The organism is Deinococcus hopiensis KR-140 (assembly GCF_900176165.1).
Taxonomy (GTDB): Bacteria; Deinococcota; Deinococci; order Deinococcales; family Deinococcaceae; genus Deinococcus; species Deinococcus hopiensis.
Map to the genome: position 1 here is coordinate 114,606 of NZ_FWWU01000003.1, position 57,293 is coordinate 171,898.

A 57,293-nucleotide genomic window follows, 5' to 3' on the forward strand; every position below is an offset into this window, starting at 1 on the left:
TCTTCTCAATCGGATGCCGCGCCTCTGCGCAGCTTGTAACTCGCGGCGCCTGGTATCTACACCCCTGTCCTGACGCTTGGGAACTCATTTTTCGGCCCTCTGTTCCTACCGGGATGGTTTTGGATGGAATAACGGGCCGTGGAACAAAGCGGCGCGCCGCCAGTCTCATCACGAGAAGGCCCCGATCAGTGTCTTCCAGAGCAAACCTGTGAGAGTGTCGAGTGTGGCGTGCATCTGCTGAAGCTGCCCGGGTGTGGATCTTGAACATCACTGCTTAGAGCATTTGTCCGAATTGCGCCGCGAGTGGAAGGGCACCCCTCACGGCTCCTCATTCTCCTCAATGCGCATTCAAGTTCGCTCGCTGGGCTCGATCAAAAGGAGGTCCTCTTTTTGACAAATGTTCTCGGTGGAGGCCCTGTGAAAGCTGGCTATTCCTGAAAACGGGGGAAATCACGTAAGGTGCGGAAACCAGATGCGCCCAACTTCCCGACGATACAGTACCCGGCGTCCCGGGCTTTCCGATGACATTCAGCCCACTGCCCGTAGCGAGGACCACGGGTGAGCGAGCGGGAGTCGAAGCAGGGGGCCGCAGGGAAGGCGTTCAAGACCGCACGCTTTCATGTCCAGACTGGGCCGCAAGAGCTGTTCGACCGGGTGCGCCTCAGGATGAGGGGCCGCAGGACATTGAAGTATCGCTCGGCTCACCTCCGGCGGCAGCTCACGGCCCGTGGCGTACCCACTGACCTCCTGCAGGACTTCGGTGCGGATGCCTGGGATCCCGTCATGGCCGAGGTGCGGACAGACACGGGAAAATTCGTGCGCACGACCTGGACCTGTGAAGTGGATGGGCGGCGGTGGTGGGTGGTGATCGGCTTTGGGGACACGGTGGAGCAGGTTCTCTCCGGGAAAGAGGTGGGCCCGGAGGACGCCGTCACGGAGGGACCCCTGTACCGCTTCGTGCGGGAGGTCAACGGGGCTCTGATGGACGAGGAGGACTGAAGCTCGGGTAACTGCACCCTGAGGTGCCCAGAGGCCACGGATCAACCGCTTGCCGGTTACCACGCTCCAGAGCACGGCTCAGGACACTCCAGCGCTGACGTTCCTGGCGTGGGAACGACCCGGGACGGTCCTTGCCCGACCACCCTGCTGTGGCTGTGTACAACCGATTCCTGGTCACTTGGGATTCACGCCAAGGGTTCGGGCCAGGAAGGGAGCGGTCCGGCTGCCCCGAGCCTGCGCCACTTCCCTGGGGGTGCCCTCGGCCACCACCCGTCCACCCTCATCGCCCGCGCCCGGGCCGACGTCGATCACCCAGTCGCTGCTGCCCACCACCTGCAGGTCGTGTTCGACGGCAATGACTGTGTGTCCCGCGTCCACCAGCCGGTCCAGCTGTTGGGTCAGGCGCTTCACGTCGGCAGGGTGTAGCCCCGTGGTGGGTTCATCCAGAATGTAGACTGACCGCCCCCGCCCGGCGCGTTGCAGCTCGGCCGCCAGTTTAACGCGCTGCGCCTCTCCTCCCGACAGTTCGGTTGCCGGCTGGCCGAGCCGCAGGTAACCCAGGCCGACCTCGCGCAGGGTGTCCAAGGCGCGGAAGACCGGCGCTTCCTTCCTGAAAAATGCCCAGGCGACGTCCACCGTCATGCCCAGCACCTCGGCGACGTTCCTGTCCTGGTACGCGACTTCGAGCGTCTCCGCGTTGAAGCGCGATCCATGACAGACGGGGCAGGGGGCGTACACGCTGGGTAAGAACAGCAGTTCCACCATCATCCAGCCTTCGCCCTGACAGTGCTCGCAGCGCCCGCCCCTGACGTTGAAGGAAAAGCGGCTCGCGCTGTACTTCCGCTGTCTGGCCAGGGGGGTGGCGGCAAAGAGCCTGCGCACGTGGTCGAACAGGCCGGTATACGTCGCCAGGTTGCTTCTCGGCGTGCGCCCAATCGGCTTCTGATCTACCTGAACCAGGCGGGAGAGGAGCGCGACGTCACCGGCGAGGTGGGCCGCGCCGGCAGGGAGCACCTCTTCGGCCTCCTCGTCGTGCTCTGGTGCCGGGGGCTGACCGAGATGAGCGGCGAGCGTCCAGGCAAGCACCTGGGTGACCAGGGTGGATTTGCCCGAGCCGGAGACGCCGGTCACGCAGGTGCGTACGCCCAGAGGAAAGCGGACCTTGAGCTCCCGCAGGTTGTGGCGCGTCACACCGCTGAGTTCGAGCCAGCCGGATGGGCTGCGCGCCTCCTGTGGCCCCGACTCTTCCTCTCTGAAGAGGTACCGGGCCGTCTGCGACGCTGGCACGTCCCGCAGGCCTCCAGGCGGACCACTGTAAAGAATCTCCCCGCCCTGTTCCCCCGCTCCCGGTCCCACGTCGACGATCCAGTCCGCTCGGCGTACCACATCCAGATCGTGTTCGACGACGAACAGGGAATTTCCCGCGGCTTTCAGGCCGTCCAGCGCCGTGAGGAGCGCCTGCGTATCAGCAGGATGCAGACCAGCAGAGGGTTCATCAAGGACGTACACCACGCCGAAGAGGTTGGAATGCAGCTGGGTCGCGAGGCGCAGGCGCTGCAACTCGCCGGGGGAGAGCGTCGGCGTCGAGCGTTCGAGGGCCAGGTACCCCAGGCCAAGGCTCAGCAGCACGTCCAACCGCGCTGCGAGGTCCCTCGCCATACGCTCCTGGGCAATGACCCGCTCCGGGTGCCTCTGGACCTGCTCCGCATGGTCAGGTTCCCTGCCTTCGGCAAAGGGGCGCAGCAGCGCGGCCACCCGCTGGAGCGGCAGGCGGGAGAACTCGGCGATGTCGTATCCCATGAACCGGACCGCCAGGGCTTCGGGGCGGAGCCGTCGGCCACAGCACACCGGGCACTCCGCAGCGATCATATACGCCTGTACTCGCCGCTTCATGGCCGCGCTTTCTGTGGTGGCGAAGGTATGAAGGACGTGCCGCCGGGCGCTACTGAAGGTGCCCATGTATCCGGGTTCGAGCTTACGCTTCGCGGCGTCATGGGTTTCTTTGGGGGTCAGACCAGGATAGACGGGCACGACGGGCTGCTCGTCCGTGAAGAGGATCCAGTCGCGCGTCTCCTGCGGCAGATCACGCCAGGGGGTGTCCACGTCGATACCGAGCGTCACCAGGATGTCGCGCTGGTTCTGCCCGCCCCAGGCCTGCGGCCAGGCCGCCACCGCCCGTTCCCGGATGGTCAGGGACGGGTCGGGGACCATGGAGGCTTCCGTCACCTCGTACACCTGGCCCTGGCCGTGGCAGTTCGGGCAGGCGCCCTCGGGGGTGTTGGGCGAGAAGCCCTCGGCGTAGATGATGTCCTGCCCTTCGGGGTACTCCCCCGCGCGGGAGTAGAGCATCCGCACCAGGTTCGACAGGGTGGTCACGCTGCCCACCGAGGACCGGGTGGTCGGCGTTCCCCGTTGCTGCTGCAGGGCCACTGCCGGGGGCAGACCCTCGATGGCGTCCACGTCCGGTGCCCCGAGCTGATGAAAGAGGCGGCGGGCATAGGGGGAGACGGATTCGAGGTACCGCCGCTGGGCCTCGGCGTACAGAGTTCCGAAGGCCAGGGAGGACTTGCCAGAGCCGGAGACGCCGGTGAACACCACCAGGGCGTCCCGCGGGAGGTCCACCGAGAGGTCCTTGAGGTTGTGTTCCCGCGCGCCGCGCACCCGCACGAAGCCGGAAGACCCAGGAGGATATGTCATTGCTCCGCAGTATGAAAAGTCCGGGCAGGCAGACAGGCTGAGTCACAAGGTTGACCCAATCCCGGGCATAGACGGCATTTCGTCCCTTGCGCAGTGGTTCCAAGCCGGTGCACCGCAAGGGCCGGGGTACGTGCCCTTCGACTCTCCCCTGGGCAGAGCGTCCCACTGGACCTGCCGGGTCTCATCTCGCTGAACAGAGCGCAGTGAATCTGGAAGGACCCAGCAGTGGCCCACCGGCACCACTATTGCCGGGGCAGGGCCTGACAGGCCAAAGGGGAGACCGCCCAGAACGCAGGGCCCGGCGCGCTCTTCAGTTCGGTGGCCACAACCCCCGGAGGAACGCACCGTATTCGTCCTTCATGGGCAGGTCCCGGTCAATCCTGATGCGCCGCTGGGCCTTCACCGCCTGCCCCGTCACAGGATGGAAGCCTTCTTTCTCGTAGGTCTCCCAGTACAGCCCTGTGCCGCGCCGCTGCCAGGTCGGCACCTCCTTGAAGTTGACGCCCCGCGCGAACAGCGTTCTTGAAAGCGTTGGATTGCCCTTCGGGCGTGGCTGTGGCTTGGGCGACGCCTATCCCCTCCTGCCGCGGTGTCCAGAGTAGGCCCAGCCCTTCAGCGCGCACCTCGCCGAGTTCGCCTGCCGCCAGCGAAAATAGTCCGCCTCATCTTGTTCAGTGATTCCCACCCACACCCGGCTGTCGAAGGTGGCGCGTTTCCCACAGACGAGGGAAAAGGCGGCGCTTGCCGTTCCCACCGAGAGGCTGACGAGCTTCTCAAGTTCCCGGTCAAAGAGGGTCCACGGGGGCGGAAAGAGCACGTTGATCTCATCGCTCTCGGTGTAGGCTTAGGTACCCTGGAATTCTTCCCGCATGGCCTGCGCGGTCGTGACCATCCCCTGGTGGAACCGCTCGTCGAAGGGCTTCTCAAAGTGCTCGGCAGTCAAGTGGGAAAAGCCCCGACCGTCCACCCGCAGCACCGTCCAAGTGCCGGGGAGGAGCTTCAGCGTGTGGTAATACTCCAGGGCACGCATCCGCGCGACATGACGCTGGAGGCCATCTCACGCGTAAAGCGTTGGCGGACGAGGTCGGCCTTCATTCAGCCCATTCCCGCGCCGCGCCAAGAACTGCTCCGGCATGAGCGTGATTGCAATGGGCCGCAAGATATTCTGCCCGGCCTCCTGCCCGTTGCCTTCAAAGCCGCTCATCTCGCCAGAGAGGTAGGCCGCGATGGCGTGTTCTGCGCCGCTCTGTACCGCTTGCGGGTCCACCACAACGGGCAGGGCGAACGCCTCTCTCGCGAAGCGCGCGAGATTGTTCAAAGGGTTTTGCAGGTCACCCAGCGCGCCCCATCCCAGCAGGATGCTCGACAGCGCCTCGGTGAGGCTGGGGAAGTCGGCGAAGGCTGCCAGGTAGTGCTCTTGGTGGCCGAACGAGTAGCCCTCGCCTTCCACCTCGATCTCCAGGTCCAGCTCGCGCACAACCTCGTAGTGCGGCACCAGCGGCTGTTTGTCCTGGCCGTAGACCACCACACTGGAGGCGGTGTAGGTGCGGGGGCACGTCGGGGGACAACTCGACGCTGTTGTGGATTTCGTCGGCGGCATGGAGGGCGTTGTACGTCAAGGAAGTCCTCCGTGGGTTGAGGGGTCGGAGGGAGCGCCCGCCTCCGGTGGACAGCCAGACTGAAGAGGGGCGGTGTCAGCCCCCGCACCCTGCAGGCGGGGTGAAGGCCCGTCCCAGTACGCCGCTGCTGATCCCGTCCAGCCGGTGGAGAAAAGAAGGCCATCCGCAGCCCGTTTAGAGCATTTGTCCGAAGGGTGCTGCGAGTGGAAGGGCATCCCTCGCGGCACCCTTCGGACAAATGCTCATTCAAGTTCGCTCGCGCTTCTCAGCTTAAAAAAAGTGTTCTTTTTGACAAATGCTCCAACTGTACTTCGGGAAATATTCACAGGCCATGCAAAAACCGGCCCAGACGGGACCCAGTCTTGTCGGCTCGGGCGCTCAGGGGCGAATGGTGCTGTTCTGAACCCCTGGAGCTGGGCTTCACGATTGGCGCCGTGACCCCATTCCTCCGCCAGGTTGAAGGGCAGCCGCTCCTTCCCTTCTGTGGGTCACAGCACGAAGGAGTTTCAACACTGTTCACGTCCGTAAATGCTGCGTCAGACAGCAAATGCATACTCTCCTGAATTTCTCCGAAGTACAACCAATGGTTGAATGGGGAAGTAAGTTGGGAGGTAAGTTTCCCTCCGCACCGTAGAGAGTGCAATCACAACGCGGAGCCAAAAGGACCCCTTCAACTCAACTCCCGAAGTACCTCTCCATCAGACCACTCAGCGCACTTCCCAAAAGGAAAGGAGGAAACCAGACAGTAGTTTCCTCCCTGTACCTTGATGCCCGTTTACCACTGCTGTGTTGGTGTCAAGGAGCCTTTGGGACTCGGCCCCCACTTGTTGTTGCCAGGCTCGCTGTCGAGAACCAGCAGGTAGAGCACCCAGAAGCTGCCGATCAACGGAACGAAGGAGACGAGGTACCACCAGCCGCTGCGTCCGCCGTCATGCAACCGCCGGACGGTCACGGCGAGGGAAGGGATAAAGACGATCAGGCCGAAGAGTATCAGCGGCAGCATGCTGAGGAAGAGCGCAGGGCTGAGGCCACTGCCCATCTCGTCCGGCTGCGCCATCAGGGGAAGCGCAACAACGTAAAACGGAATCTGCAAAACGAACCCGATGATGGCGCTGAACAGAGCGAACATCCAGTACTCGTTGCGGCGAGCGCGGCCCCGGAAATCGGCGTAGTGGTTCTTGATGACGTTCAGAAAAATCTTCACCCTTTCAGATTAAATGCAATGAGGGTGGTTTTGAGCCGCAAGTTCGCCTATGCCTTGCTCCTCCCCTTTCAGTTGAGCGTGATGCTCCGCATCACGACCTTAAAAACGCCGCTTCCAGGGATCATGGATGGGAGATGCTCTCTTTGGGTCAAAAGCGGTAAAGAAGAGAGGGAGTGCTCTCCCAGGGCCCCTTTTTATCTTGCTCAGAGTGGTACGTAGAGCAGCCAGACCACGTCTGAAGTGGCTTTTGGATGAATACCCGTGTCTGAGGCAGCGTGACACGTCACACTGCTCCTTGAGCTCGCCCACAAAGCAACACCACTCAAAAGCGGGTGCGACCACGGCCAGGAGGGTTGAGACTCGGGCGGGAGGGGTGAGTTGGGCGCTCTCCAGAAAGAAACTCCTGGACTTCAGAGCCTGATGCATATCCTCTGCAGTTCAGCACAAGGCTTAGCGTTTCAGCGCTGATCCCGCGCGTCCCTGATAGGCAAGGAAGAGGGTCTGGCCGAAGGCGATCTTGCCTGCAAGAACGCGTAGGGTGAGGCCATAGACGTGAACGGGACGGGCCCCGCACCTCATCTGGACTGAGGTTCTTGGATCTGCCCCACACGGGCGAACCCTGCACCACACTGTTAACCCGGAGACGGATGATTGGCGAAATGTGGAAGTGGCGCAAAGCGACAAATCATTCCCCGCCGATGAATTCTTGGTCGGGGATCAATAACACTTTCCAGCCCTCAAGCGGGGGCATCACGCGCTCAACCAGGGTAATGCGGGTTGTCATGTTCCTGTTGCCGCTGTGCGAGCGGAAAGCTGAAGGTCTGTCAGCAGGCGCCCATCAGGAGAATATAGATGTTGGCAGAGCCCAGCTTCCAGTTGGTCCGGTCGAGGACGAGCGGCAATTGCTGCTCGTCCTGGAGATGGGCCAGGACGAAGAGGGCGACGAGGAGATCCGGAAGGGTGAACTGCACAAAGCGTTTCAGACGCTGGTACACCGTGTCATTTGAGTCTGGCAGATCGACGATCTGGACGGGTTGGTGCAGGACGACGCTCCAGGTCTGAATGACAGCGAGGATCAGGGCACACAGGACGGTCCGTCGGCGAGGATCAAGGGGGAAGTGCTGGGCGAGCAGGGCGCAGAGGCCAGACTGAGGCGGTCGGCTCCGGGTGTTCTTCATGAAAGAAAACACCGTATAGGAGCTGAGTTATCATCCCGTCATCCCACTGAACCCAGTAGGCACGGCGTCCCTAACGCTGGCCCTGTCCGCAGCACGCCGCCAGCATCACCCTTACGGGCATGGCGTTCCGTGCGTTGCAACATTTGCCTTCCGTCTTCCAGTAAGAAACGAGAACCCGCCCTGGATCGGGGTCTGCGCGAGGGAGGGGATAGAGGACAGTCGGCGCAACTGACGCCACCTGCCATCCGCTCGCCATCCCCCCTTCCTTAACTTGAGCGTACAGAGGAAGCAATCCGGAGCGGTTGCCCAAGGAGAACAATCATGCACAAGACCAACTTCACTGCCCTCGCCCTGCTGGGTCTCGGCTGTCTGTCAGGTGCGGCCCGTGCCGCCACCCCCGCCCAAGCGGGCTTTATCGTGGGAACCGTCGTGAATGAGCAGGGAAAGCCTCTGCCCGGCGTTGAGATTGACGTGGACAATACATTGTCCTACGACAGCGGACTCGTGACGTATACGGACGCAAAGGGACAGTACCGCGTAGATGTCCGTAAGCTGCCCTTCACGTTTCAGGTCTACGCCAAGATGAAACTGAAGTACAAGGACCTCACGGTGAATGTCGAGCTTGTTCCCAACAACCCGAACGCCGTTGCTGGTCTCGTGGGCGGCGTGCGCGACTTCGTCTTCAAGCCGAAGCCCGCTACGTCCGAAGACCCCTATGGAAGCCTGGGGCGCGTCTTCGTGGAGCGCGGCATCGGCGAGTACGATGTGGACATCACTGAGGTGCAAGTGACGCTGACGCCAGTGGGTCAACTCGCAGACGGCTCTGTGGGCAAGGCGCGTACCTTCAAGCTGCTGTCCAGCGGGAGCGGCCCGGTCATACCCAACGTGATGTGGGGGACGTACAAGGTGACGGCCACGCTGAACGGGAGGCCGCTGGAGATCCGCCAACGGATGGATGGCCGTACGCCCGCTGCCTGGAACGCGGCATACATGGGGGGGTTTACCCGTGATTACAACGCCCTCACCCCCAGTATGTTTCTGGAAGTGCGGTTCCCCAAAAGCGGAAGCTGACTTCGGTAGTCCCCGGCGGTGTGGTTGTCGCGCGGTCATGAACAGGTCCGCCGCTTGACGGGCAGGATGCCGATCTCGTCCCCTGCAATACCCACGGGTCGCCAGTCGCCCGCCCAACCACCCCATGCTCAGTAACACTGAGCCGTCATGAAGGGGCGCCAGGCGGGCGCCAGGCGCGCCAGTCACCGCAGATCACGCTGTGCCGACCCGAGACGTCCGTCGCGGTACGCCATCCATAAGCCCACCCAATGCAAAGGCACACTTGATAACGCCAGTAGGGCGTCAGCCCATCCCAGGATATATAGCGAGTCGAAGGTGAGTGGTGCACTCGCTCGACGGGTAGGCATAAAGTGTGGCGGCTATGGGCAGCTTTGCGGGCTGGAAAGGACGCGAGAGAAGATTTTGGCCGTGTGGGGCGAGGAGTAGCGCCATACCACTGAGACTGAGATCTCAGGTGCGGCACCTATATCCTGCCCCGTGAGGTGGTAGATGTGGTTGGGTTGCTGCTCTGAAATGACGCTGTTGCAAGCCAGCACCACGCGGAATGCGCCAATCCGGTCGTCACGCGTCAGTTGCATCAGGTCAAGCCAGCGTTAAGTGGCGAGCGGGAGTCGACTGACGCATTAGACGCCTCGCCCCCTGCCTCTCGGCTGAAGATGCCGTCACGCCCGAACAACGGATCTTTGCTGCTGATGTTCTGCCCTGTGAGCGCAAGCGCTACTTCGGGCTGTGGTACGCCCATCTGGGCGACACGTCCTACCAACTCGCAGGGATGGGTCTCTTGACTGCTTCCCGTGTGTGGCGCACCCTACATCTCTACCAGCAAGGCGGTCCGCGTTCATCCGGGCCGACAAAGCCGCTTGACCCCAGAGATCTTGGCCGATGTTCGGGAACAACTTGAACGCGGCAAGCGGACGTGGAACTCACGCACCCTCCCGGGGTACATTGCTCAGCAGAACAGCGCTCCGAGACCAGCTGCGCGCTGCGGGAATGCGTTGGCAGCGCACCCGATATGTGGTGGCCGCACCAGCGGACCCCGAACAGAAAGCAGCCTTCCGAGACGACTTGGAAGCGGTAAAAAAGGAGCGCTGAATGACCTGAACCGCTTGTTGTTTCTCGGTGAGGCGGCGAGCAGGCTCACCCAACCCTACACGTATACCTGGCGACCCATTGGCTGCGCGATGGACGTCCCTACCAGCAAGGCACGTGGCATCACGGCGCGTCTAAATCCCATGGGCGGCGTGGACTTTGCCACCGACAAAGTCCTCTACCGCGAGATCGAAGGCAACACCACAGCCGCCGACACCGTGGCTTTCGTCGAAATGCTGGCAGGGCAAGCTGATCCAGCCTGTCCCACGGTGCTTCTGATGGACCAAGCCAGCATTCATACCAGCGCCAGAGTGGGTCAACACCGCCAAAAGTGGAGAGAACATGGCCTGCTGATCGCGTATCTCCCGTCCTACAGCCCAGAACTCAACCCCTTGGAAGGACAGTGGCGCAAGCTCAAATACCACGACCTCCCACACCGCCAGCACGCTTCCAAAGCAGACCTTCGGGGAGCTGTTGGGGCTCCCAAGTGGGGTACCGCTGCATGATCCCTGCTTCTCCCGCTAGCCACCTACAAGGGCTGGAGGAGCGGCACCTGATTGGCAGGGAGGTTGGTCCCCGTGGGTCCGGTCAGGAAGGCCAGCGTACCCTCCACCGGGGACACGTCCAGCAGCACGGTCCGATGGAGTACCTGCCGCTCGGCCTGACCAGGCCTGGCTTCAATCCAGACGGTGGCGTTCTTCAAGTGTACGGTTCGTCCCCCGGGTCCGGTCGGGGCAGACATTTCCGAAGTCGCGGCGAGCACCTTGAGGGCGAGTTGGGTGATGGACCACCTTACGCCAACCACACCCGCACCATGACGGTGGAGCCGCGACCGGTGCACCTTGCCCGCGCCAGGATGACCCGGAGTTCCTCGGCGAGCACGGGAAGCGGCAGGAGTTCCAGGGCAGGTACGGCGTCAAGCGCGAAGCGCAGGGCGGTGTTCAGGTCCAACCCGGGCCTGCGCAGCAGGGACAGGAACGCGGCGTCGTGGCCCAGAGCCCGCGCACGCTGGCACAGCAACTCATAGGTGGGCGAGGTCGGTGCATCGGGCGGCTTCACGCCGTTGCGGAGGGCTGGTGATGTCATGGCCTCAGGGTAACGAGGTGAGGATGATTGCCGCATGACTGCCACGACCTCCCATCCGAGCACTGACGAAGCGGGTCCATCCGAACGGTGCGGACCAGCGCCGAACGGGCGAGAACGAGACAACATGAGGAGTTCCAGCCCAAAGAAAAGCCGCGCTCCTCAGGGAGCGCGGTCAGCAGCGTGCGTCCCCTGGGGAGCGGGTCACGGCTCGACCGTCACCGTGGCGGTCATGAAGGAGTGCTGCGCGCAGACCACGGTGTACGTTCCCGCCTGATCGAAGGTGACGGCGAAGCGCCCGCCCTTGCGCAGCGGCGGCGAGACCTTCACCCCCTTTACCTCGATGGTGTGGGCCGCCATGTCGTCGTTGATCCACACCACCTTGGTGCCGCGCTCCACGTGCAGGGGACCCGGGGCATACTTGAAGCCGCTGATATGGACTTCGACCGTTCCACCCTGAACTGGGAAGTTCTGGGCTGGGGGTGAGGGTGCCCCGTGGTCATGGGGGTGGGCGGGTGCAGCGGCAACCGGGGTGCTGTCGGCAGTGAGCTCGGGGCCGCCCACCACCATGAGGTGTATCCCGCCTGGGTCCACCCCATCGTTCGTGCTGTGGGGAGGGATGTGGTCGTGGAACGGAAAGGTGCCGTCCCGCCCCTTCACGAGCAGGTCGTAGCGCTCGCCGGGAGCGATCAGGACGGTGTCTGCCCGGTAAGGCAGGGGCAGGTCCTGGCCGTCCTTGGCGACCACCAGGAAGGTCATGCCGTGCAGGTGCATGCTGTGGACCTCCTGCCCGATGTTGAGCAGGCGAATCAGGTGCACCTCTCCCTGCGGAATCTGGAGGTCGGGGATGAGGGGATAGGACCTGCCGTTGACGAGGAAATAGTTGGGGTTGGTCCTGTGGGGGATCACATCCGGGTCCTGATGGCTGTCCCACTCGTCGAGCATGAGCACATGGTCTTTTGCCCATATGGGCTTGTCCCTCGGCTCAACGATGAGCGCGCCGTACATCCCCATGTCCAGGTGCAGGTTGGTCTCGACGTGGCAGTGGTACATGTGCGTTCCCGCGTCGGTCGCCACGAAGGCGTAGGAAAAGCTCTGCCCCGGCAACACGGCCTGTGAGGTGTGGGGCACGCCGTCCATCCCCTGCGCGAGCGACGTGATGCCGTGCAGATGGATGGAGTGGGCGCGGTCAGTGGTGTTCCGGAGCGTGATGCGGACGAGGTCGCCGACCTTTACCCGCAACTCAGGGCCGGGAACGCTCGGGGGTTGTCCCGGAAAGCCGAAGGCCCACTGCTTCACCCGCACCCCAGGAGTGATCTCGCTCATGGTCTCGTGGACCTCCAGCGTGAACTCCCGCACCTGACCTGTGAAGTTTTTCAGCGGTACCGTCCCATTCGGAGCCGCCACGAAGTCGCGGATCAGGCTGTCGTGGGCCGCGAAACTGCCGGAACTGGGTGCGGGGTGCTCGTGCGGCACGTCCAGGGCCCTGGTGGGACCACCCAGCAGCAGGAGGACGCCCAACACCCAGGAGGTCAGGCGCGGGGCAGGACGGAAGCGGAAGCGCGGGGGCAAAGGCGACATGGGGGCTCCGGGGGAACCGGGCGGGAGCGCACTCTGGCCCCGCCCGCGAGAGGGTTTACTTGACGTTCAGGCCGGTCATCATGCCCAGCATGAAGTGCGGCGCGTGCTGCTTGGCGCTGGGCAGGAAGCAGGCCACAACGTACTCACCGGGCGCGAGATCGAAGGACACGAAAGCGCTCCGCCCCTTGGAGATGGTCTCGAGGCCGCCCGCGTCCTCGAAGGGGGGCTCGCCCGCCTGCGAGGGGTCCGCCGCCTTGAAGAAGGCTTCCACGTCCTTCATCGTCTTGCCGTCCTTGATCCGCATCAGCATGAGGTGGTGCGTTTCCTGGCCCGCGTTGGAAACCTGCCACACCTGCTTCCCGGCCTTCACCGTGGCCGGCAGGACCACCTTGTACTCCTGCAGGGTGACCTTTACGTTCGCCTGGGGGGCTTTAACGCCGCTCGCCGCGCCGGTGACGTCGAAGGAGCGGTACTGCCCCAGGTCGTACAGGGCCTTGCCGTCCTCGCTCGCGCCGAAGCCGAATACCACGTAGCGGCCGGGCGTGAGGTTGGTGCCGAACTGGAAGGTGCTGCCCGGCATCACGCCGCCGCTGCCGCCCGCAAACTCGGCGATTTTCTCGATGGCGCTCATGTCCTCACCGTGTGAGGCCATCAGCGCGCTCAGGGCCGCCTTCACATCCGTGTCGCTCACGCTGCTCTTGAGGCGCGCCACAACCGGCGTGAAGGGTTGCTCGGTGGTGTTGCTGAAGGCGAAGGAGGTGTAGCCGGGGGCCACGCTCGTTGGCCCCGCGAGCGTGAAGGCCGCGTCCTTGCCGGTCAGGGTGAAGGTGGCGGCGGAGCCGTGCCCCGCGTGCGCCAGGGCAGCGGTGCTGAGGGCGAGGGTCAGGGTGGTGAGCAGCTTCTCTTTCATGTCGGTCTCCTTGTGGCCGCGCCGCTGGGCGCAAACTGGGCAGACCGTACCGGGAATACGATGGCGCGGGAATGACATGCCCCTCCGGGCAGTGTGGTTGCGGGGTGCGCTTCCTGGCCCTGGGGCAGGGACCGCTGCTCTGGAGCGGCTCACGTTGGCCTTCCACACGCTGAGGTCCTTCCAGTTCGCACCCCCGAGGAATCCGGCGGTGACTGTGTTGACACAGCGGAAAACGGGAGCGAGGGGAGACGGTGAGAGGTGGGGGAGACCTTCCCTGGGACTGGGAGCTTCACCACCACTGTCCACCCCCATCCCCAGCGGCGTGCCCGGTGTGCCGGAAGGCGGGCCTGCCATCACGTTTCTGCGTCTCCACACAGCAAAAGCGCTCGTCTGACCGGTGGAGAAATGTGAGCAAAAGTGGAGTCCCGGCCGCGTGCCTGTTGCTGGTCATTCTGCGCAACCTTCCTGGGCGGTCCCGCATGCATGAGCGCCGGATCAGGGAAGAACGCGGGGATGACTGCTGGGTGACCCGCCGCGCTCACGCCATCCGCCGGTCATCCCCTGGTTCCTACCGTGCCACCACGCTCGCCCCGAGTTGGGGCACTGGGAGACCACCATGAAGACCAAAACCACCCAGACCGTTACCGCTCTGCCGCGCACCGCCCTGCTCGCCGGGTACGGCGGGGCCGCCGCGCTGCGCACCGGGAGTACAGACGTGCCGCCCAGCGATACAACCGTGGGAGGAAGCCCTACCGGGCCGCCTGAGGTGCAGGGGGAGTGGCAGGCGGGCGAGTCAGCGTCGGTCGGGGACTACGCCCCCAACAGTCGGGCATGGCAGGGTGGCGCGGGCAGTAGCTTCAGCCTCAAGTTGAGGGCAGACGGCCCGTACCAGTACGCGGGTCTCCTCGCGTTGGACGCAGGGGCGTGCCAGGGCAAGATCCTCAGCGACGAGAAGGGCCGCGCCACGTTTGAGGACGGCAAGATGACCTTCACGCCCACCGAGGGTGCGGTGCGGCCGAGCGTATGGAACGGCCCCGTCAACCCGCCACTCCCTCCGTCCGCCGCTGGGCGCTGAGGGTAGACAACTCCGGCAGGGAGGCCCGGTTCACCCAGCTTCAGGACGGTTCGGGCGCGCCGGCCACCTTCTACCGCACCGACAAGCCGGGCAAGACCTCGCCCAGGATCGGTATTCGCGGCACCGTGACGTCACCGCAGGGCCGCAGCGTGCTGGTCACGCTGAGATTCAGCCTGTGGCGGGCAGCGGCAGAGAGGACGCCTTCGCCTTTCCGGTTCTGGAGGACCGGGCCTACGTGCTAATCGCAGTCCAGAGACCAACGGCAACGGTGTTGTGGACGGCGGTGACCTCGCGGACGCGTGCAGCACCGCGGACGCCCCCGGTCCCCGGGGCGGGCGTCCGGCCCCGTGGGTGACGTGAGCCCCGACCTCGCTTCCGTGAAGTGAGCCAGTCCTCCTCAGCAAAGCCCCTCGACAGACCCAGCCCCGGGTCAACCCAGGAGACCACCGTGAATGTACGCACCCTCGGACTTATCACCATGCTCTGCGCGCCCGCCATGCTCATCGACGGGTACCGCCACGGAATGGAGCGCACCCTCAACGGCGAGAACGATCTGACGGGCAACCTGCTCTACATGGCCTTTGCGGTGGGGTGGTGGTGCGCCATGCTGGGGTTGAGAAAGTTGCGCGCCGCTGGGCACGGCAGGCTTGGGCGCTTCATCGTCACCCTACCGCTGATCACAATCTTCCTGGCGGCCTTGCAAAGTCCCCTGGACACCGGTCACTTCAACATGCAGAGCCCTGTGTACATCGTCGCGGATCTCTGCTGGCCGCTGAGTATGGTGCTGACCTTCGCGGTGAGCGTCGCGGCGCTGTTCGCCCGGGTGCTGCCGCTACCGCTGCGCTTGGCTCCCCTGTTCTGCGGCGTCTCACTGCCCGTGGGCTTCGCGTACATGGCCTTCGCCAGGCTGCAGGACATGCCCCTCGCCGAGTTTGGCTGGCACACCGCCACCGGCTGGTTCCTGCTGGGACTCGCCCTGATGGCCGCGCAGTCCAGCAAAACACAGACGACGCTCGCCTCCGCGTAAGCGCGGGCACCTGGGCGGGTTGCCCCGCCCTTTCCCGCGCCTGCGTGCAGTTGAGCCACCGAAGGACGATCATCATGCATCAGACTCCCCATTCGGCCCTGGCCCTCCTCGCCCTCTCGCTCACGGCACCTGCCCTGGCAGGACCAGCGAAGTCAACACCCTGGGTCATGACCGGTGTGGTTCGCAACGCCGCTGGTCAACCCCTGGAGGGAGTGGAGGTCTCCGCCCACAACACCGTCTACTACAACGTGAATGTGCTCGCCCGGACCGACCGACAGGGCCGTTACCGCCTGGACCTGCCGCATGAGATCGGCACCTGGGCCCCCTACGCGACCCTCAAGCGGTCCTGGGGTAATCAGACGTTCATATTCACCGTCTACCCGGACGACGACTCGGCCTTTGCCGCGCGGGACGGTGGGGTGCGCGACTTCGTCTGGCGTGTTCAGGGCAACCGCGGGAACGGCGTGCTCGGCCAGAAGGTCAACGTGTACTACGGGGGTGGGGATGTGGACGAGGACAGCTGTGAGCTGACCTTCACCCCAGTGGGCCCCCTCATCGATGGCAGTACGGGAAAGACCTTCAAGCGCAAGTGCGGCCCCATCACCGACGTGGCCGTGGGCCACTACCGCATTTCGGCGACCCACGCCCCAGGTGGCACGCCCGTACCCCTGGAGGTGAAGGCCGAGGGGCAGGGCGCCTACGCCGATGTCACCGTGGGTACATTTCGCGAGACCCTGTACGGAATCCGCATGGAACTGTCCTACCGCACTCCGCAGAAGTAGGCGGGTCAAGGGGACGGTGATACGGTTTGCGCGGATCAGCCGTTACAGCCCCCTCCGCTCCGGTGCTTGCACGCCTCTCCGTCACCGTTTTTCCTGCTCGCTCTGCTCGCGTAAGCCCGTGACTGCACCGCGGATCACCCGCAGTCCTGATGGTGTGTCCCCACGTGCTCGCAAAGGTGCAGCGGGCTCCCCCATCCTGCTTGCTCCAGCTCGTTCAGCGATGGAAACAGCCTTCGGCCGCACAGACTATGGCCGCCAGCCGCTGCCCTCCGCCCGGAACCCCCGTACTGGACCCGGGCGGGGTCAGGAGTGAAGTAGGGCGAGGCGGAGTGGCCAGCCTTCAAGGTCTCGCCTCTGCGTGGACTACCCCTTCGCGACCTGGGCGGGTTCGTGCCCCACAGGCGAGCGGCGGCGCCCGTACTCTTCCAGGAAAGTCGCCTGAAATTCTTCTGGGACGTTCTGCACAGCCTGCTCCAGCCACGTCGCGGCGGCCCCACGGAACTCGGGTGCCCGGGGAGCGCCCAGGGCTTCCAGCACTTCCTCGTGGGTGCGCAAGACCTCACCCAGAGGAAATTCTGGGGTGAACGCCGCGCAAAGCTGTGTGGCTGCGGCGCTGTCCTCGGCCGCCTGCTTGAGCTGGCCGAGCGCGAGGTGGGCCTGGGCACGGCGGGTGAGGGCTGCGATTTCCACGCCGCCCAGCTCGTCCTCGCGCGCGAGGACGAGGGCTGTCTCAGCGTCCAGCAGGGCTCGGGTGGGGGAGAGCGTCGGCCCGCGTGCAAGAAGGAGGCGGGCGTGTTCATAGGCGTTGAGGCGTGTGCCCGGCTGGGCGAGCGCGGCGTCAAAGACTGCCCCGGCCTCCTCACCCCGCCGCGCCAGCGTCTGTGCCTTGAGCAGCAGCAGGTGGGGTACGTCAAGCGGCTGGAGATCGGCGCGTGCCTCCACGGTGATCACCTCGGCCCTCGCCAGATCTGCTGCGCCCAGCGTCAGGAACAGGCGGGCCAGATCCAGGTGAAGGAGGCTGCGCCACCACACCTGGTCCTGCTCGGGCAGGTTCAGCGCCCCGCGCAGGGTCGCCAGTGCCCCCCGGTAATCACCCAGCGCATGCTGGGCCAGGAAGGTGCTGTGCGCTTGCGCCAGGTGGTAGTAGCTGTCCACGTCCAGCCGCGCCAGCACCTCGCCCGCCCGCTGGGCGGCGTCCAACGCGCGGGGGGCCAGGCCGAGCTCATGCCACATCACCGCCATCTTGGCGAGGGCCGACACCTGCCCGGTCTGGTCCCCGGACACGTCGGTGTACAGCGCCAGCGCCTGCTCAAAGTGGTTGAGCGCGGCGCGGCGATGGGCGAAGCCCTCAACTCGCCCCAGGCCGATGTGGGTAATGGCGTGCAGAGATCCATGATTCAGTTCGCTGGCGATCTGCGCCATCTGCCTCAGGTGGTCCCGCGCCTCGTCCAGCCGTCCACAGAAGAGGGTAACCGCCGTGAGCGCCTCGTGGCACACCGCCTGTAGTTCCCGGTCCCCGACCTCACGCGCCCGGTCCAGGGTGGTGCCGGACAGCGCCTCCAGACCTGCCCAGTCGCCCTGTTCGTACAGCCGGTGCATCCTCGCCTCATAGGCCCGGGCGTGCTGCGTGGGGGTACGGGCCAGACCGGTGAGCCGTTCGCCCAGCCGGGGCAACTCGGCCTGGTACGAGATCTCCACCGTCAGGCGCATCGCGGTGTAGACCGCCTCAAAGGCCCCGTCCAGGCTGCCACGGGCCTCAAAAATGTCGGCCGCCTGCTCGCAGAAGGCGGCGGCTTCGCGCAGTCGTCCCTGACGCCGCGCCAGCTCGGCCGCTTCCAGCAGGTGCGGCGCGGCCTTCTCGTCGTCGCCTCCCTCCAGCCAGTGCCGGGCCACCCGCGCCCCCCTGACCCCCTCGCGCTCCAGCATCCGTGCCGTGCTGCGGCCGAGCAGCCGCCGCACTGACTGGGGAATACCCGCAAGCACCGTTTCCCGCACGAGGTCGTGGGAAAAGTCCTCGCCCGACATGACCTGCGCTTCTTCCAGCTCCTCCCAGGCGGCGGCTGTGTCGAGCAGTGGTGCTCCCAGCACAGCGGCCACAAGCTCGATGCGCACGTCGCTCTGCAGCACGGCCGCGCCGCGTGCCGCCCCCAGGGCTGCCGGAGACAGCTTGGCGAGCCGCCCCTCGATCAGCTGCGAGACCCGTGCCGAGACGGGCAGGGCTCCGTCTCCGCGGGGACTCTCGATGAGGTGTTTGACCGTTTCCAGCAGAAAGAGGGGATTGCCGCCCGTGAAGCGCGCGAGCTGAGGTCCCATCTCCCGCACGGAGGGCACGTCGAGGTCGCGCAGCAGCGTCCCCACCGCCTCTGGAGCCAGCGGTTCGAGGTCCAGCCGCACGCCATGGCCCGCTCCCACAATCTGCCCAAAAATCTCAGCGGTGGGGGCGGGAAGCTCGGCCGGGCGAACGGTCGCAATCAGCCGGGGCACGCCCCCCGATTGACCGAGGGGAAACGAGGATGAGATCAGCACGAACCCCGCCTCGATCGACGCTGGGTCAGCGAGGTGCAGGTCGTCGTACACGAAGGCGCTCACCCCTGCCAGCCCCATGCGGAAGACGTGGTGAATCGCGGCGTGCAGCCGGGCGTCTGGCCCGGTCGGCGCCGGGGCACCGTCCAGCAATTCGGGCAGCAGGCGGGAGAGGCTGGACCGCATCCAGGGCTCCAGCGGCAGGTCTGGCACGCGCGCGAGGACGCGGCGCAGGTTGCGGGTGGTCGTGGCGTACGGCACGAGCGCGTCGCCTGGTCGGCCCTCCAGCACGACCACCTCCCCCTTGCTGGCGGCGAAGTCTCGCGCCAGCCGCGACTTGCCCATTCCGCCCTCGCCCGCCAGGATGATGAACTGCCCCGCCTCCCAGGCCTCCTCCATTCGCGCCCATTCGGGCTCACGCCCAATCAGGCTGGGTGGACGCAAGACGCTAAGCGGAATGCGGGGCCGGTTGAGCGCAGCGGCGGGTGGGGTGCCGCGCTCGACCTCCCGGGCAAGCGCCAGCGTTTCGGGGAGTGGGCCGGTACCGAACTCGCGCTGCAGCACCGTACGGCAGCGCTCGAACGCTGCCAGCGCCGCTCCCCGGTCTCCCGACAGGTAATGCAGGCGCATCAGGCGGCGGTAGACCTCCTCCGACACCGGATTGAAGTCGAGGAGCTGGGCGGTGGTGACGAGGGCCCCGGTCAGGTCGCCCGATTCCTCCTGCCGCGCCGCTGTCCGTCCCAGCCGCTCGGCCCGCACGTTGTCAAGCCGCTCGCGCCAGGCCAGCAGCCAGTCAGCCAGATCCGGGCGATCGTCGAAGTGCACCTCCTCGAGCAGGGTGCCCGGTGGGGTCTCGCCCGCGTTGTCCTCCTGGGACCCGTTCAGCTGGGAGGCGTCGACCCAGACCTCCTCGGAGAGACCCACCCGGTCATCCGCGTGCAGCAGGTCCTCGCCGTAGGTCCGGTGAATCCGGCGAATCAGGTGGACGAGGTTGTTGCGCGCCGCCCCTTCCGGCGTTTCGGGCCACAGCAGCCCCGCCAGGCGAGACCGCAGGGTGGGGCCTTCGAGCGCCAGATAGGTCAGAAGGGCCAGACCGTTGCCCTCCGGCCGCAGCGTTTGGCCGTCGGGCCGGACCAGACGCGGTTTGCCCAGGACCTCCAGTCGCCAGCAGGAAGCTGTGTTCACGTTGTCTTCATGTTACGGAAAAAATTGGCAGGGAAAGCGGCAGGTCTACATTTGGTGGAAGGGGCTGGCAGGGAGAGGGGTGCGGGTCTCCCCGAGGAAGCTGCCGCTGCGGCGCACCGCTGATACTGTCCGCAGGCAGCCACGTTCCCGGGCAGAAGACAGCCTGGGGACCGGTGGGTTGCCCTGACCGTCGACTACCCCGCGCGTGGCGTCAGGGCCGTGTGGGCCCGTTCGCGCAGACGCCCGGCCTCCCCGGGCTGGCCGGCCTCCTCAAAGGCGGCGGCCGCTTCGAGGTCGTGGGCGGCGGCCTCACCAAAGCGGTAGGCGGCGCGCGCCTCCTCCCCCGCACGAACGAACCACGGCGCGGCCTCACGCGGCTCTCCGCCCTCGCGCCAGTGCCGGGCGATCCGTGCAGGAGGGGAATGGTGCGAGGTGAGCGTCCGGGCCGCCGAGCGGTGCAGCAGCCGCCGCACAGCTCCCGGCACGCCCGAAAGCACGGCGTCGGCGATCAGGTCGTGCTCAAAGCCCTGACTGCGCACGACCTGCGCGGTCTCCAGTTCCTCCCACGCGGTCGCCGTTTCCAGCAGTGGTGCCCCAAGCACCTGTGCCACCAGCTCCAGGTCGAAGTCGCTGCCAAGCACGGCGGCGGCGCGGGCCGCGTGCAGCGCGCCCGGAGAAAGGCGGGAGAGCCGCGAGGCGATGACTTGACCAGCCGAGTCGGGCAGGGGCAGACCTCCCTGCGCGGGACCCTCTTCCAGGCCCGCCTCGCGCAGGCTGCGGGCGGTTTCGAGCAGCAGCAGGGGATTGCCCCCGGTGTAACGGGCGAGGGCGGGGACGAGGTCTCCCCGGACGGGCAGGTCCAGTTCTCTGACCAGCTGCTCGACCGCCCCAGCGTTCAGCGGCTCCAGTTCCACGAGGGCGACGAGTCCGGCCCCCACCATCGCGCCCAGCACCCCCTGCTGCATGGGGCTGAGTTCGCCCTTGCGGAAGCAGTGGATGGTGCGGTAGTCAGCTGCCGGGTCCCCCCAGCCCAGGTGCGCGAAGACGAACGCCCCCGCCTCGATGCTCGCCTCGTCCATAAACTGCGTGTCGTCAAAGACCAGGCGGTGCAGGCCCCGCGCGATGGCCGCGCCCAGGGCATCGGTCTTGGCCTGCCAGAAGCGCGTCTTCTGGGTTTCGTCCGTAATGGGAGCGGGTGCGGGCCCGAGGTGCGGGAGGATCCGCGCGAGCTCCTCCCGCACCCCATCAGGCAGGTCCAAGTCAGGGTAGGCCGCGAGTACCTGACGGTAGGTACGCGAGTGCGTGGCGTAGGGCAGACCCGCGTCGCCCAGGCACCCCCGGAAGCGCATCCCGCCCCCGTGGGCCTCCAGGAAATCGAGCGCCAGACGCGTCTTGCCAACGCCCGGCTCGCCCGTCAAGACGATGCCCTTCCCAGCCGCCCACGCCGCCTCCATCTGCGCCCAGGCTTCCTCACGACCCACCAGGGGCGGTTCCACGTTTTGCCTGGAGGAGGCCTTCGGCGCAGCAAAGGGGACCAGGGTGCCGCGCCCAATGTCGCGCGCCAGGGCCTGGGTCTCGGGCAGGGGTTCGTTTCCGAAGGCGTTCCGCAGACGCTGAGCGCCCACCTCGTACACGGCCTGCGCCCGCGCCGGATCGCCCAGGAGGTAGTGCAGCCGCATCTCGCGGCGCAGTCCGTCTTCCGAGGTGGGGTCCAGGCCGCGCAGGCGGCCCACCACGTCGAGCGCCTCTGTCCAGCGGCCCGCGTCCTCCAGGCGCTGCGCCTCGGCGCGCCACCTCGCGCCGCGTTCGCCACTCAGCCGCTCGCGCCACGAAAGCAGCCAGTCGCCCAGTTCGGGCAACTCCGGCCACGTGACGCCCTCCAGCAGCTCGCCCGTGGCCCGGGTGTCCCGCACATCCACCTCGACCTCCGGGGCCAGGCTGAGGACGTCGCCCGCCTGCACGAGTTCCGCCCCAAGCTGCGCCCTCATCCGGCGCAGGAGGTGAACGAGATTGTTGCGCGCCGCTGACTCGCCAGTCTCGGGCCACAGCCGCCCGGCCAGTTGGGTTCGGGAAGTCGGGCCCTCCAGCGCGAGGTGTGCAAGCACCGCGAGCATCTTGCCCTCGCAGCGAGGGCGCTGACCTTCAGGAGCCTGCAGGGCCGGGGAACCCAGCAGCGTGAGTCGCCAGGTGCGGGTTGAGTCTGACACGATCCAAGCTAGCAAGCCGGGCCGCCAGGCATGGTGTTCCCACTGCGCCCGCCCGGCCGCAACCGACGTCGGGGCGTTACCAACAAAGGCCCGTTCCAACGCTCCCAACGCAGGCTCCCCGGAGTTCACGCGCAAGGCCCTGGACCGAGGGGCCTTGGTTGTTGAGCGGTTCCTCGGGCCTGTCTCCTCACCGGGTGAAGGGGAGCAGGCAAGGCTGTGGTTCAGACCTGTCAAGCGCTGTCGTGGGGAGCCGGGCTCAGGCTTGGGGGGCTGTCAGCATCTGCGCGAAGACCGCCACGAGCTGGGGGTCGAAACAGTGACCTGCGCAGCGTTGAAGTTCGGCGAGGGCGGCCTCCCGCGTCCAGGCAGGTTTGTAGGGACGGGCGGAGGTCAGGGCGTCGTACACGTCGGCCACGGCCACGATGCGCACAGGCAGGGAGAGCCGAGGGCCCGGCGCCGGCGTGCAGTGGGGGTCGTGATGGTGCCGGGCCACCTGAATCACGGACGCGGGCAGGACCTTATACGCTGCGAGCAGGGCCGCGCCCCCCTGGGCGTGCAGGTCCACCCAGCGGCGCTCCTCGACTGTCAGCGCGGCGGGTTTGTTCAGAATGGCCGTGGGCACGAACAGCTTGCCGATGTCATGCAGCAGGGCGCTCCAGTGAAGCTCCCGCCGCTCGGTGGGGCTTAGGCGCAGCGCCTGACCCAGCGCTCCGGCAAGCTGCGCCACCCGGAAGCTGTGCTGCAGCGACGCCCCGTCGTGTGCACCCAGCTGACCGAGGAGGGTGCAGATGAGGTCTTCAATCTGCCCATCGGCACTGTCAGGTGTGGGCAGGAAGCGGTCCCTGGGCTTGGGGGTGGGTGCAGACATGACGAACTCCAGACGGCTCGCCCGGCGTGGTCCCCGCCACCCCACAGATGAGCCCCGGGAGCGGAGCACCGCTTGAACGGTGTGGGCAGAAGAGGAGGGGACCGGGCGATTCATAGCCAGAGCGTAAGGGGGCAGGGGTGATCGGGGCATGACACGTGGAAAAATCCCTCCTTTGCGGGGACAAGGCCACCTTCCGGGCTTTTGCCAGGAGGCCGCGCTGCGAGGGGCCGACCGTTTTTCGCCGATCTGGAAGCGCTTCAGCAGACCCTGTCTGTGGCGGCTGGGATTCTTCCCGCCCTCACAGCTTGCCGGGCCTGACCAGTTCCTGACGCTGAAGTGGGGAAAAGGACCACGCACTCGCATCACGCGGGAATCATCCCCCCTTCTTTAAGGTGATCGCATGACCGCTTCCCCCTCTGCTCCCCCTCTTCCTGTTGCCCGGGGCTGCTCCTGGGCGGTGTATGCCCGGCAGCCGCAGGCCTTCGCCTTTCCCTTTGGTGGCCGTTCTGCCCTGCCCGCCCTGCCGGTCCGGTCACATCTCGTCCGCGTGGTGGTGACCCTCGTTGCCCTTGCCGGTGCGCTCTCCTGGCTGAGCTGCGCGCTGATCTGGAGTCGTCTGGGCAGCGTTGCACCGCTTTGGGCCGAGGCGCTTCTCGCCGCCCTGACCCTCGCGGCCCTGCTGCTGGCTTTTGAGGGAGGGCTGTGGCACACGCGCGTCGGGCGGTGGTTGGGCTGGCCGCTGCCGGATCTGCGCGGCACCTGGCGCGGGCTGATCACGCCCACCTCCCTGCCGCCGGGGACTGTCAACCCAGGCGCATTGATGGCTTTCCTGGTGGTTCGCCAGTCGGCCCTGCGGGTCCGCGTGACGCTGTACACCCTAGACCGCCAGGCAGAGGGGTTGCGCTCGGCCTTTCTCGACACCCCTCAGGGCTTGGAACTGGTCTACACCTACCGCAGCGTGCCCCGCCTCAGCCCTGCGCGGCAAGTTGGTCCTGTGCTGGGCACCACCACGCTTCGGCTGGAGGACCGGGTGCCGAGGGTCCTGCAAGGCCGCTTCGTCACGGGGCGCGGCACATCCGGCGAGTTGCGGTTGCTGGACCACTGCGTGCGGACCGCGCACACCTACGGGGAGGCGCTCGCCCTACCCTACGGTTCGCGCCGATGAGGCACGCGGACCGGTGTCCTTCTCTCCGGCCTCCATGTGGGGCCGGTTTGTTTTGGCAGGGGGAGGACTGCCGGTGGAACTGCCGGTCACCCGGCACCCCGCCACGACCTTTGGAGCTGTAGCGGCCGCACTCGGCGCAACCCAGGCCGACACGGCCACCTCCGCCACACGGTTGATGAAGCTCGGCGGTCCGGAGGCCCAGCGCTGCGCGCGCCTGTGCGGGGACGCAGCGCAGACCTGCGTGGAGAACGCCCTCGCCGCCAGCTCCCGTGATCTGGCAGGCTCCCCGCCCCGAAGGGAACTCCCCACGACCCTTCCCCTCAAAATCGGCGTTGGTTGCCCGGTAGGCGGCGGAAGCGTCACCGACGGCCCCGTTCCTCCGGGCTGCACCGCCGGATGGAACAGAGCTTCACGGTGCGCTGCACACGGTCCGCAGATTTCTACGCGCCGGGCCGTATGGTGCGTTGCTGCTGGAGGTTCGGGTTGACGGCCGGTTCGTCGATCACCGGTCAGCCGCCGCGTTCCAGGGCAGGATGAACTTCCAGGCGAGTCAGGGCCGCTTGCCGGGCGTCCTCCGAGCGCCGCGCACCGTCCAGATCGCTCACGGCCGCATAGGTCTGCGCGGCCTGCGCGTAGAAGTCGGCGGCCTCGGCCTCGCGCAGCGTTGCCTGTGCGGCCTGGCCTGCCCGGAAAAGCCATTCGGCAGCCTGGTGAAGCTCGCCGGCCTCACGCCAGTGCCTCGCCACCTGGCTGGGATGCACCGAATGCTGAGCCAGGACCCGGGCGCCCGCGCGGTGCAGCAGGGTCCGCACGCCGGGGGACATGCCGCCCAGCAGCGCCTCACGAACGCGGTCATGACTGAGGCGCTCGCCGCTGACGACCTGGGCGGCTTCCAGTTCCTCCCAAGCGATGGCGAGGGCGAGCAGGCCGGTGCCCAGTACCTCGGCGAGGCGTTCCAGCGAGAAGCCGTCTTCCAGCACCGCCGCTCCGCGAGCGGCCTGGAGCGCGGTGGGGGAGAGCCCGGCCAGCCGCCCGGCAATGAGGGACGTGACGCCGGAAGCGCGCGCCCGTAGCGCGTCATCCACCTCGAATTTCCCGGTCTGGAACATGTGCCGCAGCGCTTCGAGCATGAACTGCGGGTTGCCGCCGGTCAAGCTGTGGAGCTTGTGCGGCAAGTCCGCCGCGCCCGGCGGCATTTCCGGTAGGGCAGCCAGGAGGTCCGCCACCCCCCCAGGATCCAGGGGTGCGAGCTCGATGCGGGCGGCTACCCCCCGGTCCACCAGCCCGTCCACCCGGGCCTGGGTGGACGGAGGCAGGTGGCCCTGGCGGTAGAGGATCAGGTGCCGGGGTCCCTCGTCCGGCCCGCCGGGCATGTCCCCCTGTGTGAGGAAGAAAGCTCCGAGTTCCACAGTGGCCGGGTCGTAGTGCTGCACGTCGTCGTTGATGACGGCCGCGAAGCCAGGAGAGGTGAGGCGCACGACCTCCAGGTGGGCGAGGTAGTAGTTCAGCCGGTCGGCCTCCGACGCGATGGGCTGCGGGGGGTCTCCCTGTCCGAGTTCAGGCAGTAGGCGGCCGAGTTCACGCCGAACCCAGCCGGGGAGCGTGACGTGCGGCGCAGCCGCCAGTCGCGCGCGGGCATTGTGCGTGGCGGCAGCAAAGGGCGTATGCTCCGCGCCGACGTGACCGGGAAGGTACAGCGCCCGGCCCTTGCTGCCCACGAAGTCCTGCGCCAGCCGGGTCTTGCCCACCCCCGCCTCGCCCGTGATGTAGATCGTTTGGTGGCGCCTCCACGCGGCTTCGAGTTGCGCCCAGGAGGTTTCCCGCCCGACCAGGGCGGGGGGGCGCAGGACGGCCAGCGGCAGGGGAGTGGGCCGCGCTGCCGCGTCCGGCAGGACCTCTCCCCGATCAATCCGCCGCGCCAGCGCCTGCGTCTCCGGTTCGGGAGTTCCGCCCACCTCCCGCTGCAGCACTTCGCAGCAGCGCGCGTAGGCCTGCAGCGCGGCGGGACGGTCACCAGCAAGGTAATGGGCCCGCATCAGGTGACGCCAGATGTCCTCGGAAAGCAGGTCGGCGTTCAGCAGTGCCTGCAGCGCCGTCACCGCCGCCGCGTGGTCGCCACGCGCCTGGGCCGCCGCCACCGCGCGCAGCGCAGCCGCTCGCCGCGCTTCCAGCAGGCGCTCGCGCCAGGCCAGGACCCATTCCTCCAGGTCGGGCAGGTCGGACAGCTCCAGGGACGAGAGCAGTTCGGCCCGGCCCTCGGGCCAGGGGCCCTCGCCCCTCAGCGCCGCCTGCGCGTCTATCTCCAGGCCACCCACCAACCTCAGCGCCTGATCTCCCTCCACGAGCGCTGCCCCTGCGGCGCGGCGCAGTCGCCGCAGGAGATGCACCAGGTTATTGCGCGCCCGGGCGGTGGGTGCGTCCGGGTACAGCAGTCCGGCCAGACGGGCGCGGGGCGTTTCTCCCTCCAGCGCGAGGTAGGCCAGCAGGGCCGCTGTGCGGTGTTCCATTCCTTCCAGGCGCACTCCGGGCCCTACCAGCCTCGGGCCCTCCAGCACCTGCAGGCGCCACCCCACCCCCTGTCCCTCACCTGTCATGAGGCGTGAATTCTACCAAGGAGGATGTCGGGTGGGTTCGTCCCGGCGGTCCCTCACGTCACAGCCAGGCGGTCGATCAGGGTGCTCCGAGTCAAGCAAGGCTTTCGTGGCCTGTGGTGGCTGCACCAGCGGGGAAGAACGGACCGGGTTCGCGATCAGCGGCCGTGAAACCGCGGACTCACCCCACTCGGCATGTAGGGCGGCGCAGCGGTAACGCTCCGGGAGGGCCACCTCATCCAGGCGTCACTGGCAAGGCGGCAATAAGGAGCACGCCGCCAGGACCTGGGGCGTGCCCGGAGATGTCCCCAGGAGCTAACCCAATGGCGAGCGCCGCGCGAGTTCACCGTACAGGTGCTCGATACAGTCGTCGAGGTTGCCGAAGTGCCGCCGCTCGCCGTGCGTCCCCTCCCGCAAAGACGCCCGCCAGTGCTCACTGTCCTGCTGGCCCTCGTACCACACCCGCAACACGTAGACCCGTCCGTCCAGGCCGAGCAGCTGTCCGCCCATCTCCTCTTCCATGCCCTCCTCCTTTCAACGCCGTTCACGGCGGTGGCCGCGACGGGCCTTCACCGTAGTGGACCGGGGATGGCGAGAGGATGGCTGCTTCGCCCACATCATTGGCGAATCATCCTCCCACGCGTGGCCTCTGTGCCAGACGGTCTGCGCGCGATGCGCCCGCGAAGGGAGCCGGTCCCGAGCCCTCCTTTCCCAGCAGTCCTGCTGGGCTTCGCGAGTTCACCTCCACCAGCCCGCTCCCCACCCCGTGAACTCCGCGCTTGCAGAAAGGCACCGCCATGTGCACTCGGCACATTGGCCCTGACGCTCCTCGTTCTCGCCCCGACCGCGCAGGGCAAAACGTTCGGCCACCCGGCCAACGGTTACGCCCTGGGCCATCCCGACGGCTGGCCCGCCCGGCCCAGTTTCTCGGAAACGGACGTCGCCTCCGGCGTGCCCAGCCCGGCGGGCGCGGTGAGCATGCTTACCGTCGTGACGTAGCAGTTTCCCGGCGGCGTGAATCTCAGCGGACGGTACTGAGGGCGGTTTCCGCTGCGCGCCCTCGACGAGCGGGGGTACGGCGGCCACGTAGGGATGGAATACATTCTGCAGGGGGACACGTGGGCTTCGCTCCGGTGGATGCGGGCACACCAGGAAGGCGTGGAGACATGGGCAAGGACCGGCTTTGTTGGCCTGGCATCATGGGGTTGCCGGTGGCCCAGAACCTCATTACTGCGGGGTACACTCTGACCGTGAACAACCTCCACCCCGGGCCCGAGCGGCTCCTCGCGGAGCAGGGTGCGCGGCTGGCCTTCAGCGCCCGGGAGGTGGCCGAGCAGCGCGGTATCATCGTCACCATGCTGCCGGACAGCCCGCAGGTAGAAGGTGCTGGGCGAAGACAGGGTGGCGCAGGCGCTCCAGGCCCTGGGTGTGAACGCCCTTGATGCCCCGGTGTCGGGCGGTCAGGTCAGCGCGCAGCAGGCCACCCTCAGCGTCATGGTCGAGGGCCTGCCGACGCCTTCGCCTTCGCGCACGGTCCGAACTGGAAGTGCTGGGCAAGAACACCGCGCATATCGGGGAGGCCGGGGCTGGGCAGGTCGCCAAGATCTGCAGCCAGATCGCCGTGGCCCTGACTGCTCAGGCGGTGGCGGAGGCCCTGACGCTGGCCCGCGAGAGGGGTGTGGACGGGGCGCGGCGCCTCATCCTGGACCTGCACGGGCAGCGGATGCTTGGCAGCAACTTCGCGCCGGGCTTGCGCATCTGCCCGCACCGCAAGGACCTGCGGCTCGCGGGCGGCTTCGAGCGCGAGCAGGGCGTGCCGCTCTTCGCGACGGCGGGCGCGGCGGAACGGATGAACAGCGTGATCGCCCAGGAGATGGGTGACCTGAACCACTCGGGGCTGCCGGCGTTGTGCGGACAGCTGGCCGGGCTGGACTGACGTGACTTTCCCCAGCCCAGACCTGCGGGCGTTGCTGGAACGCAGTTACCGGGCGGCCCTGGAAGCGGCGGCTCCCGAACGGCTGCTGGCCCCCCACCTGCTGGAGCCTGGCCCGGACTTCGTGCTGGCCTTCGGTAAGGCGGCGCTGCCGATGCTCCGGGCGGCGGGCAGGGCTTACCCGGGCGTCCCGGGCCTGGCAGTGCCTCCCCGCGGCGCCCCGAACCTGAGCGCACCGGAGGGGATGGAGGTGATTCCGGGGTCCCATCCCCTGCCTGACGAACACAGCGTCCGCGCAGCGGAGCGGGCTCTGGCGAAGGTGCGTGCGCTGCCGCCCGGCGCGCAGCTGCTGGTGCTGGTGTCGGGCGGCGGCAGCGCACTGCTCAGTGCCCCCTGGGGCGTGACCCTGGGGCAGAAAAGCGCCCTCACTGGGGAGCTGCTGCGGGCGGGCGCGGCCATCAAGGAGATCAACGCGGTCCGCAAACATCTCTCGCGGGTGAAGGGGGGCCGCCTCGCGCAGGCCACGCGCGCACAGGTGCGGACCCTGATGATCTCGGACGTGATAGGAGACGATCCGTCTGTGATCGCCAGCGGTCCCACCGCCCCCGACCCCACCACCTTCGGGGACGCCCTGGCCGTGCTGGACCGCTACGGCATCACCGCGCCGGAAGCCCGGCTGCATCTGCTCGCGGGCGTACGCGGCGAGCACCCCGAGACGCCTGGGGCCGGCAAACTGACCCACGTCCAGGGCACGGTGATCGGCTCCAACCGCACGCTGCTGGAAGCAGCGCAGGCGGCCCTCACCGCCCGCGGCGCGCGGGCCGTCATCCTGTCCGATACCTTCGCTGGGGAGGCGCGGGATCTGGCGGGATTCCACGCCTCGCTGGTGCAGAGTATCCGTACCCACAGCACCCCTTTTTCCGCGCCCGTGGTCCTGCTCTCGGGCGGCGAGGCCACCGTGACTGTGCGCGGGGATGGCCGGGGGGGCCGCAATCAGGAGTTTGCCCTGTGGCTCCTCGAGGCGTTGGGCGAGCGGGGCGTGTATGCCCTGTCAGCAGGTTCAGACGGCATTGACGGCAACAGTGACGCCGCAGGCGCGTTCCTGACGCCCGACTCGGCGGCACGTGCGCGCGCGCTGGGTCTGGATCCGGGCAGCTTCCTGCGGCGCAATGATTCGGCCCGCTTCTTCGGGGCCCTGGGCGACGCGCTCGTCACCGGTCCCAGCGGGCATAACCTCAACGATTACCGCGCGATCTACGTGACGTGACAGAGCGGAAGTGAGGCTTCGGCCCCGCCGCCCCCCTCCCTTTCCAGCCCGGTCCCGGCTGGTAGAGACGGCCTGCCCGCCTCTGTCCATCTTGCTGGGCCCCCGGCCCTCTCCTGAGCTGCCCACCGTCCCTTTCTCCCCCCTCGCCCACCGGGAATTCTCCTTGACCCAGGCCGTGCCCCTCTCCAGGGGCGTCACCCTCCACGTCCCGCCTGAGCCCTACACCGACGTCCTCACGCCAGACGCGCTGACCTTCGTCTTCCGGAAGTCACGTCAGGCCCGGCTGAACACAGGAGTACGGCTGGATTTTTCTTCCGGGCACCGTGCACATCCGCGCTGGAGACATGAGGATCACGCCGTTGCCCGCAGACCTGCAAGACCGCCGGGTGGAAATCACCGGACCTGTAGACCGCGAAAGGGTTACCCAGGCGCTGAACAGCGGCGCGCGGACCTTGATGGCCGATTTCGAGGACACCACGGGTCCCACCTGGGAAAACCCGGTGACCGGACAGCGCAACCTGCGCGGCGCGGTGAGGGGGACCATCGGCGTGACGCAGGGCGGCAAAAACTCCCGGCTGGAGCCGAACCCAGCGGTGCTGCTGGTGCGCCCGCGTGGTCTGCACCTCCCGGAAAAGCACCTGACGGTAAGCAGGTTGGCGGTGCGCTGTTCGGTTTCGGGCTGTTCGCCTTTCACAACGTGGCCGAGTGCCTGCGGCGGGGAAGCGGTACCCACCCGTATCTCCCTCAACTTGAACCGCACCATGAGGCGCGCTGGTGGGCGGACGCCCGCACAGCTCCGTGGAGTGGGACGAGCTCGGCGGCGCCCGTACCGCCGGGTTGCGGGCCTATCAGGTGGGCCTGACCCTCACCGGGCGCAGCAGTCTGGGCGGCGCGGCGCACCCGGAGGTGACCGCGCTCGTCGGCGAGCTGAGCGAGACCGTGAACTCCGCCGTGCTGTACGGTACCGAGGCCGTGTGCGTCCACCAGGTCGAGGGGCGGCAGACGGTGCGGATGTTCGCCCAGCGCGGCGACAGCGCGCCCCTGCACGATTCGGGCGTGGGCAAGGTGCTGCCCGCCTGGCAGCCGGAGGGCGACGCGCGGCACAAGCTGGGCGACGGCCCCTACCCCGCCTACACGCCCAGGTCCATCACCACCATCCCGGCCCTTTTGCAGGAACTCGGCCGCGTCCTCGAGCAGGGCTACAGCGTGGACGAAGAGGAACGGCAACTCGGCGTGCGCAGCCGTCGCCGCGCCGGTGCGTCACCACACCCGGCAGATTCCGTCTCTGCGCCCACGTCCCGCTTTGCCCTGGAAGATCACTGGGGTGGCCGAGCGCATGAACCGCGCCGCCGCACACATCTCCACGCGCCTGGGCTGGGAAGAAGGGCCCGTTCGGACCGGCTGAACCGTTTGCCCTTTTCCTCTCCGGACAGCCTTTTTGGGCAGACGCGCCGTGGAGCCCGTCAGTCGGCGGGTTGCACGTCCCCAGGTGCGCGCTCCTCCGCCTCCAGGTGGGCCAGCAGGCGGGCCGCGAGTTGCCCGAACAGCCGCGTTTCCTCGGGATCGAGGGCGGCGACGATCTGGGAGGTTCGCTGGAGGTGCTCGGGTAGCAGGCGCTCGACGAGCGCGCGGCCCTCGGTCGTCAGCCGGATGGAGACCGAGCGGCGGTCCCGCTCGGCCACCTGCCGCTCGATCAGCCCCTTCTGAATCAGCCGGTCGATACGGTTGGACACCGACGGACCGGTAATGGCCGCCAGGCCGCTGAGTTGCGTGGGCGTCAGGCCCTGGGGGGGAGCCGAGCGGTACAGCGTCAGCAGGAGGTCCCACCCGGCGGCGTTGATGCCCGCCGCTCCGTAGGTACGTTCGGTCTGCCGCCCGAGTGCGGTGTGCAGGCGGTCAATCAGCACGACCGTCAGCATGGGCCCGGGGTCGATGTCTGGCTGGACCTGCTCCCAGTCACGGCGAATGCGGGTCAGGAAGGCGGGGGTCAGAAAGGGAGTCATGTCATGGGCCTTCTTCGGGCCTAGAGGCTAGCACGCAGGCTCTCCAGCGGTAGGGGCGGCGGTTGCGCGCCCCCGCGCTCATGCGAGGAACGCCCGCCCACGACTTGACAGGGGAGGGGAGGCCCTCTACGATGGTGTATCTCGGTGCATAGACGTCTAAGTATTTTGGTGTTCGGTTCCAGGCATTTTCTCGTTCGCCAGCGTCCTCCTTCTCGCCGGAACTCCCCCCTGCTTCTCGTCCCCGCCTGTGCGTTGCCACCCCTTTTCAGGAGACTTCCTTGCCCCTGACCCTGCCGGAAATCAACGCCCTTCCCCTGCCCGAATTCGTGCGGTTGTTCGCGGGGGTGCTGGAACACAGCCCCCGATACGCGGAACGGGTGGCCACACAGCGCCCTTTTTCCACCGTGGAGGCCCTCGCGGCGGCGTTCGTCGGGACGCTGCAGACCGACACGCCGGAGCAGCAGCTCGCGCTGATTCGCGCCCACCCGGACCTCGCAGGCAAGGCCGCGCTGGCGGGGGACGTCACGCCGGAATCCGCCTCCGAGCAGGCCAGCGCGGGTCTGGACCGGCTGACGCCCGGCGAATACGCCGAGTTCCAGCGCCTGAACGCCGCCTACCACGAACGCTTCGGCCTGCCGTATGTGGTCTGCGTCCGCGAGCATACCAAGGCCAGCATCTTGACGGGCGCGGCTGAGCGGCTGAACCACTCGCCCGAGCAGGAGCGGGTCACCGCCCTGAGGGAAATCGGCAAGATCGCCACGCTCCGAGTCCTCGACCTGGTTCGCCAGGACACCCCAGGAGGGGATGCATGACCGAGGTCCAGAACACACCCGTTAAAGTCAAGGTCCGGCTGACGGAGAACAACTACGGCAAGGCCGACGTTCACGTTTTCAAGGTGAACCGCGAACGGCCCCGGCACGAGATCAAGGACATCACCGTGCGGGTGGCGATGACCGGAGACTTCGAAGCCGCCCACGTGCAGGGCGACAACACCGGCCTGCTCGCCACCGACACCGTTCGCAACACCATCTACGGCTTGGCGAAAGAAGGTTTCGGGGGCAGCATCGAGCGCTTCGGGCAGGAGCTTGTCGCCCACTTCGTGAAGACCGGCCCCCGGGTTACCGGCGCGTTCGCCGAGATCACCGAGCACCTCTGGGAACGCATTTCTGCGAACGGTCAGGGCCACGACCACAGCTTTGTGCGGCAGATGCCGAAGCGCACCGCCCGCGTGGAGGGCGACGGCCAGACCTTCAAGGTCACGTCCGGCATCGAGAACCTCTACCTGCTCAAGACCACCCAGAGCGGCTGGGAAGGTTACGTGCTGGACGAGCGCTTCACCACCCTGCCTGAGACGAGCGACCGCGTCATGGCCACCTACGTCACGGCCAAATGGGAGTACCTCGGTGACGACGCCGACCACGACGACGTCTGGCAGCGCGTTTACGGGCAACTGCAGCAGACGTTCACGGACCACTACTCGCCCAGCCTGCAAAGCACCCTGTACCTCCTGGGTGAGGCGGTGCTGTCGCGCTGCCCCGAAATTTCACGCATCTGGTTCCAGATGCCCAACAAGCACCACCTGAAGTACAACCTCGAACGCTTCGGTCTGGAGAACAACAACGAGATCTTCCACGTCGATCCCGAGCCCTTCGGACTGATGGAAGGCTGGGTGGAGCGCGCGTGATGGGCGCTGGCCTCAGCACCCACGTCCTGGACACGGCCCGGGGGAGACCGGCGCAGGGCGTGCCCGTCACCCTGTTCGAGATCCAGAACGGGGAACGCCGTCCAGTCACCCAGGCCCTGACAAACAGTGACGGGCGGACCGACGCGCCGCTGATCGGGCGCGGTCAGTTGCGGCCGGGCACCTTCGAGCTGACCTTTGAGGTCGCCGCTTACTTTGAGGGTTTGCCCGGTGCGCCCGACGTGCCGTTCCTGGATCTGGTCACGCTGCGCTTTACTGTCGCTGACCCCTCCAGCCACTACCATGTGCCGCTGCTCATTTCTCCGTGGTCCTACAGCACCTACCGGGGGAGTTGAGGAGTTCGGCGCTCCCATCTGGACGGAGGGAACCGCCACCTCCACAATTCATCTCCGGCCTCAAGACCGAGGCATTCAGGAGCGAAAGCGGCTGAGCGCCTGGGTTCCCCGGCGGCCCGTGGCGGGTAGAGGATTCAGAGGCGCGCACCTTCGGATGCTCCGCCAACCTAAAGAGTTGCGGTGTTCGCCAACCAAGGCTGTTGGGAAGCAGCGCCGGCCCCGTGTCGGTGCGGTCAACAGGCAACTTCAAGCTCGGCAAAACAGGTGGACTCAACCACCGATTCTTCAGGGCGCTTCAGAGGGGAGATGGTTGCGCAGCCAGCGCTTGAGAAGGGGGATCACCCGCCGGTGGTCACTCCATTCCTCCCGCTCTAAAGAACGGGGCATCTTGGAGCCTTTTGCGAGTCGGAGACAGGTATACCCCCTTGAGCTTAATTAGACGTCGCAGTATTCTATGCTGGTAGCCACAACCAGACCACTGTTCGGCATGGATAACCAGCGGTCCGCCTCGTGCGCCAACCATGCACCTGACCTTTTCGTGTCGGGTGCATGATTGGGCATGGGGCGGACCGCCTTTGTCCTGCCAGCCCATCCTCTTTTCTTCGCAAGGAGACGTCATGAACAGCATCACCCTCACGGTGAACGGGACCCAGATTACTGCGCAGGACGTGCCCCCGCACCTGACCCTGCTGAACTGGCTGCGCGACCTGGGCCTGACCGGCAGCAAGGAAGGCTGCGCCGAGGGCGAGTGTGGGGCCTGCGCCGTGCTGCTGGCCCGCCCCACCACGGACGGCGGCACCCGCCTGGAGGCCGTCAACGCCTGTCTGGCGCTGCTGGCAGCGCTGAACGGTCAGGAGGTGACCACCGCGGAAGGGCTGGGTTCACCCGGGGCCCTGCACCCTGTCCAGCGCGAGATGGCCGTACGAGGTGGCTCGCAGTGCGGCTACTGCACCCCCGGCTTCGTGGTCAGCATGGCCGCTGAGTATTACCGCGAGGACCGCGACCAGGGCGCCTTCGACATCCACTCACTCAGCGGCAACCTCTGCCGCTGCACCGGCTACCGCCCCATCGAGGACGCGGCGCGCGCCCTGGGCGGTCCGCAGGAGGCCGACCCCCACGCGCAGCGCCGCACCCGGGCAGCCCCCACCCCGCAACCCACTCACCTGCAGACCTCCGGGGGCGAGTTTCACCGCCCGGCCACGCTGGCAGAAGCCCTGAACCTCCTCGCTGCCCATCCAGACGCGCGGCTGCTCGCCGGCGGCACCGACTGGGGTGTAGACGTGAACCTGCGCCATTCGCGCGCGGCGGTAACCGTCGCCGTGGACGGCCTGCCCGAGTTGCGCAGGCTGCACTGGACGCCGGACCACCTGGAGATCGGCGCGGGGCTGAGCCTCTCCGAGATCGAGCGGCGGCTCTCGGACCAGGTGCCGCTGCTCGCCGAATGGTTTCCCCAGTTCGCCTCCCGCCTGATTCGCAACAGCGCCACTCTCGGCGGCAACCTGGGTACGGCCAGTCCCATCGGGGACAGCCCACCCGTGCTGCTGGCGCTGGACGCCCGACTCGCGCTCGCTTCGGCGGCTGGCGAGCGGGAAGTGGCCCTGCGCGACTACTTCACGGGCTACCGGCAGACGCAGCGCCACCCACACGAACTGATTCGCGCGGTCCGGATTCCCCTGCCCATGGCCCCGATCACCGGCTTTTACAAGGTCGCCAAGCGCCGCTTCGACGACATTTCCAGCGTGGCGGTGGGCATCGCCCTGGAACTGGAAGGCAGCGTGGTGAAGAAGGTACGCATCGGACTGGGCGGAGTGGCGGCCACCCCCATCCGCGCCTATACCGCCGAGGAGGCCCTGACCGGCCAGCCCTGGAACGAGCGCACGGTGCGGCGAGCGGCACGCCTGCTGGGCCGCGAAGGCACACCGGTGGACGATCACCGCGCCAGCGCCGCCTACCGCTCGGCCATGCTGGAACAGAGCCTGCTCAAGTTCTATTTCGAGAAGACGAACGCGGAGGTGACGGCGTGAGCAGCCTCTTTGAGCGGCCCCCCGGCGGAGCGGTGGGCGAGGCCATTCCCCACGAGAGCGCCGAGGCCCACGTGACGGGCCACGCGCTGTACACCGATGATCTCGGCGTGCGCCTGCAAAACCTCCTGCACGCCTGGCCCCTCCAGGCCCCACACGCCCACGCCCGCGTGACCCGGCTGAACGTGGCTCCGGCCCTCGCGGTCCCCGGCGTCGTGCGCGTGCTCACCGAGGGCGACGTGCCCGGCGTGAACGACGCGGGCGTGAAGCACGACGAGCCGCTGTTTCCCACGGAGGTCATGTTCTACGGGCACGCCGTCTGCTGGGTGCTCGGCGAGAGCACCGAGGCCGCGAGGCAGGGGGCAGACGCCGTGGAGGTGGAGTACGAGCCCCTCCCCGCTCTGGTGACCGTGCAGGAAGCCATCGAAGCCGAGTCCTTTCAGGGTTCACGGCCCACCCTGCGCCGGGGCAACGTGGAGGAAGGCTTTGGTCAGGCCGCCCACGTCTTCGAGGGCGAGTTCGGGTTCGGCGGCCAGGAGCATTTCTACCTGGAGACGAACGCGGCCCTCGCCCAGGTGGACGAGTCCGGACAGGTCTTCGTGCAGAGCTCTACCCAGCACCCCACGGAGACGCAGGAGATCGTGGCCCACGTGCTGGGGCGACCCAGCCACTCGGTTACGGTCCAGTGCCTGCGGATGGGCGGGGGCTTCGGCGGCAAGGAGATGCAGCCGCACGGTTTCGCGGCCATCGCGGCGCTGGGGGCCACCCTGACCGGCCGCCCCGTCCGGCTGCGCCTCAACCGCACCCAGGACATGACCATGACCGGTAAGCGCCACCCCTTCTTCACCCACTGGAAGGTGGGCTTCGACGGCGACGGCCGGGTCACCGCCCTGCAGGCCACCCTGTATTCGGACGGCGGCTGGAGCCTCGACCTCTCCGAGCCCGTCATGGCGCGCGCCCTGTGCCACATCGACAACGCCTACTTCCTTCCCCACGTCGAGGTCCACGGGCGCATCTGCAAGACGAACAAAACTTCTCAGACGGCCTTCCGGGGCTTCGGTGGGCCCCAGGGCATGCTGGTGATCGAGGACATCCTGGGCCGCTGCGCCCCCCTCCTGGGGCTGGAGGCGCACGAGCTGCGCGCCCGCAACCTTTACCAGCCTGGCCAGAGCACCCCGTATGGCCAGCCCGTTCGCCACGCCGAGCGGATGCATGAGGTCTGGACCACGCTGCTGGGCAGCGCCGAGTTCGAGCGGCGTCACGCTGAAGTCCAGGCCTTCAATGCCTCACACGCCCATACCAAGCGGGGGCTGGCGATCACCCCCGTGAAGTTCGGCATCTCCTTCAACTTCACGGCATACAACCAGGCGGGGGCGCTCGTCCACGTCTACAAGGACGGCTCGGTGCTTATCAACCATGGTGGCACCGAGATGGGCCAGGGTCTGCACACCAAGATGTTGCAGGTGGCGGCCACCGCCCTCGGCGTGCCGCTCGCCTGCGTGCGCCTCGCGCCCACCCGCACCGACAAGGTGCCCAACACCTCCGCCACCGCGGCCAGCAGCGGCGCGGACCTCAATGGTGGCGCGATCAAGGACGCCTGCGAGCAGATCAAGGCGAGGCTCACGGAGGTCGCGGCGGGACGCTTCGGCGTGTATGTCCACCCCGGGGACGTGCGGTTCGAGAACGGCCTGGTGTTTCCCCTGGGTCATCCGGAACGCGGCATCCCCTTTCGTGAACTCGTCCACGACGCTTACCACGCGCGCACGCAGCTGTGGGCCGCCGGGTACTACCGCACGCCGGGCCTGCACTGGGACCGCGAGGCCATGCAGGGCGAGCCCTTCAAATACTTCAGTTATGGGGCCGCTGTCTGCGAGGCGGAGGTGGACGGCTTCACGGGCGCGTACCGTCTGCGCCGCGCGGACCTGCTGCACGACGTGGGTGACAGCCTCTCGCCGCTGATTGACATTGGGCAGGTGGAGGGGGGCTTCATTCAGGGCGCGGGCTGGCTAACGCTGGAGGAACTGCGCTGGGATACGTCGCAGGGGCCACACCGGGGCCGCCTCGCCACCCAGGCGGCGAGTACGTACAAGCTGCCCTCCTTTTCTGAACTCCCCGAGGTGTTCAACGTCGCGCTGCTGGAACGCGCCACCGAAAGCGGCGTGGTGTACGGCTCCAAGGCCGTGGGCGAGCCCCCCCTGATGCTCGCCATCAGCGTGCGCGAGGCGCTGCGCCAGGCGGCGGCAGCGTTCGGGCCCGGTGGCCGCGCCACCGAGCTGCCCAGCCCCGCCACCCCGGAGGCCGTGTACTGGGCGCTTAACGCGGCGCGTCAGGCCACCGCACGGACAGAAGTGGCGGCGGACTGACGTGAGCGCTGGCTGGCTCCAGGCGGTTCAGGCCCTCACCGAACGCGGCGAGGCGGGCGTCCTCGTGACGGTGGCGGCCGTCCGGGGCCACGCCCCGCGCGAGCCGGGCGCGAAGATGGTGGTGGGCCTGCGGAAGACGTGGGACACGGTGGGGGGCGGCAATCTGGAAGCCACGGCCGTGGAGCGCGCCCGCGCCCTGCTGGCCTGCGGCGCCACCACGCCCGAACTGCTTGCCCTGCGCCTGACCGACACCGCTCCCAACGAATACGGGCGGCAGTGCTGCGGCGGTGAGGTCACGCTGTTGCTCGAACCGCTGCTTACCGTCCGGCCCACGCTCGCTATTTTCGGCCTCGGTCACGTTGGGCTGGCGCTGGCCCAGATTCTGAATACCTTGCCGGTTCACCTGCACCTGATCGACTCGCGCGTCGCCCAGCTGGTCCCCGAACGGCTGCAACCGCTACGGGGTGGAGAGGCCCGCATCCACGCTCTCCACGCGCCCATTCCCGAGGTGGCGCTGTCGGACCTGCCCGCGGGGAGCCACATCGTCATCCTGACCCACGACCACGCCGAGGACGCCGCCCTGTGCGACGCGGCCCTGCGGCGCCCGGACCTCGGCTTTATCGGCCTGATCGGGTCGAAGGTGAAGTGGGCGCGCTTCCGCGAACAGCTGCGCTCGGTCGGCCACACGGACGCGGACCTCGCCCGCATCACCACCCCCATCGGCGTCCCCGGCATCGGGGGCAAACGTCCAGCCGTCATCGCCATCAGCGCTGCGGCCCAGCTCGTTCAGGTGCTGGAGGCGGAGGCCGTCACCGCTCCCTCCCTCCCTTCTCCCATTCAGAGGACCTCATGAAGCTCTACCGCGCTCAACTGATGCACACGCCTGCCAGTCCCTTCGTCTTTCCGGACGCCCTGCAAGTGCTGGACGACGGGGCCGTTCTGGTGGGTAACGGCCGTATTCTCGCCACCGGCTCCTACACCGAGCTGCGCGCCGCCCACCCCCAGGCCGAGGGGGTGGATCTGCGCGGCGGCGTGCTGCTGCCGGGCTTCGTGGATACCCACGTGCATTTTCCCCAGGTCCGCATCATCGGAGGGCTGGGCCTGCCGCTGCTGGACTGGCTCGACACCTACACGCTCCCCGAGGAGGCCCGCTTCGGTGACCCCGGACACGCGGCGGCCGTGGCGCGCGAGTTCGTCTCCGGGCTGGCCTCGCACGGCACCACCACGGCGCTGGTGTTCGGCTCGCATTTCGCCTCGGCGGTTGACCTCCTCTTCCGGGAGGCCAGCCGGGTGGGCCTGCGGGTGGTGGCCGGGCAGGTGGTGTCGGACCGGATGCTGCGCCCCGAGCTGCACACCACCCCTGAACGCGCCTATGCGGAGGGCCGCGAGCTGATCGGGCGCTGGCACGGCCAGGGGCGCAACCTGTACGCCGTCACCCCCCGCTTTTCCCTCTCCGCCAGCGAGGGGATGCTGGACGCCTGCGCCGCCCTGATGCGCGAGTTTGGCGATGTGCGCTTCACCTCCCATATCAACGAGAACCGCCGGGAGATCGAGGTCGTGCGTGACCTCTTTCCGGGGAGCCGCGATTACCTCGACACCTACGAGCGCGCGGGGCTGGTGACCCGCCGCAGCGTGCTGGCCCACAGCGTCCACCCCAGTGACCGCGAGCTGGGCGTGATGGCCGAGCACCGCTGCACCGCCGCGCACTGCCCGTGCAGCAATTCGGCGCTGGGCAGCGGTCTGTTTCCGCTGAGGCGTCACCTCGCTGCCGGGGTCCACGTCTCACTGGGCACCGACGTGGGGGGCGGCACCGGCTTTTCCATGCTCAAGGAGGGCCTGCAGGCGTATTTCATGCAGCAGCTGATGGGCGAGCAGGGGTATTCCCTCACGCCCGCCCACCTGCTGTACCTGGCGACCCGGGCAGGCGCGGAGGCGCTGGGGCTGCACGGCCTGACCGGGGACTTCAGCGTGGGCCAGGCCTTCGACGCGGTGTATCTGCGGCCCCCGGAGGGCAGCACGCTGCACACGGTGCTGCGCCACGCCGAGAGTGCCGAGCGTACCCTGGCGGCCCTCTTCGCCCTGGGGACGCAGGCGGACGTCGCCCAGGTCTGGGTGCAGGGCGACGAGGTATATGCCCGCGGGCCGCAGCCCACCCCTGAGGTTGCCCGGTAAGTCCACGCCCCCGGACACGGCGCGCTCCCGCCGCCCTCCGGCCCGAGGCCATCGCCATCTCGGCCTTGGCGGTGGCCTCCTCCAGGGTTGAGCGGTCAGCGGGTGAGGTGGGCGAGGATGGCCGCGCGGGTGGGCATCCCAGGCTGCGCTCCCGGCTGGGTGCAGGCGAGGGCCGCGCCGACAGTGGCGGCCTGAAGGGCGCCCTCCAGGGGGGCACCCTGCGAGAGCCACGCCGCCAACACGCCCACGAAGGTGTCGCCCGCGCCAGTGGTATCGGTGACTTCGACCCGGAAGGCGGGAAGCCGGATGGTGCTGCCGGCGGTCTGGGCCAGACAGCCCTGCGCTCCAAGCGTCACGACGACAGTTTGCGGCCCACGTGCCCGCAGGCGTGCGGCCTGGGCTTCCGTGCCTCCCTCCTCCCCGGCCAGCGTTTGCAACTCGCCCTCATTGACGACGAGAACGCTCACGTGGCGCAGCAATTGCTCGTCGAGAGGACGGGCGGGGGCGGCGTTGAGCACGACGGACAGGCCCGCCGCGTGTCCGGCCTGAGCAAAGGCGCTCACCGTCTCGGGCGGCGTTTCGAGTTGCAGCAGCAGGTGAGTGAAGGGAGTCAGGTCCGGGAGGTGTTCGGGGAGCAGATGGGCGTTGGCCCCCGATGAGACGGTGATGGCGTTCTCGCCTTCCGGGGTCACGCTGATGTAGGCGGCTCCGGTGGGGGCGTCCACAAGTTGAACACAGGCCGTGTCCACCCCCACTTCCTGTAACGACGACAAGAGGGTCTGACCCGCCGCGTCCCTTCCGAGCGCGCCCAGAAAGGTAACCCTCCCTCCGGCCCGGCCCGCCGCGACGGCCTGGTTGGCTCCCTTCCCGCCGGGCGCGGTGACGGTATCGCCGCCGATCACCGTCTCTCCCGGCCTGACAATGTGCGGCACGGCGACGGTGAGGTCCAGATTGGCTGAACCGGCGACGAGAATCACGGGGACCATCCCGGCAGGCGCGAGAGGAAGCGCAGGCGTTCGGGCACATGGACGCCCTCGCCCGCCTCGTGGCCGCTGTAGGCATAGACGCGGATGTCCTTCTCGCCCGGCAGGCGGTTGTACGCCGCGAAGACCGTGCTGGGCGGACACACCTCGTCCATCAGGCCCACCGAAAAGAGGGCGGGGGCCTGCACACGCGGCGCGAAGTTCAGGCCGTCGAAATAGGCGAGGGTGGAAAAGACGTCCTCCACCGCCTCCCGGTGAATGCGGAGGTAGCCGGTCAGTTCGCTGTACGGCGCGGCGTTTGTGATCTCGGAGGCGCGGCGAAACTGACACAGAAAGGGCACGTCGGGCAGCAGCGCCGACACGTCCTGCACGAGGCCCGCTACCGCGAGTGTGATGCCTCCGCCCTGACTGCCGCCCGCCACCGCCACCCTCGATGGGTCTACCCCCGGAGCCGAACGGGCCGCCTCCACCGCCCGCACTCCGTCGGTGAAGACCCGGCGGTAGTAGTAGGTCTGCGGACGGCGAATCCCGCGGGTCATAAAGCCGGGATGCTGCGGATTGTCCCCGTCGGGCGCGAGGTCTGGCGTGTCGCCCCGCCGCCAGACACTGCCCTGTCCACGCGTGTCCATGACGAGGTGAGCGTACCCCGCCGAGGCGTAGGTCAGCCAGTCGGTGGGGAGGCCACGCCCGCCGCCGTACCCGATGAACTCCACCACGCAGGGCGAGGCACCCGCAGCGTTACGCGGCTGCAAAAGCCAGCCCTTGATCGCCTGTCCGCCGTAGCCTCGGAAGGTCACGTCATAGGTCTTCAGGCCCCGTAAGCCGTAATCCACCTCCTCGAACCGGGCGTCGAGGGGAAAGGCGCGGGCCTCCTCCAGCGTGTCTTCCCAGAAGGCGGCGAAGTCCGCGGGTGTCGAAACGTCGGGCCGGTAGGTCCGCAGGGTGTCGAGCGGCAGGTCAAAGAACGCCATTACGCCACCGCCCCGCCGTTGATGCCGATCACGACTCTATTGATCCCGGCGTAAGTTCGCACCGGTTCTGCCCGACTTGAGGCATGAGGAACGTGGCCAGCACACATGACGTCCCACCGTGATCCATACCGATTTATGCCGGGATCAATAGACCGGTCGGCGCTGGCTTTCAGTGTGCGCTTCAGCGTCACTTGGCGCACATGCACCAGCCTGGCGCCGCTCGGCCATTTGAAGTCGTCGTTCGGGGACCAGGAGGAGTGGCTGCCCAGAGATGCGCCTGCCTGCCGCGCCGTTGCGGTGAGGCCCGGCTGGCGGCAGAAGGTGTTCCGGATGCTCGGGCCCTGGCCGCCTTCGTCGGGCGCGCGCTCGCTCCAGGCGGAGGTGCCGGCTCCCCGGGTGAAGGTGGGCGGAAAGGAGGTGGGCGCAGGCTCAATGGAGGTTGGGGCTATGGTATTCGTCACGGTGTCTCTCAGTGAGTGTGGGGCGGCGTCTCTGGGAAGGGGGAGGGCCGTTCAACGGGACGGGCCTCCCCCTTGTGCTAAAGGCTGTTCACGAGCAGCGTGACGGAGTTGGGGGACGAACGCAATCCCCGTCGCAGCGCTTGCGTTTCCGTTCTCGTCCTGCCGCGACGATGCGCTTCTGCCCTTCGGCTTCCTGCCGAGCTTCTGGGACACGGCACAGCCGCGGGCCTCCTGTCTGTGCGAGGCTCATCCAGCGTGCCCCGGTGGGTGTCAGGCTAGCGCGAATGACTTCAACTGCTGCTCTTCCAATCGTCGTGAGTGCTGGAGAAGCCCTGACAGACCTGGTCACCGCCGGCGGCAACGTCTGGCAGGCGCATCCGGGTGGGGCGGGATGGAACGTCGCGCGGGCCTGCGCCCGTCTGGGCGTGGCCACCGCGTTTGCCGGCGCCATCGGTGAGGACAACTTCGGAGACGACCTCTGGCAGGAAAGTGAGGCCGCCGGACTCGATCTGCGTTTTCTCCAGCGGTCTTCCCAGCCGACGCTGCTGGCCGTCGTCTACCACCTCGCGCCCCCGGCCTACCGCTTCCTCGGAGAGAACAGCGCGGACCTGCGCTTCGATCCTTCGCGGCTTCCTGCGGGCTGGATGCAGGCCGCCCGTTGGCTGCATGTCGGCGGAATCAGCCTTGCCCGTTGGCCCCTGGCCGACACCCTGCTGGACTTGATCGCCCGGGCGAAGGAAGTGGGGGTCAAGCTCAGCTTCGATCCCAACGCCCGAATCACCCACCGTCACCCCGACTACCGGATGGTGTTCGAGCGGGTGGCCCGGCAGTCGGACGTACTGAAATTCAGCGACGAGGACCTGGAATTTTTCTTTCCCGAGCAGTCCGAGGAAGACGCCCTGCGCGCCCTGCGCGGCCTGAATGCCCGCTGCCCCATCGTGATCACCCGGGGGGCCAGGGGCGCGACCCTCTACCAGCCGGCAGGCCGGGTGGACCTCCCCACCGTGAAGGTGCAGGTGGCCGACACGGTGGGCGCGGGCGACGCCCTGTGCGCCGGTCTGCTCGTCAGCGCAGCGACGCGCCCCGAGGGCTTGTGGACCGACCACCTCCAGATGGGCCTGCGGGCAGCGGCAGCAGCCTGTGCCCGTTCCGGAGCCTACGCCCCGACGCTGGCGGACCTCGCCGCCCTGGAGGCTTAGGCGCTGGCGGAGGCCGAGGAGAGGAACCTCAGCCGCCCAGCTTCAACCCGGAGGTGTTCCGTTCCTCAGCCGTGAAGGCTCAGCGCTGCTATGGACCCTTCCGCAGTTCAGGTCACGTGCTGCAGACCTTCACACCCAGTTCCCCAGGGCAGCACGGCCAACATAAAGACTTGGTGAACGATCTCCCGTCAGGGTCCTCACATATTGCACAGGAATGCTGAAGAAGCCAGAGCGGGCGCGCCCTGTGGCACAGGAGGACACCATGCTGGACCAACCCCTGCCCCAACTCGGCTGGAACATGAACGGGCCGCATTCTGCCCTCACGGCGTTCCTGAACACGCTGCCTGCCAGACCCCAGCTGCTGGCCTTTGGTGAGCCCACCCACGCCGTGGAGACGTTTCAGACGTGGCGTAACCACATTTTCCAGGTGCTCGTCGAGGACCACGGCTTCCGCTCCATTGCTCTCGAAAGCGACGTCGTGGCGGGGCTGCGGGTCAATGCCCACGTCACGCTGGGGCAAGGCACGCTGGACGAGGCCATGCAGACGGGCTTCAGCCATGGTTTCGGCTCCCGTCCCGCCAACCGCGAACTCGTGGAGTGGATGAGGGATTTCAACGCGGGCCGTGACCCCGAAGATCACCTGCACTTTTACGGCTTCGATCCACCGCTGGAGTGGTGGGCTCCAGGTCCCCGCGTCAGTCTGCTGGCCCTGCACGCGTTCCTGACCGCGCAGTTGGGAGCACTCCCGGTGGAGGCGGATACCATCGCCTCCCTCTGTGGCGAAGAGGAACGCTGGACCAACGCGGCGGCGGTCAGAGACGCGTCGCAGTCTATCGGAGACAGCCTGGAAGCCCGGCGACTGCGGCGGCTGGCCGATGACCTCGCGGGCGTTCTCGATACCCACGCGCCCGGACTGGCCGCGCACCCCGGCTTCTGGGAAGCGCAGTTGCACGCCCGAACGGCGGTGGGTCTACTCCAGTACCACGCGCTGCTGGCAGATCCTGCACCCCGCCGTATGGAACGGGCAGCGGCCCTGCGGGCACTGCTGATGGCCGACAACCTCAGCGCCATTGCCGGGTGTGAGGAGGAACGTGGGCCCACGCTCGTGTTCGCCCACAACGCCCATCTGCAGCGCCACATCAGCACGATGAGGCTCGGCGACACGCACCTGAAATGGTGGAGTGCCGGAGCCCATGCCCACACCCGCTTTGGTCTCCGCTACGCCTTGATTGCCAGCGATCTGGGCACCGCAGCCGAAAAAGGCATCGGGGAACCAGCCCCCGGCACGTTGGGTGGCGCGCTTATGTCCCTCGCGGCTCCCGCCACCCTGATGCCCGCTCAGGCGTTGACCGCCGCCCTCCCACCGACATTGGCCAAACGAACGGACGTTCCCCAGCAGGCCGGTTACTTCCCCCTCAACGCGGCGCACCTCGCTCTGGCTGACGGCGTGCTTTTCCTGAAGCACGCCTGAAAACTTACCCCTCCCTCCAGGCTTTTCCAGGGCCACCGGGGAGGGGTCAACGCGTTTTGATTCAGCCCTACTTCAGCGCTCCCGCGATCGCCTTCGTCAGCGCTCCGTCGGGGCTGTCGGTCTCCAGGGACCAGACCATCACGCCGCCGAGACCCTGCGCCTTGGCCCAGGCGGCCTTGGCCGCCACCGACTGCGCGTCCTCGTAGGCCCAGAACTCGTCGCCGTTGTAGATCCACATCTGGCCCGTCACGGGGTCGCGGAACTTGGGGTAATTCAGGGCTTCGAGGTCCCGGTAGCCCTTGTCGCCCAGCGCGCTCGCGGCGGGTTGATACAGGCCGTGGTTGACGTCCGCCACGCCCTTCCAGCCCTTGCCGTAGTAGGGAATGCCGATGTTGATTTTTTCCCTGGGGAAGCCTGCGGCGACGTAGAAGGACGCTGCGTCCGCCACGTTAAAGGCGCGCTCGGCGGCGGTTCCGGGTGAGACGGGGTCTGCCCGCAGCGTGGAGTGGAAGTTGGTGGGTCCCTTCGCCTCCCAGCTGCCGTGGAAGTCGTAGGTCATGACATTGAGGAAATCGAGGGAGGTGCCGATGTCGCCCAGTTCCAGCTTCGCCGCCTTGGCCTGGGCGGCGGAGGTGGCGGCGGTCAACAGCAGGCCGGGGCGCACCGCGTCGAGTTGGCGGCGCAATTCGGACAGGAACAGGGTGAAGTTGCGGGTGTCTTCCCGGCGCACGATGTTGCCCTCGTTGCCCTCGGCCCCAGGGTATTCCCAATCCACGTCGATGCCGTCGAACACGCCCGCCGCCACGCCTGCGCCGCTTTCCGGCAGGTTGCCCCGGATAAACAGGTCCACGCAGGACCGCGCGAGCCTGATGCGGCTCTCGGGCGTCAGGACCGCGTTCGAGAACCACTTCGATTTGGTCCAGCCACCCAGCGAGATCAGCACCTTGAGGTCCGGGTGTTTGGCCTTGAGTTCGCGCAGTTCCTCGAAGTTGCCCTTCAGCACCTGGGCGTCGCCGTCACCCGCACCGTCGACGCTGTCGGCAGGAGCAGTGGGTTTTTGCCAGTCGGCCCAGGGATCGAGGCTGGCGCACACCCCCGCCTCGGTCACGTCCCCGAAGGCGTAGTTCACGTGCGTCAGGTTGGCGGCGGCGCCGCTGTCTTCCAGCACCTTTTTCACGGTGTTGCCGCTGTACACGCCCCACTGGGTGAAGTACCCGACCCGGTTGGAGCCGCTCACTCCCGGACCCGGGCCCTGACCGCACGCGACCCCCAGAAGGGTCACGGTCACGAGGGGAAGGACGGAAAACAGACGCTTGGACCTGTTCATGTTGGACTCCTTGGGCAAAAGGGGGAAGTCGAGAAGGTCAGACGCCAGCTGGAGCGCCCCTCGTCCTGACCTTTCGGGAGAAGGGGAGAGCCCAGCGGTTGGCCGCTCCAGGTAGAGCGCGTCCTGGAGCTGCAATGCTTTTTCCTGCCCCTCCAGATTGCCACAACGACGTAGGAAAATAAATATCTTTCCTAGATCAGAAGGAGAAAGATTTTTTCTCATACGGGGCAGAGTTCGCTTTTTGTGTTCCTGCTCTGCGAACGAGAAGAACGGGTGGCGGGGACACCTGTTTCGCCCCTCTCCGCGCGAAGCCTGTTCAAGTGTGGCGGGGGAGCGGAGTTCACCCCGCCGGGGTTTTTCCCGTTGCTCCCCTACTCCGGCGCCTCGGCCGTCACGCCGCCAAACTGGCTGCGGAAGAGTTCAGCGTAAAAGCCCTCCCGCGCGAGCAAGGCCCCGTGGGTGCCCTGTTCCACCACCTCGCCGCCGTTCATAACCAGGATCAGGTCGGCGTCGCGGATGTTGGACAGGCGGTGGGCGATCACGAAGCCGGTGCGGCCCCGCCTCAGCGCGGTGCTTGCCTGGCGAAGCTGCAGCTCCGTGCGGGTGTCAACGCTGGAGGTCGCCTCGTCCAGCAGCACGGCCGGATCAGCCAGGATGGCGCGCGATGGTAATAAGCTTGCCCCTGCGAAATGTTCGTGGCTTCCTCGTTCAGCACCGCGTCGTAGCCCCGGGGCAGCGTGCGGATAAAGTGGTCCGCGTGCGCCGCCTGCGCGGCCGACACGATCTGCTCTTCGGTGGCGCCCTCGCGCCCGTAGGCGATGTTGTCGCGAATGGTGCCGCTGAAGAGCCAGGTGTCTTGCCGCACCAGCCCCAACGAGCGCCGCCACTCGCCGCGCGGAAGGGCGCGGGCGTCCACCCGTCCAGCAGGATGCGCCCGGAATCCACCTCGTAAAAGCGCAGAGGAAGATCACCGCACCCAGCGCCGCTTGACGGGAGTGGAAGTAGGCGAGCAGGCGGCGCAGCGTGCCCCGCGCGTCCCGGGCCTTTTGCACGGGCATCCCGAAGCCTGCCAGCGGGCGGACGCCGCTGCGGAGCGCTCATGCGGTCTCCTTTTTCGCCTCGGGCATCTCGGAGGCGGCGATCTCGCGGTATACGGGGCTTGGCTTCCCCGCAGCAACTCCTCGTGCCGTCCCAGCCCCACCACCCGGCCCTCGTCGAGCACCACGGTGCACGCTTACACGGGTGAAGGTCAGCCGTACGGGCCACTGCCAGGTCCAGGATCGCCAGCACCCTGCGGCTACACCCTTACCGCCGCTTTCTGCGCTTGATCTATTTTTTGTACGATAAACCTTGTTATCATCTAAGCCATGACCAACAGGGGAGACCCCATCACTTCCTCCCAGTCCCTCGACCTCCGCCGCACCCACCTGCTGGACCAGGCCAGCGCCTGGGTCTCCCTCCACGAAAGCGAACTCCGCCGCCGCGCGATGGAAGCCGCGAGAGACAAGAACGCGGAAGTCCTGTGGGACCTCACGGCCGCGTACCTCACCACCCTCGGCCAGGTGGGCATCACCCTCAGCCCGCACACCCTGCGCTCGTACCGCACGGGTGTGCGGCAATTTCTCACGCACGCGGAGGAACGCGCCTGGAACCTCCTGAGGCCCAGGCGCAACGACGCCGCGTTTTGGATTGCGAGTCTGACAGCCAACACAGATGCGCCGCAGAAAAAAGCCGCGTCAACGGTACGCTCCCGCGTCGCGGCCGCCAACGCCCTGTACGCCGCGCTGCGTTGGGCCGGAGCCACGGAGGCGCATCCGTTCGAGGACGTGAAGCAGCCGCGGGACCGCACGGACGCGATCAGCAAACGGCCACCCTACCGCGAGACGACCGTTCACCGTGCCCTGGCGGCCGCAGAACGTGAGAACCGGACAGACTTGCGCGTCTTGATCCTCCTGACCGCTCACGCTGGACTGCGCATTGAGGAAGCCCTGACGCTGACCTGGAAGGATATTGACGCGGTGAACCGCCGGATCACGGTGAGGGGCAAAGGCGACAAACGGCGCATTGTCGGCATGTCGGGAACGCTGGAGGACGCGCTGCGAGCGCATGCAGGGCAAGGCAAGGATGGCCGGCTCTTTACCTTCCGGTACCGTTCGGGGGCGGTCTATCACCTGCGGCGGTTGATGGAGGCGGAGGGGCTGACGTGGGCGGGATTTCATGCGTACCGGAAGTTCAACGGGACCCTGCTCTATAAGCGAACGCGTGATTTTGCGCGGGTGGCGCGGCATTTGGGGCATTCGAACGTGAATACGACGCGGGCATATGTGGAAGTGCCTGCCGATGACCTCGCCTCCGAACTCGCAGACCTTTGAGGTGTGGGAGGGTGCAGAAGAGGTCCGATTCCAGGTCATCTTCGCTGTGTCAAAAGCGGTCAATGGCCAACAAAATGAGTAAAGTATGAGGCTCTAGGAACGTCAGGAAGGGGCCTCCAGCAGAGTTTGAGGGATAAGGACGGGGGTCTCGCTTCGGAAGGACGTTCACCTTCGCTTGCACGAACTCCACGTCCAGTCCGGCAAAGGCTACGAGGAACGCCGCATCTCCCTTCCAGCATGCTTGGCTCGTCCACCGCGCGCCATAACCAATGTTTGACACCTGCCACAGGCACGCACACCTCGTCGAGATACCACCGGGAACCCCGGCGCCAGGATTCCCAGTGACGCAGTTCCTCGGTGAGCAGGGGAGCGAATTTGATATTCCACTGCCACTGCCTTCTCATGGCTGGCCTGAATGCCCTGCTCGAACAACAATTCCTGCACGTCCTGCTGGCTGAGGGGGAAGCGGTGGTACAGCCATAGGGCGTAGCCGATGATGCTCAAGGGGAAACGGTGGCGGTACGGCTTCCGGTCAGACACAGCTCACCACCCTACTCGCCTTAACTTGCCAGAACCGCTGTGCGACAGCGCACTGGGCCTTGACGTCAGGGACTGGCGTGTATTCCTGGACGCGCGTTAAAAGAGGCGGTCCGTGGGATCTGGGCGGGGAGTGCTTGGGGATCTGGCTGCAGCATCACGAGCTTGTACGGCGAGCTGGTCCGCGCCTTCATTCTCCGGATGTCCCGCATGACCCTGCACCCACTCAAACGTAAGCGTGTGCGGTTGGGCGGCCAGGAGGAGGGCTTGCCAGAGGTCCGGGTTTTTGACGTTCTTCCAGTTCTTGCGCTGCCAGTTGCTCAGCCAGTCTTTCTCGAACGCGTCGGTGCCGTACTTGGAATCACTCACGACGTGGACTTGGCAGGGGCGTTTGAGGGCGCGCAAGCCTCCGAGGAGGGCGGTGAGTTCCATGCGGTTGTTGGTGGTCTGCGCTTCGCTGCCGGAGAGTTCCTTCTGATGTTCACCTAGGGTGAGGATGCAGGCCCAGCCTCCGGGGCCGGGATTCCCGGAGCAAGCACCGTCGGTGACGAGGCGAACAGAAGGGCGGTCTTGAGTCATGGAGCCATTGTGGGAGAAAAGAGAAAAGGATTTTTTATCTTGACCCCATCGCGAGTAGCTGTTTGTGCGTCCAGGAGGGAGTGTGCGGCTCGCTTTGTGTCTCTTCGTATCGTATAATTACGCCATTAGCAGAAAAAGGGGTAATAAAAATGGCAAAGACAAACACCCGCAGCATCGGCATCGACCGCTTCCAGGCCCTCCTCGCCACCGCCGCCATCACCGCAGACGTCCAGACCATCACCGCTCAGCCCGACACCAACGACGTGGACGCCCAACTCACGCACCTGCTGCGTCAGGCACAGGACCGCTGGGGTTTCGGACTGCACCACCTGCAGCACACGGCGCGCTGGACTGGGCAGACGATTGAACTGCTCGCGGACGGCCGTGTCGCCGCTGATTTGAATGCTGACCCGGCCCGCATCGCTTCTGCCTACGCGAGTATGAGCGCCCCTGACGAGAACGGCCTCAGCTCCTGGCCTGTTCTCGGTGAAGGCCACCGAACCGCAATCAAAAGCCCGGCTCAACTGCGTGTGCTGATCGAGGACGCCCGGGAGTTCGAGACGCTCTGGACCCCTGAGAAAAACAGCCTCACCTACCGCGTCTGGCGCACCCAGACCATTGAAGGTGAGCAACTCGCCGTCGAGTACGCCCGTCCCACCAGCGCCGCGGAACTCCTCGCTGACGCGGCCTGGGACGTCATCACCCGGATCAAGGACCGCAGCCTGCAGCGCGACCTGATGAAGCGCAGCGAGGACGGGGGCATCCTTCAGGCGTTCCTGAGTGCTCGGCACAAGAATGCCGCCACGAACCTCGCGACCCTGGCTGAAGCGCACTTCACGGTACAGGGCAACGTCGGCCGCCTCACGGGCAGTGCTGCGCGTGACTTTGATGCGTTCCGTGCCCTGCAGCGCGCCACGGCTGAGGAACTCCTCGCGCTGCACGAAGGTGCAGTGAAGAAGGTGGCGTCCACCTTGCACGGCGAACTGAAGTAAGGCTGGCGTTGCCGCGCCCCTGGCCCATGACAGTGACGGCGGGCATACCACTGTCGGGCAGCGCTTGGGTTCAGGTGGCGCGGCCTGCCGCCGGCGACCGGCCGCAACTGGACGGGGTGAATGTGCCCGTCGAAGCGTATCTCCCTCACCGCTTTTCTCGCCCGGCCGCACTGTTCAAACCCGGCGCGCACACCCTGGACCTCCAGGTCCTCGATGCGGCCGGGCGACCCATGATTCGGGTCTACAGCAGCTTTACAGTGACACCCCACGGATAAGAGAACGCTGGACGCGCGCGTGTTGAAGTGCAGGACCCCTCACAGCTTCCCTTCAGCGTCGGTGCCAATGCCGGGGTACGCTGTACCAAAACAGCTCAGATACCCAATACGGGATGGGGGCGGTAAAGCTCCTCCAGCGCCGACAGGTCTTCCGAATTCAGCTTCACATGAAGGGCAGCAACTGCGTCTTCCAGATGAGGCATCTTGCTCGCCCCGATGATGGGTGCCGTGACCCCCGGCTGATGCAGCAACCAGGCCGTTGCCACCTGTGCGGGCGTCGTCTCCAGACGTGCGGCCACCTCCGCCACCCGCGCCTGGACGGCGTAGTCGTCCTCGGTGCGGTAGAGCGCCTCTCCAAACTTGTCGCTGCGCGCCCGGGTGGTCTGCGGCTCGCCCGCCTTGCGGTTACCCGTCAGAAAACCGCGCGCCAGCGGACTCCAGGGAATGACGCCCACCCCATCCTCACGGCACAGCGGCAGCATTTCGCGCTCCTCCTCACGGTAGACGAGGTTGTAGTGGTTTTGCATGCTCACGAAGCGGGTGAGTCCATGCAGATCGGCCACATGCTGCATCTTGGCGAACTGGTAGGCCAGCATGCTGCTCGCCCCAATGTACCGAACGGCTCCCATCCGGACGAGGTCATGCAGCGCTGTCATGGTTTCTAGAATGGGCGTTTCGGGATCGAAACGGTGAATCTGGTACAGGTCAATGTAGTCGGTTCCCAGCCGCTTCAGACTCGACTGCACGGCGTCCATGATGTGCTTGCGCGAGAGGCCCGCGTCGTTGGGACCGGGACCCATCCGGTTAAAGACTTTGGTGGCGACAACCACCTGATCGCGCCGCGTGTACTCGGCCAGCGCCCGACCCAGGATTTCTTCGCTCGCCCCGAGCGAGTACATGTCCGCCGTGTCAAAGAAATTGATGCCGAGTTCAAGGGCGCGTGCAATGAACGGGCGGCTCTGGTCTTCGGAGAGTACCCAGTCGCGCCAGTTGGGGTCACCATAGGTCATGGTGCCCAGAGCGATGCGCGAGACTTTCAATCCACTGTGACCGAGACGCACGTAATCCATGGATGCACCTTACCCCCTGCGCGCAGGCTGGGGACTGCGTGGGGGTGCCGGCCGTGTCAGGAGCACTCTCCGCGCGTCATGGTTGCTCATTCGCTCTCCTGAAGTGGGACAACGCCCGCTCCTGCATACTGCTGTCCTCACTGAAGCGGGGGCAGATACCTCAGGCTCCAACTGGAAGTCAGGCGTTGACGTTCTGCCGCCCATTCCAGGGCCAGCCAGAGGACGCCCAGGATTAAACCTGTTCTGAAGCACCTCACAGGGCCGCGAGCATGGTCATGGTGGCCAGGTACAGGGTGACCGCTATGAAAGGTGATCTCCTCAAATAAATTCTTGCCGAAGGAACTCGAATAATATAGCCTTCTTGTGGTACACATCCCTGATATGTGCGGGATGCCGCTCTCATTTGTATCATCGGTACTCAATAGAGAGGGGAATAATGCGTAAAAGTACCAAATAAAATAGGGAAAATAGTAATAAAGAATAAGGCTTTGAAGATGCGACTAAATTTGAGATTGTAACCATTCAGCATGAAACTGTTTTGGTGTTGAGTAGTCTTCGCAATCACTCAACACAATTTCTGATTTCGTATTGAGTGGTTGCCTGAACTTCACGAAGACCACTCCAGTTGATCGGGAAGAACTCCCGAGCTCCAAGCCCTCTTTATTTTTACGGAAGCCCTCAGAAATCTATGTCCGGCTTCATCTCCGGGCAAAGGCTGAGATAAGTAAGTTTCGCCACTCAATTTGTTTAGCATCAGAGTTCCACTTCTATCGCTGGATTCTATGAAGCTGGAGAAGCTATACAATGCTTCTAATTTGTCCTCCGAGATTTTTGCAATAGTTACATGAAATCCCATAATGCCTCTACTCTACTTGGCTGCGGGCAGTCCCTTCAACGAGGACACGCGACCATTGCTGCGGCAGTGGGTCCGGCTCAGCGCACGAGGACGTTCGTCGCCCCAGGAATTCCTGGGGGCCGGTTTTTTTGACACTAACAACTGCTGCTTACTGGTGTAGTGGAAAAAGTAAAATTCGTAAAGCTGAAACTGGTTGTCTGCCCGTTTCGAGGTGCTGCCCCTTGGAAGAGCCACAGGTTCATGTGCAAAGGCATACTTTCTGCCGAAATAAAATCGGCTGCGGACAAACCTGCGCCCTTATTCACGGTGGTCGTGGTGAGCGCTCCCGAACCGATGCGAACGTCCGTCCGTAAGATCAGACTGCCCGCGTTGTTCACTGCTGAAAACTTCACGCACCGAAACCGGTTGCTCAGGGCTGTGGTATGCCCGTGAAAGCCCTCAATCATCACGGATGTCGCGGTCCGAGTCATACGGTGCGTCGTGTACGTACCGCTTAAGCTCTGAGCATACTCATAGTGGAACGACTGCTTGTCTCCCGTCAGGGTGTTTTGACCCATGACAGTTCCAGGATAAACAGTGTAGTTGATTGGACCCCGCCCCGGCACGCCCCACCGAGCAAACTCAATATCCTGTTCCTTGAAGCCGTCCGCACTCCTGGCCCCAACGGGTGGAACGGTCGAGTAAGGGAACAGTCCTAACACAACGTTTGGATCAATGGTGGTGAAGTCCCCAATCATGTTCCAGGTATAGGTACCGACACCCAGTGACTGCTGCGTTGTGAGTTCAGCGCTGCGCCACTGGCCTCCGGGATTGGAGAGGCTCAAGCGCATTGTCCCCGTGCTGGAATCCACACAAACGTTATTCGGATCAAAGATATTCGGTCCAGGCCCGACGAGTCCCCCTGTCGAGTTCCGGACCGTCCAGGTATACCCGGACCAGTTGACTGTGGCCTGCCCACAACTGAGGGCTTGCGGGTGGAGTCGTGCGGTGGGCGCATCTCGTGTAAGAGAAGGTTGCCCACAACCCGCCAGCAAGAGCCCCGAGAGGGTGAGCCACGGCCAGCATCGGCCCCACGTTGGGAGGGTCTTTGGGTAAGTCCTGGCTTGCTCGAATCCACCTGCTTCCATGATTCCTCACCTTACCGCATCCCTCGAAGGCGCGCCGGGGCGACTGGAAAGGCACTTGTGTTGCTCCAGCGGCGCTTGAGGATGTGTGGATTTTGGGCGGCGAGAAGCGTGCGGGTGCTGTAGACGCTCTGGCGTTCAAGACTCAGCACAAGTGGACTGGCCCAGTTTCCCGTGATGGACGTGTCGACGGTCGCCAAGATGTTTCCCTGAGGATCGAGGCGCCGTACATCACACTGAGGAAGACCTGCTCTTTGGGAGCAGCGCCACCTCAGCGCCCGGATGAAGGACGAGGTCGATCCGCTGCGGCAGTTGGGTGTCCGAGCGGCCTATTTGGACTCCACGCTCTCCCCTTCCGTCCCACTGGGATTATCCCGTGCATCTGCCCTTAGCGTTGTGGCAGCGGCTCTAGCGCTCTCGTCACGTCAAGGGCACGGCAAACTCGCAGCGCGGATGGTGGGGCTGAGCGGCCGCATACATGCCCGGCTGGGAAAACAAGTCGTCATCTGTTCGCCGATTTAACTTGAGCGGTTCGCGCGCGCTGCAGGGCTTGCTGGGGAGTCGGTACGCGGCAGAATTTGCTGCAGGGAGCCACATAGAACTCCACGAACTGCTTCCCGACCTTCAGGCCTGGCTGGAAGTGGGACAGGCGAAGGCGAAACCTCGCCTCTCAGGAACAGTGCTGAGTGCACGCGAGCACGAGGTGTTGCAGTGCCTCATTCAAGGGGCCTCGGACAAATGCATTGCCCAGATCCGCTCGCCCAGTACCGTCAGCCAACTCGTTGCGAACATGCTCGGCAAGCTTGGCTTGGACTGCGTCATGGTGTCGAACTGGCCCGTTGGGCGTCAGAACAAGGCGAGGAAGCCGAAAGAGAACTGGATACGACGCTCTCGTCATTGCTGCACCGAGGGGGCCAACACGTACTTAATTCTGCCAGGGTGCCAGGACTGACGGCGCGCACCCTGGGTCCTCGCAGCTAAGGTGTGTTTCAAGCCCCGGGACGGTCTTCCACGAAGACAGGAACGGCGGCGACAGTCGACCATCGACTGGAGTGTCTTCCGCGCAGTGCACAGCAAAAGCCCGTTTCACTTTGCGTCTTCCTCACGCACAGGAGCGCAGGGACAGGCCAGGCCTGTCCAGGAGAACCCATCATGACGAACTCAACCCGTTTGATCCGTGCTTCACAGTTCGTGCTGACCAGCTTTGTCCTGCTGGGCAACATCGGCCATGCCCGTCCATATGACGCTCCTGATGACCAACCGACGGCCAGGACGGGACAGAACCTCACGGGCGCCGAGTGTCAGCAGCACCTGCAGGCTCTGGAGCAACGGCTTCAGCAAGCCGGGTACCGGGCAGTGTCCACTCGGGTGGCGCAGGACGGTACGCTGATCGCTCGCTGGTACAACGCTGAACTCAAGATGACGGCCGTGGCCTTTATGGGGCAGAAGGCCAAGGGAAATACATTCTCGACAAGTGAGTATGCGGGTTTGATCCCCTGGAGTGACCTCCTCGGAAATCAGTGAAGGACAGTCTGTGGCCTTCAGGCTGCGTCTCTTACCGATATTCAGCTCCACCTTCTGATCTCCCAGCGGATAACCTCGACTTCCCGTGCATAGCGGGCTATAATGCTCAACATCAAAGGCGGCCTCCGGGTCGCCTTCTTCTTTGCTCTAAGCTCCGTTAGGACAGAGAAAATCCACAGCTAAAATGAATGCACCAAGCCCTAGGAATGGAGCTCAACGGCCGTGTTGGTGCGTCCTAGAGCAGTGAGGTAGGAGATCAGTGGCAGCGCTGACTCCTTCGCTGAGAGGTACAGACTTATGCTGGGAGCAGTGAAGACACCCAGTCCCCTACTCCCTGCGCCGCTGCTTATTGCCTGCATTGGCGTCTCCTCAGGGGGAGCAATCCAGGGTGTGCCTGGCCATCAGGCAAGTCACTCAACCATTCAGCAGGTAACCCTGCGTCCGGGTGCGCAGGTGGGAACGTTGCTAGGCGCGCGCCTCACTGCGCCGCTGGCGTCCTGAATCAGTCCGGCAGGTCAGCGTGTGGATCCGGCAGATCCCATCCCAGGGCCTTCCTGTACCTCTGAGTTTCGGCAGCAATGCCACGCTGGCTTCCGCCGTGTATGCGGTGCGCTCAAGCAGTGTGGTCTCCACCAGGGACGCCACCCGTTTTGTGATCCGCATCCCAGTGGGGCCGGGAGATCTACGGAAATTGGTCCCCTTGCGCCTGGTGCGCTCTGAGAACATCACTCTCGACACAGCTCCAGGCTTCCAGGAGAGAAGTTCTCCTGCGGCCGCTTGGACTAATGATTCTCTGGCACGCCGGGGAGTGGGTTTCGTAGAGTTCGACGCGGCGACACTAGATCCAGTATCCGAGCAGCTGTTCGTTGTGGTACGCTTTGATTGATCTGTAGGAGAGTCAA

51 protein-coding genes and 4 pseudogenes are annotated in these 57,293 nt (G+C 66.2%); 28 read left to right on the forward strand and 27 right to left on the reverse strand.

Translation table 11 applies throughout. The annotated features are described in order from the left end of the window. Positions 1-684: 684 nt before the first annotated feature. A complete protein-coding gene (locus B9A95_RS02375) occupies positions 685-999 on the forward strand; it encodes a hypothetical protein (RefSeq protein ID WP_212648222.1) in 315 nt (104 codons plus the stop codon). Between the two features lie 174 nt (positions 1,000-1,173). Here the strand turns inward: B9A95_RS02375 and B9A95_RS02380 are convergent, their stop codons facing one another. The 6 genes and pseudogenes from B9A95_RS02380 to B9A95_RS02400 form a co-directional block, all read right to left on the reverse strand. Continuing rightward, positions 1,174-3,696 carry an excinuclease ABC subunit UvrA gene (locus tag B9A95_RS02380; protein ID WP_084045366.1) on the reverse strand — a complete coding sequence of 841 codons (2,523 nt, stop codon included), beginning with the start codon at positions 3,694-3,696 and terminating at the stop codon, positions 1,174-1,176. 310 nt (positions 3,697-4,006) lie between these two features. Then, a complete protein-coding gene (locus B9A95_RS34395) occupies positions 4,007-4,183 on the reverse strand; it encodes a hypothetical protein (RefSeq protein ID WP_212648223.1) in 177 nt (58 codons plus the stop codon). An 84-nt stretch (positions 4,184-4,267) separates the two neighbouring features. Beyond that, positions 4,268-4,726 (reverse strand): annotated as a pseudogene (locus B9A95_RS34955) (tRNA(His) guanylyltransferase Thg1 family protein). A 27-nt stretch (positions 4,727-4,753) separates the two neighbouring features. Further along, on the reverse strand, positions 4,754-5,296 hold the full coding sequence (locus B9A95_RS02390; protein WP_139806399.1) for a hypothetical protein: 543 nt from the start codon (positions 5,294-5,296) through the stop codon (positions 4,754-4,756). 794 nt (positions 5,297-6,090) lie between these two features. After that, entirely contained in the window at positions 6,091-6,519 is a 429-nt protein-coding gene (locus tag B9A95_RS02395; protein WP_084045368.1) for a DUF805 domain-containing protein, read from the reverse strand. Between the two features lie 99 nt (positions 6,520-6,618). Beyond that, positions 6,619-7,697, reverse strand: a pseudogene (locus B9A95_RS02400) (transposase family protein). Between the two features lie 321 nt (positions 7,698-8,018). On the opposite strand from B9A95_RS02400, the gene B9A95_RS02405 reads away from it, so the two are divergent. Both B9A95_RS02405 and B9A95_RS33130 read left to right on the forward strand, forming a co-directional pair. Then, positions 8,019-8,768: a carboxypeptidase-like regulatory domain-containing protein gene (locus B9A95_RS02405; protein WP_084045369.1), complete on the forward strand. Its 750-nt coding sequence runs from the start codon at positions 8,019-8,021 to the stop codon at positions 8,766-8,768. A gap of 1,106 nt (positions 8,769-9,874) precedes the next feature. Next, on the forward strand, positions 9,875-10,363 hold the full coding sequence (locus tag B9A95_RS33130; RefSeq protein ID WP_170928385.1) for a transposase: 489 nt from the start codon (positions 9,875-9,877) through the stop codon (positions 10,361-10,363). A gap of 23 nt (positions 10,364-10,386) precedes the next feature. Here the strand turns inward: B9A95_RS33130 and B9A95_RS31445 are convergent, their stop codons facing one another. The 4 genes from B9A95_RS31445 to B9A95_RS02425 all read right to left on the reverse strand — a co-directional run bounded on the left by B9A95_RS31445 (position 10,387) and on the right by B9A95_RS02425 (position 13,431). Next, positions 10,387-10,662, reverse strand: a complete 276-nt coding sequence (locus B9A95_RS31445; RefSeq protein ID WP_139806400.1) for a hypothetical protein — start codon at positions 10,660-10,662, stop codon at positions 10,387-10,389. After that, positions 10,650-10,943: a hypothetical protein gene (locus B9A95_RS02415; RefSeq protein WP_084045371.1), complete on the reverse strand. Its 294-nt coding sequence runs from the start codon at positions 10,941-10,943 to the stop codon at positions 10,650-10,652. Before B9A95_RS02415 ends, B9A95_RS31445 begins: the two co-directional genes overlap by 13 nt. Positions 10,944-11,144: 201 nt before the next feature. Beyond that, complete coding sequence (locus B9A95_RS02420; RefSeq protein ID WP_084045372.1) at positions 11,145-12,521, reverse strand: multicopper oxidase domain-containing protein; 1,377 nt, start codon at positions 12,519-12,521, stop codon at positions 11,145-11,147. Between the two features lie 55 nt (positions 12,522-12,576). Continuing rightward, a complete protein-coding gene (locus B9A95_RS02425; RefSeq protein ID WP_084045373.1) occupies positions 12,577-13,431 on the reverse strand; it encodes a hypothetical protein in 855 nt (284 codons plus the stop codon). Between the two features lie 616 nt (positions 13,432-14,047). Between B9A95_RS02425 and B9A95_RS02430 the strand changes: the two genes are divergently transcribed. From B9A95_RS02430 to B9A95_RS02440, 3 genes are all read left to right on the forward strand, one after another. Further along, on the forward strand, positions 14,048-14,506 hold the full coding sequence (locus B9A95_RS02430) for a hypothetical protein (RefSeq protein WP_084045374.1): 459 nt from the start codon (positions 14,048-14,050) through the stop codon (positions 14,504-14,506). A gap of 448 nt (positions 14,507-14,954) precedes the next feature. Then, the gene (locus B9A95_RS02435) at positions 14,955-15,533 is read left to right on the forward strand and encodes a hypothetical protein (protein ID WP_084045375.1); all 579 of its coding nucleotides are present in this window, start codon (positions 14,955-14,957) and stop codon (positions 15,531-15,533) included. Between the two features lie 74 nt (positions 15,534-15,607). Further along, positions 15,608-16,315 (forward strand): carboxypeptidase-like regulatory domain-containing protein, encoded by a 708-nt coding sequence (locus B9A95_RS02440; protein WP_084045376.1) that lies wholly within the window; start codon positions 15,608-15,610, stop codon positions 16,313-16,315. A 363-nt stretch (positions 16,316-16,678) separates the two neighbouring features. Here B9A95_RS02440 and B9A95_RS02445 read toward each other — a convergent pair whose 3' ends face one another. The 3 genes from B9A95_RS02445 to B9A95_RS33135 form a co-directional block, all read right to left on the reverse strand. Next, positions 16,679-20,023, reverse strand: coding sequence for an ATP-binding protein (locus B9A95_RS02445; protein WP_084045377.1), 3,345 nt, complete (start codon positions 20,021-20,023; stop codon positions 16,679-16,681). A 194-nt stretch (positions 20,024-20,217) separates the two neighbouring features. Continuing rightward, positions 20,218-22,230: an ATP-binding protein gene (locus tag B9A95_RS02450; RefSeq protein ID WP_139806401.1), complete on the reverse strand. Its 2,013-nt coding sequence runs from the start codon at positions 22,228-22,230 to the stop codon at positions 20,218-20,220. Between the two features lie 256 nt (positions 22,231-22,486). Then, the gene (locus B9A95_RS33135) at positions 22,487-23,098 is read right to left on the reverse strand and encodes an HD-GYP domain-containing protein (protein WP_170928386.1); all 612 of its coding nucleotides are present in this window, start codon (positions 23,096-23,098) and stop codon (positions 22,487-22,489) included. A gap of 400 nt (positions 23,099-23,498) precedes the next feature. Here B9A95_RS33135 and B9A95_RS02460 point away from each other — a divergent pair, with 400 nt between their 5' ends. Both B9A95_RS02460 and B9A95_RS31450 read left to right on the forward strand, forming a co-directional pair. Next, the gene (locus B9A95_RS02460) at positions 23,499-24,263 is read left to right on the forward strand and encodes a hypothetical protein (RefSeq protein WP_084045380.1); all 765 of its coding nucleotides are present in this window, start codon (positions 23,499-23,501) and stop codon (positions 24,261-24,263) included. Between the two features lie 73 nt (positions 24,264-24,336). Next, positions 24,337-24,750, forward strand: coding sequence for a hypothetical protein (locus B9A95_RS31450; protein ID WP_139806403.1), 414 nt, complete (start codon positions 24,337-24,339; stop codon positions 24,748-24,750). A gap of 22 nt (positions 24,751-24,772) precedes the next feature. On the opposite strand, the gene B9A95_RS02465 is transcribed toward B9A95_RS31450, so the two are convergent. Both B9A95_RS02465 and B9A95_RS02470 read right to left on the reverse strand, forming a co-directional pair. Next, positions 24,773-26,857, reverse strand: a complete 2,085-nt coding sequence (locus tag B9A95_RS02465) for a BTAD domain-containing putative transcriptional regulator (protein WP_084045381.1) — start codon at positions 26,855-26,857, stop codon at positions 24,773-24,775. A 312-nt stretch (positions 26,858-27,169) separates the two neighbouring features. Then, positions 27,170-27,376 carry a hypothetical protein gene (locus B9A95_RS02470; protein WP_084045382.1) on the reverse strand — a complete coding sequence of 69 codons (207 nt, stop codon included), beginning with the start codon at positions 27,374-27,376 and terminating at the stop codon, positions 27,170-27,172. A 291-nt stretch (positions 27,377-27,667) separates the two neighbouring features. Here B9A95_RS02470 and B9A95_RS02475 point away from each other — a divergent pair, with 291 nt between their 5' ends. The 6 genes and pseudogenes from B9A95_RS02475 to B9A95_RS36715 form a co-directional block, all read left to right on the forward strand. Then, complete coding sequence (locus B9A95_RS02475) at positions 27,668-27,853, forward strand: hypothetical protein (RefSeq protein ID WP_084045383.1); 186 nt, start codon at positions 27,668-27,670, stop codon at positions 27,851-27,853. Positions 27,854-28,104: 251 nt separating this feature from the next. After that, the gene (locus B9A95_RS34410; protein ID WP_245808103.1) at positions 28,105-28,296 is read left to right on the forward strand and encodes a hypothetical protein; all 192 of its coding nucleotides are present in this window, start codon (positions 28,105-28,107) and stop codon (positions 28,294-28,296) included. 104 nt (positions 28,297-28,400) lie between these two features. Then, positions 28,401-28,790, forward strand: coding sequence for an NAD-binding protein (locus tag B9A95_RS34415; protein WP_212648227.1), 390 nt, complete (start codon positions 28,401-28,403; stop codon positions 28,788-28,790). A 1-nt stretch (position 28,791) separates the two neighbouring features. Further along, positions 28,792-30,054, forward strand: coding sequence for a glycerate kinase type-2 family protein (locus tag B9A95_RS02485; protein WP_084045384.1), 1,263 nt, complete (start codon positions 28,792-28,794; stop codon positions 30,052-30,054). 697 nt (positions 30,055-30,751) lie between these two features. Beyond that, on the forward strand, positions 30,752-30,916 hold the full coding sequence (locus B9A95_RS36710; protein ID WP_425429903.1) for a hypothetical protein: 165 nt from the start codon (positions 30,752-30,754) through the stop codon (positions 30,914-30,916). Between the two features lie 77 nt (positions 30,917-30,993). After that, positions 30,994-31,299, forward strand: a pseudogene (locus tag B9A95_RS36715) (IclR family transcriptional regulator domain-containing protein); the annotation flags it as partial. A 218-nt stretch (positions 31,300-31,517) separates the two neighbouring features. Here the strand turns inward: B9A95_RS36715 and B9A95_RS02500 are convergent. Beyond that, positions 31,518-32,057, reverse strand: coding sequence for a MarR family winged helix-turn-helix transcriptional regulator (locus tag B9A95_RS02500; protein ID WP_084045385.1), 540 nt, complete (start codon positions 32,055-32,057; stop codon positions 31,518-31,520). Between the two features lie 278 nt (positions 32,058-32,335). Between B9A95_RS02500 and uraD the strand changes: the two genes are divergently transcribed. From uraD to guaD, 7 genes are all read left to right on the forward strand, one after another. Beyond that, positions 32,336-32,869 carry a 2-oxo-4-hydroxy-4-carboxy-5-ureidoimidazoline decarboxylase gene (gene uraD, locus B9A95_RS34965; protein WP_245808104.1) on the forward strand — a complete coding sequence of 178 codons (534 nt, stop codon included), beginning with the start codon at positions 32,336-32,338 and terminating at the stop codon, positions 32,867-32,869. Then, entirely contained in the window at positions 32,866-33,741 is an 876-nt protein-coding gene (pucL, locus tag B9A95_RS34970) for a factor-independent urate hydroxylase (RefSeq protein WP_139806404.1), read from the forward strand. Before uraD ends, pucL begins: the two co-directional genes overlap by 4 nt. Further along, complete coding sequence (gene uraH, locus B9A95_RS02510) at positions 33,741-34,094, forward strand: hydroxyisourate hydrolase (RefSeq protein ID WP_084045386.1); 354 nt, start codon at positions 33,741-33,743, stop codon at positions 34,092-34,094. Before pucL ends, uraH begins: the two co-directional genes overlap by 1 nt. A 617-nt stretch (positions 34,095-34,711) precedes the next feature. Then, positions 34,712-36,118 (forward strand): xanthine dehydrogenase small subunit, encoded by a 1,407-nt coding sequence (gene xdhA / locus B9A95_RS02515; protein ID WP_084045387.1) that lies wholly within the window; start codon positions 34,712-34,714, stop codon positions 36,116-36,118. After that, positions 36,115-38,478, forward strand: a complete 2,364-nt coding sequence (gene xdhB / locus B9A95_RS02520; protein ID WP_084045388.1) for a xanthine dehydrogenase molybdopterin binding subunit — start codon at positions 36,115-36,117, stop codon at positions 38,476-38,478. The genes xdhA and xdhB overlap by 4 nt, the downstream gene beginning before the upstream one ends. A gap of 1 nt (position 38,479) precedes the next feature. After that, positions 38,480-39,331, forward strand: coding sequence for a xanthine dehydrogenase accessory protein XdhC (gene xdhC, locus B9A95_RS02525; protein WP_084045389.1), 852 nt, complete (start codon positions 38,480-38,482; stop codon positions 39,329-39,331). Further along, entirely contained in the window at positions 39,328-40,650 is a 1,323-nt protein-coding gene (gene guaD, locus B9A95_RS02530) for a guanine deaminase (protein ID WP_084045390.1), read from the forward strand. The genes xdhC and guaD overlap by 4 nt, the downstream gene beginning before the upstream one ends. A 95-nt stretch (positions 40,651-40,745) precedes the next feature. On the opposite strand, the gene B9A95_RS02535 is transcribed toward guaD, so the two are convergent. From B9A95_RS02535 to B9A95_RS31465, 3 genes are read right to left on the reverse strand one after another with little or no spacing between them, the layout of a single operon-like run. Continuing rightward, positions 40,746-41,636, reverse strand: coding sequence for a ribokinase (locus tag B9A95_RS02535; RefSeq protein WP_084045391.1), 891 nt, complete (start codon positions 41,634-41,636; stop codon positions 40,746-40,748). Next, positions 41,624-42,604, reverse strand: coding sequence for an acetylxylan esterase (locus B9A95_RS02540; RefSeq protein WP_084045392.1), 981 nt, complete (start codon positions 42,602-42,604; stop codon positions 41,624-41,626). Before B9A95_RS02540 ends, B9A95_RS02535 begins: the two co-directional genes overlap by 13 nt. Continuing rightward, the gene (locus B9A95_RS31465; protein WP_139806405.1) at positions 42,604-43,065 is read right to left on the reverse strand and encodes a hypothetical protein; all 462 of its coding nucleotides are present in this window, start codon (positions 43,063-43,065) and stop codon (positions 42,604-42,606) included. Before B9A95_RS31465 ends, B9A95_RS02540 begins: the two co-directional genes overlap by 1 nt. Positions 43,066-43,349: 284 nt before the next feature. Here B9A95_RS31465 and B9A95_RS02545 point away from each other — a divergent pair, with 284 nt between their 5' ends. Together B9A95_RS02545 and B9A95_RS02550 are read left to right on the forward strand one after the other, a co-directional pair. Beyond that, entirely contained in the window at positions 43,350-44,264 is a 915-nt protein-coding gene (locus B9A95_RS02545; RefSeq protein WP_084045393.1) for a carbohydrate kinase family protein, read from the forward strand. 262 nt (positions 44,265-44,526) lie between these two features. Next, positions 44,527-45,735, forward strand: coding sequence for an erythromycin esterase family protein (locus B9A95_RS02550; protein ID WP_139806406.1), 1,209 nt, complete (start codon positions 44,527-44,529; stop codon positions 45,733-45,735). Between the two features lie 67 nt (positions 45,736-45,802). Here B9A95_RS02550 and B9A95_RS02555 read toward each other — a convergent pair whose 3' ends face one another. The 3 genes from B9A95_RS02555 to B9A95_RS34425 form a co-directional block, all read right to left on the reverse strand. Then, positions 45,803-47,062 (reverse strand): glycoside hydrolase family 18 protein, encoded by a 1,260-nt coding sequence (locus B9A95_RS02555; protein ID WP_084045395.1) that lies wholly within the window; start codon positions 47,060-47,062, stop codon positions 45,803-45,805. 371 nt (positions 47,063-47,433) lie between these two features. Beyond that, positions 47,434-47,604 carry a hypothetical protein gene (locus B9A95_RS34420; protein WP_212648228.1) on the reverse strand — a complete coding sequence of 57 codons (171 nt, stop codon included), beginning with the start codon at positions 47,602-47,604 and terminating at the stop codon, positions 47,434-47,436. Between the two features lie 20 nt (positions 47,605-47,624). After that, on the reverse strand, positions 47,625-47,978 hold the full coding sequence (locus tag B9A95_RS34425) for a hypothetical protein (protein ID WP_084045396.1): 354 nt from the start codon (positions 47,976-47,978) through the stop codon (positions 47,625-47,627). 451 nt (positions 47,979-48,429) lie between these two features. Between B9A95_RS34425 and B9A95_RS02565 the strand changes: the two genes are divergently transcribed. Beyond that, positions 48,430-49,434 (forward strand): tyrosine-type recombinase/integrase, encoded by a 1,005-nt coding sequence (locus tag B9A95_RS02565; protein WP_245808084.1) that lies wholly within the window; start codon positions 48,430-48,432, stop codon positions 49,432-49,434. Between the two features lie 245 nt (positions 49,435-49,679). On the opposite strand, the pseudogene B9A95_RS02570 reads toward B9A95_RS02565, so the two are convergent. Both B9A95_RS02570 and rnhA read right to left on the reverse strand, forming a co-directional pair. Then, a pseudogene (locus tag B9A95_RS02570) lies at positions 49,680-49,974 on the reverse strand (IS6 family transposase); the annotation flags it as partial. A 96-nt stretch (positions 49,975-50,070) separates the two neighbouring features. Beyond that, positions 50,071-50,550 carry a ribonuclease HI gene (gene rnhA, locus B9A95_RS02575; protein ID WP_084045397.1) on the reverse strand — a complete coding sequence of 160 codons (480 nt, stop codon included), beginning with the start codon at positions 50,548-50,550 and terminating at the stop codon, positions 50,071-50,073. Positions 50,551-50,699: 149 nt separating this feature from the next. On the opposite strand from rnhA, the gene B9A95_RS02580 reads away from it, so the two are divergent. Both B9A95_RS02580 and B9A95_RS02585 read left to right on the forward strand, forming a co-directional pair. Continuing rightward, entirely contained in the window at positions 50,700-51,542 is an 843-nt protein-coding gene (locus B9A95_RS02580) for a hypothetical protein (RefSeq protein WP_084045398.1), read from the forward strand. Between the two features lie 26 nt (positions 51,543-51,568). Beyond that, positions 51,569-51,817, forward strand: coding sequence for a hypothetical protein (locus B9A95_RS02585; protein WP_084045399.1), 249 nt, complete (start codon positions 51,569-51,571; stop codon positions 51,815-51,817). A 95-nt stretch (positions 51,818-51,912) separates the two neighbouring features. Here B9A95_RS02585 and B9A95_RS02590 read toward each other — a convergent pair whose 3' ends face one another. The 3 genes from B9A95_RS02590 to B9A95_RS31480 all read right to left on the reverse strand — a co-directional run bounded on the left by B9A95_RS02590 (position 51,913) and on the right by B9A95_RS31480 (position 55,067). Beyond that, complete coding sequence (locus B9A95_RS02590; protein ID WP_084045400.1) at positions 51,913-52,887, reverse strand: aldo/keto reductase; 975 nt, start codon at positions 52,885-52,887, stop codon at positions 51,913-51,915. Between the two features lie 990 nt (positions 52,888-53,877). Next, positions 53,878-54,567: a hypothetical protein gene (locus tag B9A95_RS31475; protein ID WP_139806408.1), complete on the reverse strand. Its 690-nt coding sequence runs from the start codon at positions 54,565-54,567 to the stop codon at positions 53,878-53,880. 314 nt (positions 54,568-54,881) lie between these two features. Next, complete coding sequence (locus B9A95_RS31480; RefSeq protein ID WP_139806409.1) at positions 54,882-55,067, reverse strand: hypothetical protein; 186 nt, start codon at positions 55,065-55,067, stop codon at positions 54,882-54,884. A gap of 278 nt (positions 55,068-55,345) precedes the next feature. Between B9A95_RS31480 and B9A95_RS02595 the strand changes: the two genes are divergently transcribed. Then, positions 55,346-55,819, forward strand: a complete 474-nt coding sequence (locus tag B9A95_RS02595) for a response regulator transcription factor (RefSeq protein WP_084045401.1) — start codon at positions 55,346-55,348, stop codon at positions 55,817-55,819. A gap of 200 nt (positions 55,820-56,019) precedes the next feature. Beyond that, complete coding sequence (locus tag B9A95_RS02600) at positions 56,020-56,391, forward strand: hypothetical protein (RefSeq protein WP_084045402.1); 372 nt, start codon at positions 56,020-56,022, stop codon at positions 56,389-56,391. Positions 56,392-57,293: the final 902 nt, after the last annotated feature.

Bases quoted from the DNA above. Each gene is read 5' to 3' on its own strand.
- B9A95_RS02590 (WP_084045400.1), bottom strand. From the start codon at position 52,887: ATGGATTACGTGCGTCTCGGTCACAGTGGATTGAAAGTCTCGCGCATC.
- guaD (WP_084045390.1), top strand. From the start codon at position 39,328: ATGAAGCTCTACCGCGCTCAACTGATGCACACGCCTGCCAGTCCCTTC.
- B9A95_RS02535 (WP_084045391.1), bottom strand. From the start codon at position 41,636: ATGGTCCCCGTGATTCTCGTCGCCGGTTCAGCCAATCTGGACCTCACC.
- B9A95_RS02555 (WP_084045395.1), bottom strand. From the start codon at position 47,062: ATGAACAGGTCCAAGCGTCTGTTTTCCGTCCTTCCCCTCGTGACCGTG.
- B9A95_RS02470 (WP_084045382.1), bottom strand. From the start codon at position 27,376: ATGGAAGAGGAGATGGGCGGACAGCTGCTCGGCCTGGACGGACGGGTC.
- B9A95_RS02540 (WP_084045392.1), bottom strand. From the start codon at position 42,604: ATGGCGTTCTTTGACCTGCCGCTCGACACCCTGCGGACCTACCGGCCC.
- B9A95_RS02595 (WP_084045401.1), top strand. From the start codon at position 55,346: ATGCCCGGCTGGGAAAACAAGTCGTCATCTGTTCGCCGATTTAACTTG.
- B9A95_RS02380 (WP_084045366.1), bottom strand. From the start codon at position 3,696: ATGACATATCCTCCTGGGTCTTCCGGCTTCGTGCGGGTGCGCGGCGCG.
- B9A95_RS02600 (WP_084045402.1), top strand. From the start codon at position 56,020: ATGACGAACTCAACCCGTTTGATCCGTGCTTCACAGTTCGTGCTGACC.
- pucL (WP_139806404.1), top strand. From the start codon at position 32,866: ATGACCGAGGTCCAGAACACACCCGTTAAAGTCAAGGTCCGGCTGACG.
- B9A95_RS33135 (WP_170928386.1), bottom strand. From the start codon at position 23,098: ATGTCTGCACCCACCCCCAAGCCCAGGGACCGCTTCCTGCCCACACCT.
- B9A95_RS02465 (WP_084045381.1), bottom strand. From the start codon at position 26,857: ATGACAGGTGAGGGACAGGGGGTGGGGTGGCGCCTGCAGGTGCTGGAG.
- B9A95_RS02415 (WP_084045371.1), bottom strand. From the start codon at position 10,943: ATGACATCACCAGCCCTCCGCAACGGCGTGAAGCCGCCCGATGCACCG.
- uraH (WP_084045386.1), top strand. From the start codon at position 33,741: ATGGGCGCTGGCCTCAGCACCCACGTCCTGGACACGGCCCGGGGGAGA.
- B9A95_RS02420 (WP_084045372.1), bottom strand. From the start codon at position 12,521: ATGTCGCCTTTGCCCCCGCGCTTCCGCTTCCGTCCTGCCCCGCGCCTG.
- B9A95_RS02430 (WP_084045374.1), top strand. From the start codon at position 14,048: ATGAAGACCAAAACCACCCAGACCGTTACCGCTCTGCCGCGCACCGCC.
- B9A95_RS02460 (WP_084045380.1), top strand. From the start codon at position 23,499: ATGACCGCTTCCCCCTCTGCTCCCCCTCTTCCTGTTGCCCGGGGCTGC.
- B9A95_RS02580 (WP_084045398.1), top strand. From the start codon at position 50,700: ATGGCAAAGACAAACACCCGCAGCATCGGCATCGACCGCTTCCAGGCC.
- B9A95_RS02390 (WP_139806399.1), bottom strand. From the start codon at position 5,296: ATGCCGCCGACGAAATCCACAACAGCGTCGAGTTGTCCCCCGACGTGC.
- B9A95_RS02425 (WP_084045373.1), bottom strand. From the start codon at position 13,431: ATGAAAGAGAAGCTGCTCACCACCCTGACCCTCGCCCTCAGCACCGCT.
- B9A95_RS02440 (WP_084045376.1), top strand. From the start codon at position 15,608: ATGCATCAGACTCCCCATTCGGCCCTGGCCCTCCTCGCCCTCTCGCTC.
- B9A95_RS02585 (WP_084045399.1), top strand. From the start codon at position 51,569: ATGACAGTGACGGCGGGCATACCACTGTCGGGCAGCGCTTGGGTTCAG.
- B9A95_RS02545 (WP_084045393.1), top strand. From the start codon at position 43,350: ATGACTTCAACTGCTGCTCTTCCAATCGTCGTGAGTGCTGGAGAAGCC.
- rnhA (WP_084045397.1), bottom strand. From the start codon at position 50,550: ATGACTCAAGACCGCCCTTCTGTTCGCCTCGTCACCGACGGTGCTTGC.
- B9A95_RS02405 (WP_084045369.1), top strand. From the start codon at position 8,019: ATGCACAAGACCAACTTCACTGCCCTCGCCCTGCTGGGTCTCGGCTGT.
- B9A95_RS02550 (WP_139806406.1), top strand. From the start codon at position 44,527: ATGCTGGACCAACCCCTGCCCCAACTCGGCTGGAACATGAACGGGCCG.
- B9A95_RS02500 (WP_084045385.1), bottom strand. From the start codon at position 32,057: ATGACTCCCTTTCTGACCCCCGCCTTCCTGACCCGCATTCGCCGTGAC.
- B9A95_RS02565 (WP_245808084.1), top strand. From the start codon at position 48,430: ATGACCAACAGGGGAGACCCCATCACTTCCTCCCAGTCCCTCGACCTC.
- xdhA (WP_084045387.1), top strand. From the start codon at position 34,712: ATGAACAGCATCACCCTCACGGTGAACGGGACCCAGATTACTGCGCAG.